This is a genomic window from Streptomyces sp. NPDC007205 (assembly GCF_040634095.1).
Classification (GTDB): Bacteria; Actinomycetota; Actinomycetes; order Streptomycetales; family Streptomycetaceae; genus Streptomyces.
The window spans coordinates 1-56,608 of the sequence record NZ_JBEYEW010000025.1; the positions used below are offsets into that span (position 1 = coordinate 1).

Sequence of the window (56,608 nt, forward strand, 5' to 3'; positions counted from 1 at the left end):
TGCCCAGCCCCGTGGGGCGCGACGGGAGGCCCGGGTCGCGCGAAGCGGCGGCCCCGGCGGACGGCGGGCGCGGCGGTGGCGGCGTCGCTGACAGCAGGGCCCGCACCAGACCCGCCATGTCGTGGGCCGCGGTGGGTGCCGTGACCCGGGAGATCAACGACACCGTCGTCAGCTCCCGTTCGTCCGGGCGATCTCGACGTTCTCCAGGACGCCGAGGGCGTCGGGCACCAGGACGGCCGCCGAGTAGTAGGTGCTGACCAGATAGGAGATGATCGCCTGCTCGTTGATGCCCATGAAGCGGACGTTCAGGCCCGGCTCCACCTCGTCCGGGATCCCGGTCTGGTAGAGGCCGATGACGCCCTGGTCGTCCTCGCCGGTGCGCATGGCGATGATCGACGTCGTGCCCTGCTCGCTGACCGGGATCTTGCTGCACGGCAGCAGCGGCACTCCGCGCCAGGCGGGCAGGTGGTTGCCGTTCAGTTCGACGCTGCCGAAGTAGATGCCCCGCTTGTTGCACTGGCGGCCGAACGCGGCGATGGCCTTGGGGTGGGCGAGGAAGCAGCGGGTCTTGCGCCGCATGCTGAGCAGCTCGTCCATGTCGTCCGGGGCCGGCGGCCCCGAGTACGTGGAGATCCGCTGGTCGAAGTCGGCGTTGTTGAGCAGCCCGAACTCCTCGTTGTTGATCAGCTCGTACTCCTGCCGCTCGCGCAGCGCCTCGATGGTCAGCCGCAGCTGCTGCTGCGTCTGGTTCATCGGCTCGTTGTAGAGGTCGGCGACCCGGCTGTGCACCCGCAGCACCGTCTGGGCGACGCTCAACTCGTATTCACGCGGCGCGAGTTCGTAGTCGGCGAAGGTCTGCGGCAGCGTCGCCTCGCCCAGGTGTCCCGAGCTCAGCTCGATGTCCGCCTCACCGGCGCGGTTCACGGAGCGCTGCCCGTCGGAGCTGATGTGCTGCACGTGCCGGCGCAGCGCCTCGTAGCGGTCGGCGACCGCCTTGTAGGCCGTCATCGGCAGCGCGAGCACCGTCGTGGCGGTCAGGGCGCGGGCCGTGAACTCCCACTTCCTGGTGCCACCGGCGAGCACCTGGCCGCCGAAGGTGTCCCCGTCGGCCATCAGCGCGAGCACGGACTCGTCGCCGTACGGGCCCTCGCCGAGCTTCTCGACCTTGCCGTGCGCGATCAGGTACACCTGGTCGGCCTTGCGGCCCTCCTGCACGATGACCTGGCCGGGGGCGAACTCCTTCTGGACGAACTTGTCGGCCAGCGCGCCGAGCGCACCGGTGTCCGAAAAGCCGCGCAGCAGCGGCAGTTCGCCGAGTTCCTCGGGGACCACCTGGACCTTGGAGCCGGTCTTCACGAAGCTCACCCGGCCGTCGCCGACGGTGAAGGAGAGACGGCGGTTGACCCGGTAGGTCGCGCCGGGCACGTTCACCCAGGGCAGGATGCGGCTCGCCCAGCGCGAGCTGATGCCCTGCATCTGGGGTTCGGACTTGGTGGTGGTGGCGAGATTGCGCGCCGCCGCGGTGCTGAGGCTCTGCTGCTCGCGCTGCTGCTGCTCCGACTCCGGGGCCGCCGCTGCGGTCACTGTGTCGAGGGGCATGGCTCTACCTCGTCTTCCATGGCACGGGGAGACGCGACGACCTGCCGTCGTCACGCTGCGTACACAGAAGTAGCAGAGCCCGTTTACGTGGAGTAATCGCATCAGACGGCGCGCGAGGCATACCGCATGTTGAACATGCGCTCCTCACGCGCCCCTGACCCGCAAAGCTCCAGGTCTAACGATTCCGCAGGTCAACCGGTGGATGACCGCTCGCCGACGGGAGCCGCCCGGAGTCGGCGCTCACGTGGAGTGACCGGCGTGGCGGGCGTATGCCTGTGCCTAGCCGTTCGGGCACTGCTTCCACGCCAGGTGGTACACCGTACTGATGTCCCCGTCCGTCGAGTCCATCGTCATGAAGCTGACCTTGCCGGGGGACGAGGTGCCGGCGTTGACTCTCAGTTCGGTGTTGATGTTGAAGTTGCGCAGCACCCCGCAGGGCGACCAGACCAGTTGCGCCCAGTCCGTGCTGTCGGTGGCCTGCCAGTCGTCGTTGTACACGCCGCTGAAGGGGTGCGATCTGGGCACGGTCTGCGAGGAGCCCTGGAAGTAGTACGAGGCCTTCTGGGTGGCGTTCGCGCCCGGCTGGAGCGAGAGGAAGCCGCGGTAGTCGGCGCTGGCCACGGCGTAGGTGAAGCCCTGGGGGACGTGGACCACCAGGTTGAGCTGGCAGTTCTTGCGGAAGGCCGTGGGGTCGGAGTTGCCGCCGGCCTGGGCCAGGTAGTTGCTGTAGGTGACCGTGAAGGCGGTGTTGTCCGGCGAGACGGCGACCGCGGCCGTGCCCGCGGGACAGCCGGAGCCGTTCACCGTCGCCACATCGATGACGATCTTGTCCGGGGGCGGGTTGTCGAACACACCGGAGGCGGGCATCCGGGCGGGCAGTGCGGTGGTGAGCAGCGCCGCCACGGCGCCGCTCAGGAGGAGGCCACCAGCCATGGTTTCTCCCATGTCGTGGAGTGGGGGGTCTGTGTGGAACCTGTGGAGAGCCTGAGCGTTCCGCATCGTAGGAAGCCCCGCTCACTCCCGGGAGGGCCGACTCCGGCCATTCACAACCGGCCGTTCACACCGGCCCGTTACCGCCGAACCGTCACGGGTTCTCCCACGCCGCCGGTTCCGCCGCCAGCGCCCGGACGGGCTCGGGCAGCGCGTCCGCCGCGAGGTCGGCGAGGGTGACACCCTCGAGGACGCGGCGCACATTTGCGCGGAGGGCGATCCAGAGGGGCAGGAGCGGCTGTGCCGTTCCCGTGTACGCCAGGCCCGTCGGCCGCTCTCCCCGTACCGACACGATCGGGCCGTCCACCGCGCGGATGACGTCGGCGACCGTGACGGCGGCCGCGTCCCGCGCCAGCCGGTAGCCGCCGCCCCCGCCGCGCCGGCTGTCGACGATCCCGCCACGCCGCAGATCGCCCAGGATCCCTTCCAGGAACTTGTGCGGGATGCCCTGCGCGGCGGCGATTTCCTCCGCCTTCACGGGGCCGTTACCCTGCCGTACGGCCAGCTCCAGTACCGCCCGTACCGCGTAATCCGCCCGTGCCGAGATCCTCATGGATCCATTGTGGGACGTCGCCGCGTGGAGAATGGCCGCGCCCGCGCCCCGTAAGATCGCCCGGGAGGATCCACCTTGGCGCTCAGCAGACGTACTTTCAGTGCCCTGGCCGGCTCGGCCGCGCTCGGGCTCGCCCTGGGCGGCAGCGGCGGCCCCGGGGCGCCTTCGGCGTACGCGGCGCGCAGTGTGCCGACCGGCCCGGCGCCCGCCCCGCCGCGCGCCGACGGCGCGCGGCACACCATCGGCTACGACCGGTACTCCCTGCTCGTGGACGGCAGACGGCTGGTCGTGTGGTCCGGTGAGATGCACCCCTTCCGGCTGCCCAGCCCCTCCCTGTGGCGTGACGTGCTGCAGAAGATGCGGGCCCACGGGTACAACGCCGTGAGCATCTACGTGGCCTGGAACTACCACTCCCCCGCCCCGGGGACGTACGACTTCACCGGCGTACGGGACCTGGACCTGTTCCTGCGGATGGCCGCCGAGACGGGCCTGTACGTCATCCTGCGGCCCGGCCCGTACATCAACGCCGAGGTCGACGGCGGCGGCTTCCCCGGCTGGCTCACGGCGACGAAGGGCAGGGCACGGACCGACGACCCGACGTATCTCGGGCACGTGGACGCGTGGCTGACCCAGGTGAACCGGATCGCCCGCAGGCACCTGTTCACCCAGGGCACCGGCACGGTCCTGCTGTACCAGATCGAGAACGAGTACGACGCCCATGTCGACGCCACCGGCCGGGCGTACATGTCCCACCTGTACAAGAAGGTGCGGGCGGACGGCATCGACGTGCCGCTGTTCCACAACGACAAGGGACGCAACGGCTACTGGGTGCCCGGGTCGTTCGACACCGGCGGCGAGAAGGGCGGCTGGCTGTACGGCTTCGACGGGTATCCGTCACCGTCGAAGACCCCGCCGGACTGGGGGACGTTCGGGCCCGGAGGGGCGAAGGGCGGGGCCAGCGCCTCGCCGTCCACGCCCGGGTTCGTGCCCGAGTTCGGCGGCGGCTGGTTCGACCCGTGGGGCGGCGCCTGGTTCGACGGCAAGGGGTACGCCGAGTCGCGGCGCACCCGGGACGCAGCCTACGAGCGGCGCTTCTACCTGACCAACCTCGCCAACGGGCTCACCCTGCACAACGTGTACATGACCTTCGGCGGGACCTCCTGGGGCTGGCTGCCCGCGCCGGTCGTCTACACGTCGTACGACTACGGCGCCGCCATCGACGAGGCCCGCAACGTCACCGACAAGATCGCGCCGATGCACCAGCTCGGGCATCTGCTCCAGCGCGTGCCCGACTTCGCCAAGCTGGACCGGGCGGCGGACGTGCACGCCAAGGGCCTGAAGGTCTACCACCTGGCCAACCCGGACACCGGCGCGCAGGTCTATGTCGCCCGCAACGACGGCACCGACGCGGTCACCACCGACCTGCCGACCGACGCCGGCCGGCTGCGGATCACCGTGCCCGGCAAGGACGCCCGGCTGTTCACGACCGGGCTGAAGCTGGGCCGGCGGACACTGAAGTACGCGACCGCCCAGCCCGTCATGTGCGTGACGGCGGGGCGGCAGGACATCGCCGTGTTCTCCGGGCCGCACGACGACATGGCCGAACTGGTGCTGAAGTGCCCGGTCGAGCCGAGCGTCATGCGGCTGGACCCGGAGGCCGCCTGGGTCTTCGCCGGCGACGAGCTGCGTGTGAACGTCCCGCTCGGCGAGGGCGGACTGACCCGGGTGCTGGTGCAGAAGGGCGAGACCGAGACCCCGCTGCTGCTGCTCTTCACCGACGACGCCACCGCCGCACGCCTCTTCCCGTACGACACCCCGTCCGGGACCCTGCTGGTGTACGGTCCGGCGATGCTGCGACACGTGGAACTCCGGGGATCCGAGGTCCACTTGACCGGTGACGTCACCGAGACGACGAGCGTGGAGGTGTGGGGACCGCGGGGCATCCGCACCGTGGTGTGGAACGGCCGCCCCCTGCCCACCCGGGTCACCCTGGCCGGCAGCCTGCTGACCACCGGCCTGCTGCCCGCCGCCCCCGAGGTGGAGCTGCCCGGACTGGGCGGCTGGCGGATGCGGAGGGAGAACCCGGAGGCCGGACCGGGCTTCGACGACTCCGGCTGGAAGGCCGCCGACAAGAAGTCGTCGTTCAGCACCACGCCGGTCCCCGACGGTCAGCCGGTCCTCTTCGCCGACGACTACGGCTTCCACTACGGCGACGTCTGGTACCGCGGCTCCTTCACCGACTCCACCGGCCTGGAGGAGATCGCGCTCGCCTACAGCACCGGCACCCAGGGCCTGTTGATGGCCTGGCTGGACGGCGAGCCGCTGGGCACCCACCGGATGCCGGTGCCGGACAAGGACACGACCGTACGGAAGGGCAGCTGGGCGGCGACGGCCGCCTTCCCGGTACGGGAGGCGCTGCGCTCGCCCGGCCCGCATGTGCTGTCCGTGCTCGTGCGGCGCATGCAGCACGACCAGGACGGCAAGGCGCTCGACACGCACAAGGTGGCCCGGGGCCTGACCGCGGCGTCCTTCAAGGGTGCCTCGCCGAAGGTGCGGTGGCGGATCCAGGGCGCGAAGGCCCCCGACCCCGTCCGCGGCCCGATGAACAACGGCGGCCTGTACGGCGAGCGGGAGGGCTGGCACCTTCCCGGTTTCCGGGACCACGGCTGGGAGAGGGTGACCTTCCCGCGCGCCGCCCGGTACCAGGGCGTCACCTGGTACCGGACCACCTTCCGGCTTTCGGTGCCGGCCGACGTCGACGCCTCGATCGGCCTGACCCTGGACGACGACCCGTACCGGGCCTACCGGGCGCAGATCTTCCTCAACGGCTGGAACATGGGCCAGTACATCAACGACGTGGGCCCGCAGCACACCTTCGTCCTGCCGAACGGCGTCCTGCGCACCCGGGGCACCAACACCCTGGCGCTGGCGGTCCTGTCGGAGTTCACCACGCTGTCGGGGCCGGGGAAGGTGAGCCTGACGCTGCTCGGCAGGGCGAGCGGCGGCGTACCGGTCACGCCAGTCTGATCACGTTCCAGGACAGCGGTTCCAGTACGGCGGTGAGGGTGCCGTCCGTCTGAGGGCGACTTCGAGCGGCAGGGCCTCCGTACGGCTGCGGTTGACGGCGAAGACCGTGACCGTGCCGTCGGCCGCACGGACGGCCGTGGCGTGCAGCAGCAGGCGCCGCGCCTCCTGCGGAACGGGACCGTAGATTCGGAGCGCTTCCGCGTCAATGGGCCGGGGGACGCTTCGCTCGGGGCCCCTCCGAAGCCGTGCCGAATCGCATGACGCGGACACGCCCTTCCACGTAGGCTCGAACGGGCTGCCGATCGTCGGCGAGAAGGGAGCACGATGGGCATCGCGGGCGCGCGGAGAAGTGCGGCCCGGTTGGCCGGGAGGCTGCGACGGCGCTCGCCGGCCGGTCTGACGATGCGCCGGCTGACGGCCCACTTCGCCGCCGCGGTCCGGGACCGTCCCCGTCCTCCCGCCGACACGCGTGAGCTGTGCCGAGAGCTGTGCGCGACGATGAGCGCCCTCCGTGGCGGGCGGCCCGTTCAGCTGCGCTTCGAGCGTTTCCCGGACGAGCTCGCGGTCACGGGCCTGTGGGTGGAGCTCCCCGATGTCGACCTCGTCATCGTCGAGGAACGGGCCGAAGGAGTGCAGCAACTGGTCATACTCGGCCATGAGTTGTGGCACATGCACGCCGGTCACCGCCACCACCCCGGCGCCGGCGCGGCCGCGTCCCGGGTGCTGGCCGGGGAGCCCGACCTGCGAGCGGCCGCGCTCGCCGTCACCGCCCGCGACGGCTCCCGGGAGCGGGACGAGGCCGATGCCGACGCGTTCGGGCACCTGCTCGCGACCGCCTTCCGGCCCCGGCTGTCCGGCGGCACGGACCGGCCGCTCGACCCCGTCCAACGGTCCCTCGGTCACCGGGGGCGCTTGGAGGGCCCGCGGTGACGTGCGCCTGTCCGGCCTCCGCCCTGGCCGGCCGGCTGGGCCCGGCAGGGATGCCCGGCGGGTCCTCCGTCGCGTTCTGGGTCGCGACCGCGGTGCTGGCCACCGCACTGGCGATCAAGCTGCCCACGATCATCCGGCTGTGGAAGGACCCGCTGCTGCGCGCGGTGGGCGGTCTCCTGCTGCTCGCCTGCGCGGTGTTCGTGAGCGTGACACCGTCCACGATCGCCTGGACCAACCGGGTCGCCGGCGTTCCCAACATCGCGGCACCGCTGGTCTATTCACTGCTCACCGCGTTCTGCGCGTCCTGTCTGCTGCTGATCACGGCCTGGCGCCACGGGCTGTCCGACCGCTCGGCCGTCACCCGCCGCGCACAGCGCTGGGTGATCGCCGGGTACACCGGGGTGATCATCGCGCTGTGGGTGCTGTTCGCACTCGCGGACGTGCCCGTCGAGCGGCGCACCGACCTGGACACGTACTACGCCAACACCCCCTACATGCGCGAGGAGATCCTGCTCTACCTGCTCGCGCACTGCACCACGGCCCTCATCACGTCCCGGCTCATCTGGAACTGGGTGAGCACCGACGGGCTGCTCGACTCCTGGCTGCGCTGGGGGCTGGTGTCGCTGGGCGCGGGCTACGGCACGAACCTGGTGTTCGACGCCGTCAAGCTCACCGCGGTCACGGCCCGCTGGACGGGAAACGACCTGGACTGGCTGAGCACCGACGTCGCGCCGCCGGTCGCCTGTCTGTCGGCCATCCTGATCGCGGTCGGCTTCATCCTGCCGCACGTCGGCCAGTACCTGCACGACCGCCTGCGGGTCCGGCGCGCCCACAACCAACTGCGCCCCCTGTACGTGCTGATGCGCAGCGTCAAAGGAGAGGGAGTACCCCTGCTGCTGCGGGCCCGCCCGGAGTTGCGGCTGACGCGCCGTGAGACGTTCATCCGGGACATGCTGCTGCCCCTCGGCCGCCGCATCGACGAGGACCTGCGCCGCCGGTCCTACGACGCCGCGCTCGCCCTCGGCCACCCGCCGGACAAGGCCAAGGCGCTGGCGGCGGCGGTGACGATCCTGGACGCCGTGGAGAAGCGCGGACGGCCGCGGTCCGACGAGGGCATGGCGGACACCGACGCGACGGACCTGCTGCGGGAGATCGGCCCGGTCTCCTGCGCGCTGCGCCACCAGGACGCCATCGAGGCCGTGCGCGCACACGCGGGCGTCACGACGGCCGGCACACCGGCCCCCGGGTGAAGGGCGGCCGGGCTTCGGCGCAGACGTACGGGCGGATTTCCGGCACGGAGTGGCCGAGACGAGCCGAGTCTTGGCATATTGCACGGGTGACAGCGGCGAGATGACGGAGAGCAGGGTGCGTACCACCAGGGAGATGCGTCGGCTCGCCGACACCCTCATCGGTCCCCTCCGGGTCCCGGTCCCGGCGGACCCGGAGGCTCTCTTCGACGCCCTGGTCGCCTCCGTCAGCGCGTGGCGGGGCCGCGAGGTCGTCGTCCACAAGGAGGTCTTCCCCCCGCACACCGCCAGCGGACTGTGGCTGGAGCGGGAGACCCACGACGACGTGGTCGTCGACCGGCGGGCGGCCGTGTGGCACCAGATCGTCATCTTCTGTCACGAGGTGTGGCACATGAACCAGGGTGACGCCGGCGCGGCGCGCACCGACTTCAGCCTGGTCGAGGAGCAGGCGGCCGACCAGTTCGGCATGTTGATGGGCCGCCGGCTGCGCCCGTGGCTGGAGGCCTCCGCGGATTCGGTGTTCGCCGAACCCGGCGACGGCACCCAGGGCCTGGCCGGCCGCATCGCCGCCGCTCTCAACTACCGCGGGACCGAGCGGTGAGCGGCCTGATCAACTACATCAGCTGCGGGGCGCTGTGGCTCGGCCTCGCGGTGAAGTCCCCGGACCTGTCCCGCCACTGGCGGGATCCGTACCTGCGGGCGATCTGCGCCGTGCTGGCCCTGGCCGGGCTGTGCTTCCTCCTCGGGGCCCCGCCGACGGTGGGCGCCGTCAACCGGCTCAGCGGCGTCCCCAATCTCGCCGCCCCGCTGACCTACGCCGCGATCACGGCGTACAGCGCCGCCTCCCAGGTCCTCGTCGTGCACTGGCGGGGCGGGCCGCGGGTGCGGCGGACCGCCCGCCGGTGGATCGCCGCCTACGCACTCGTCCTCCTCGGTATCGCCGTCATGTTCGCGCTGGGCGACGCGCCGGTGGAACGCCGTACCGACCTGGACACCTACTACGCGACGACGCCGTTCCTCGCCGAGATGATCGTGCTGTACCTGGCCGGGCACCTCGCCGCCGCCGGTGTCACCGCGGTGTCGTCCCTGCGCTGGGCGCGCCAGGTCGACGGCCGGCTGCGGGTGGGGCTGATCATGCTGGGCGCCGGGGCGCTGTGCAGCGCCGGGTACAGCATCACCAAGTTCACCGCCGTGATCGCCCGCTGGTGCGGGGCCGACTGGTCGCGGCTCGGGACGACGGCCTCCCCGGTGGCCGCCGGGCTCGGCGCGCTCCTCACCGTCACGGGCATCCTGATCCCGCTGACCTGGCCGCGGGTGACGGAGTGGCAGCGGTCCCGGCGGGCGTACGCGCGCCTGAAGCCCCTGGAACGCGAGCTGGACGAACTGCTCACCCGCCGCTCGCTCCGGCTGCCGCGGCCCCGCTGGGTCACGCCGGCCACCCGGCTGGTGTGGCTGCAGACCAGCATCCACAACGCGCTCGGCCACCTGGACGCGTACTTCGACCGGGACCTGTACGAGCGGGTCCGCGCGAGCGCCCTGCGGGAGACGGGCGACGCGGGACGCGCCGAGTCGGTCGCGTGGGCGGCGGTGGTCGCGGCGGCGGTCGAGGCGGAACGCCACCGGCAGCGGCCCCTGGCCCCGTGCGACGAGACCGACCTCCTGTCGGTCCGCGCCCCCGGTCCCGCGGCGCTCTGCGACATCGCCGATGCCCTGGCCACCTCGACGCTGGTAGCGTCCGCCCGGGTCCACGGCACGACGACGCCGACGGGCACCGCATGAGGCGGGTCCGGGCCATACGCGCGTCCCACGAGGCCGCGCACCGAGCGGATGGGAGGGCGCGGCCGTGAACCTCGTCGTGTACGTGGCGGCCGGGGCACTCGTACTGTCCTCCGCCCTCCTCTTCCGCCGGCCCCGCACCGCCCCGTGGAACCCGCTGACCGTGTCGACGTCCGCCGCGGTCGCGCTGGGTGGTCTCGTCTTCGTCTGCTCGGCCCCGCTGACCCTGGCCACCGTCAACGACGTCACCGGCATACCGAACTTCGGTGCGCCGCTCACATACGGCATGCTCTCCGCGTACAGCTGCTCCCTGCTCGTCCTGCTGATCCACTGGCGGGGCGGGCCGCGCGAGCGGCTCCGGCGGGCGGCGCTGCGCTGTGTGGCCGCCTACGGAGCACTGATCGCCGCCATAGTCGTGCTGTTCACGCTCGCGGACGCGCACACGGAGCGGCTGCGCGACCTCGACACGTACTACGCGAACACACCGGGCATGCGGGAGATGATCCTGCTCTACATGCTCGGGCACAGCGCGGCGATTCTGGTGATGTGCGTGATGTGCGTGAAATGGGGGCGCGAGGTCACCGGGCTGCTGCGGACCGGTCTGCGGCTGATCCTGGTCGGCGGGCTGCTGGACGCCGCCGGCTTCGAGCTCACCAAGTACACGGCGATCGTGGCCCGCTGGACGGGGCACGACCTGGACTTCCTGTCCACGACCCTCGCCCCGCCGGCGGCGTCGCTCGCCGCCCTGCTGTGTTCCGCGGGCTTCGCCCTGCCCAGACTGCTGCCCGCGGTCCTCGCCCAGTGGCACAGCCTCGGCGACTACCGCCGGCTCGGACCGCTGTGGTCACAGCTGCGGTTCGCGTCCATCGCCCCCAAGCCGCCCAGCTCGTGGTGGCAGCTGCCGCAGGAGCGGCTGCACTGGCGCGAGGTGTCCATCCACGACGCCCTTCTGGCGCTCGCCCCGTACTTCGACGACCGCGTCCGCGAGAAGGCACGCGAGGCCGCACGGCGGGCGGGACGCGGACCGCACGAGGCGCGGGTCGCGGCGGAAGCCGCCATGGTCGCGCACGCCGCGCGGTGCGCCGCCGTCGGCGGGGAGCCGCCCAGGGTGCCGAGCGGCAGCCGCCTGTACGCGACGGAGGTGTCCGGGCCGAGCGGCCTGGTGGAGCTGGCGCGGGCCCTGGAGACCGTGCAGCACACCGCGGGAACCGTGGGTGAAGGTACGGTGCGGACCTCCCATGGCTGAACCTTCCCGGCCGGCTCCGGGCTCGGCCGGTCCGTCGCCGGATGATGCGAGGAGCCCCGTGCCGCGCAGAGCCGTCGTCATCGGTGCCGGACTGGCCGGCATGCTGGCCGCCGCGGCGCTGTCCGCCTCCGTGGAGGAGGTGATCGTGCTGGAGCGCGACGACCTGCCCGACGGTCCCGAGCACCGCCGCGGGCTTCCGCAGGGGCGCCATGCCCATCTGCTCATGGCCGGTGGCCTGGCCGCCATGGACGACCTGGTGCCCGGGACGCGCCTGCGCGAGCAGCTGCTCGCCGCCGGCGCCCGCGAAGTCGCCCTCGGCCAGGACCTGGTGGCCCTCACCCCGGAGGGCTGGTTCCGCCGCTGGCGGCACCCGGGGCCCCGCATGCTCAGCTGCAGCCGGGCGCTGCTGGACTGGGTCGTACGGGCCACGGTGCTGGCCGGCACGGACGTGCGGATACAGAAGGCGCAGGCACGCGGGCTGACCGGGGACGCCGGCCGGGTCCGGGGCGTACGCATAGCGACGCCCGACGGCGAGCGGGAACTCGAAGCCGACTTCGTGGCCGCCGCCGACGGGCGCGGGTCCCGGGTCCTGAAGTGGCTGGAGGAACTCGGCGTCCCGGGCATCCAGGAGAAGACCGTGGACACCGGTCTCGTCAATGCCACCCGGGTCTACCGCACGCCCGCCGGGGCCGAGCTGTTTCCGGTGACGGTCGTCCAGGCCGACCCCTACCGAGGGCGGCCGGGGCGCAGTGGGATGGTCCTGCCCATCGAGGGCGACCGCTGGATGGTGAGCCTCGCCGGCACCCGGGGCGGCGAACCGCCGGCCGACCCCGAGGGCTTCCTGCGGTACACGTTCGACCTTCCCGACCCCATCGTCGGCCGGCTGATCTCCGGCGCCGAGCCCCTCACCGAGGTGCACATCAGCCGCAGCACCAGCAACATACGGCGCTATCTGGAGAAGGCCCGCCGCTGGCCCGACGGCTTCGTCGTGCTCGGTGACGCGGTGGCCACGTTCAACCCGGCCTACGGCCAGGGCATGTCGGTGGCCGCGCTCGGCGCCGGGGTACTGAGCGCGGAACTGCGGCGCGGCGGTGTCGGCGCGCCCGGGGTGGCCCGGCGGGTGCAGCGGGGGGTCGCCCAGTCGGTCGCGGCGGCCTGGGCGATGGCCGTGGGCCAGGACGTCTGGTTCCCCCAGGTGCGGGGCGCGCGGCCGGGCCTCGCGGATCACCTCGTCACCCGGTACTCACGCCGCATGACGAAGGCGGCCACCGGCTCCTACCGGGCGGCCGCCGCCGTCTGGGACGTGACGAGCCTCGTGACGGCACCGTCCCGTCTGCTGCGCCCGGACGCCATGCTCGCGGCCCTGGCCGGCCCGCTCCTCCCGGCTCTGCCGGGGCCGCCGCTGACGGCACAGGAGCGGAAGGTCGTGCGGGAGCTGGACCGCGCGCGCGGGTGAACCGGTCAGCCCGCGAACGCCGGCTGGGCGACACCCCGGCCCGCGCCCGGTACCACCAGCAGCGAGCCCGCCACCGGGTGCGGGGCCGAGAGCCCCGTGCGGGCCGTCGTGACGTACAGGTCGGTCAGGCCGGCGCCGCCGAACGCACACGCGGTCGTACGAGGCGTGGGCAGGCTGATCACCCGGTCCAGCTCACCGCGAGGCGTATAACGCCGCACCGCTCCCCCGTCCCACAGCGCCACCCACACACAGCCGTCCGCGTCGACCGTCAGACCGTCGGGGAAACCCGCTCCCTCCTCGATCTCGACCAGCGGCCTGCGGCCGTGGACCCGCTCCCCGTCGTGGTCGAAGACATCCACCCGGCGGGTCGGAGAGTCGGCGTAGTACATGAGGCGCCCGTCGGGGCTCCAGCCCGTGCCGTTGCTGACCGTCACGTCGGGCAGCACCGTCTCCACCGCCCCGTCACCCGTCAGCCGGCTCAGTGTGCCGCCGCCCGCCGCCTCGTCGTACCGCATCGTGCCCGCCCACAGGGAGCCGTCCGGCGCCACCGCGGCGTCGTTCGCGCGGCGGCCGGCGACCGGCTCGTGGTGCAGCCAGCGGAACGTGCCGTCGGGGTCCAGCAGCCCGACGCCGTCCCGCAGGTTGAGCACCAGGCCACCGCCCGCGCGGGGCTTGGCCGCGCCCACGTGCTGCTCCGTCGTCCGCACGGTACGGCGGCCCGTGGCGGGGTCGTAGGTGTGGACGCGCATGCCCAGGATGTCGAGCCAGATCAGCCGGCCCGTAGCCGGGTCCCAGGTGGGGCCCTCGCCCAGCTCCGCCCCGGCCCGTACGGCGACCTCGTACCCGGCACTCACGCCGCGCTCCGGTGGCCCAGCCGCTCCGACAGCTCCGCCGCGCCCTTCGCCGCCAGCTGCTCCAGCTCGGCCCGGCGGCCATCGCTCCAGCGGATCATGGGGACCGAGATGGACAGGGCCGCGACGACCTGGCCGGTGCGGTCGCGTACGGGAGCGGCCACACAGCTCACGTCCGGGTTGGACTCACGGTTCTCCGCCGCGAGGCCCCGCTGCCGGATCTCCGCCAGCGCCTCGCGCAGCGCGCCGGGGTCGGTGATGCTGTTGGGGGTCATCGCGGTCAGCTCGGCGTCGTCCGGGATGCGTGCCGCGAGCTCCTGCTCCGGCAGCGAGGCCAGCAGCATCTTGCCCACCGAGGTGCAGTGGGCGGGCAGGCGGCGGCCGGCCGCGGAGACCATGCGGACGGCGTGCGTGGAGTCCACCTTGGCGATGTAGATGACGTCGGTGCCCTCCAGGATCGCCACATGCACCGTCTCGTCGCAGGTCTCGGCGACCGAGCGGGCCACCTGCTGGCCCTCGGCGGAGAGGTCGAGCTGCTCGGCGTAGCGGCTGCCGAGCTGGTACGGGCGTACGCCGAGCCGGTAGCGTCCGGGCTGTCCCGGCACGGGCACGATGTACGACCGTGCGGAGAGCGTGGTGACCAGCTCGTGCACGGTGGTGCGCGGCAGCTGGAGCCTGCGCACGATGTCGGGGGCTGAGAGCGTCCCGTCCCCGTCGAGGAACAGCTCAAGAATGTCGAGAGCCCGGGTCACGGCAGGCACGAGGCGTCCCACGTCCGGCCCCCTCCCTTGGGTAAGCGCCTGCGTTCGAGATTTCAACAGACGATCGGCATGACGAACACAGGCTAGCCATGGAGAGTGGTGCGGGCAATGGGCGTGCACGGGCCGGGCACCATGGGTGCCATGGCTCTCGACTTCCAGCTGGTGCTGCTGCGCCGCATGGCCGACCACAACCCGGACCTGGTCGAGGACGCCCGCCGGCAGCTCGGCGTCTCGATCGCGGACATGCGGGAGACGAACAAGCGCTGGCAGGCGATGGTCCGCTCCCCCCGGTCCGCCGCCGCCCGCTATCGCTCGGTCCTCGGAGAGCCCGAGTCGGTCCTCCCGCGCCGCCTCGGCGACGTGGACTGCCAGGCCCGCCGCTGGACCCTGCCCCTCTGGCCCGACCTGCGCTTCGAGGTGCTGGTCGGGCCGGACGGGGCGGTCTGGAACGAGTGGCTGGTCCGCGCACCGGACGCTCCGGCGCCCCGCCTGAGGACCCTGGACGACCTCGTCCCCTGGTCCTGCACGGTCGACGAGGCCGCCCGCGCCTTCCCCCCGGCCCGCCCACTGGAGGGCACGGCACCGACGCGGTGGGGGCTCGCGTTCACCGCGCCCGACCGGACCGGCGTACGACACGAGGTGGTCGCCGAGTTCACGTGGGGGCTGCTGCAGCGGACGGCCGTCCTGGACTGAGCCGGGTGATGGCGACTGGTGAGCCGGGCTACTCCCCCGCCGCCGTGAGGACCGCCTCCGTCACCCGCTCCAGCGACCCGGGGTGCAGCCACAGGAACAGATTCGGCTCCACCAGCTCCAGCTCCATCAGCCGAGGCTCCCCGTCCTCCCCGTCCACGAGATCGACGCGCCCGTACAGCAGCCCGTCCCCGCCGGGCACCGCAGCCAACGCCTTGTGAGCCACGGCCAGTTCGGCGGACGTGGGCTGCCACCGTTCCAGATCCGGGTGGGCCACCTTCTCCGCGTCGTACGGCGTGCCGGGCGCGAGGACGGCGCCCTTGCGGCTGGCGTGCAGCAGCCGCCCGCCGAAGAACTGCAGCGCCCGCTCCCCGCTGACGTCGATGCCCCGCACATACGGCTGCACCATCGCGGTGAAGCCCTCGGCGTGCATCCGGGCGAGCTGCCGTACCGCCTGCTCGTGCCCGTCGGGGGTGTAGCGGGCGGCGAACCGGGCGCCCGCGCCCGAGGTCGGCTTGATCACGAACTCGTGGCCGTCGGGCAGGCCGGCCGGCTCACCCGGTGCGATGTAGCGCGTGGGGACGGTGGGCACGCCGGCCGCCGCCAGCTCGCCGAGGTAGCGCTTGTCGGTGTTCCAGCGCACCACGGGCGCCGGATTGGCGAGCCGGGTGAGCGCGCCGACCCGCTCCACCCAGGCCCCGAACTCCGCGGCCCGCCAGCTGTAGTCCCAGGTGGAGCGGATGACGACGAGGTCGTAGCGGCCCCAGTCCGCGTCCGGGTCGTCCCAGTACCGGGCCTCGGCCTCGGCGCCGGCCTCGCCCAGCGCCCGCACCAGCTCCGGCAGGTCGGTGTCCCTGCCGGGCTCGGCACCGGGGTCGTAGGTGGCGAGGGCGATGCGGGGCACGGCGGACTCCCTGTCGTACGACGGTGCGATCACGGCGAGGCTAACAACCGTCGCCGCCCGGTATGAAGGGAGCACGGCCATCGGCTGCGGCTCGCGGCGTGCTTGAGCGCGGTCGTCGGGAGGAGCCTGCTGGTGTAGGAAGGGTGCCGACGGTCAAACGGCAGTCCCAGAGTTAGGAGTGCGCCGCGTGTCCTCTCTCTTCCCCGCCCTGACGGACGGTCCGGGCGAGCGCAGCGAGATGGGGGTCCCCCCGGACGAAGTCCGGGAGAGGATCGCCCTGCGGTTCGGCGAACGGTCGTTGACGTACGGCGGGCTGGCCGGGGCCGCCGGGGCGCTCGCCGCCCGGCTGCGGGGCGCCGGCCGGGTCGCCGTGTGGGCCACCCCGGAGCTGGAGACCGCCGTCGCCGTGACGGGCGTCCTGCTCGCCGGGGCCGCCGCGGTGCCGCTGAACCCCAGGTCGGGCGAGAAGGAACTCGCGCACATCGTCTCCGACAGCGCACCGGCACTGGTACTGGCCGCACCGGGCACCGAACTCCCCGCGGCTCTGGGCGAGTTGGAGCGCGTCGAGGTGGACGCGTCGGCCGGCCCCGGCGCCGTTCCCGACGACACGGCCTCCGCCGAGGACCCGGCGCTGATCGTCTACACCTCCGGCACCACCGGCCCGCCCAAGGGCGCCGTCCTGCCCCGCCGGGCCCTCGCCACCACCCTGGACGCACTGGCCGACGCCTGGCAGTGGACCGGCGACGACGTACTGGTGCACGGGTTGCCGCTGTTCCATGTGCACGGGCTGGTGCTGGGCGTCCTGGGCCCGCTGCGGCGCGGCGGCGGCGTGCGGCACCTGGGCCGCTTCAGCCCCGAGGGCGTGGCACGGGAGCTGAACGCCGGCGCGACCATGCTGTTCGGGGTGCCGACGATGTACCACCGCATCGCCGAGGCCCTGCCGGGGGACCCGGAGCTGGCCGAGGCGCTGGGCCGGGCCCGCCTGCTGGTCTCCGGCTCGGCCGCGCTGCCCGTGCACGACCACGAGCGGATCGCGGCGGCGACCGGGCGCCGGGTGATCGAGCGGTACGGCATGACGGAGACGCTCATGAACACCAGCGTGCGGGCCGACGGGGAGCCGCGTGCGGGGACCGTGGGCGTACCGCTGCCCGGCGTGGAGCTGCGGCTCGTGGAGGAGGACGGGACGCCGGTCACCGCGTACGACGGGGAGAGCGTCGGCGAGATCCAGGTGCGCGGGCCGAACCTGTTCACCGCGTATCTGAACCGGCCCGACGCCACGGCCGCCGCGTTCACCGCCGACGGGTTCTTCCGCACGGGTGACATGGCCGTCCGCGAGCCCGACGGCTATGTGCGGATCGTCGGGCGCAAGGCCACGGACCTGATCAAGAGCGGCGGGTACAAGATCGGGGCCGGTGAGATCGAGAACGCGCTGCTGGAGCACCCCGGGGTGCGGGAGGCGGCGGTCACCGGCGAGCCGGACGCGGACCTGGGCGAGCGGATCGTGGCCTGGATCGTCCCGGCGGACCCCCAGTCACCGCCCGGCGCCGAGGAGTTGGCGGACCACGTGGCCCGTCGCCTCGCCCCGCACAAGCGCCCCCGCGTGGTCCGCTACCTGGACGCGCTGCCCCGCAACGACATGGGCAAGATCATGAAGCGGGCGCTGACCGATGCCTGAGCGACGCTCGGCCCGGGACATACTGACCCGGGTCGCGGACCCCGGCACCTTCGCCGAACTCCCTTCCCCGCCCAGGGAAAGCGCGCCCGACGGCCCCCTCGGCTGGCAGGGTTACGACGCCTCACGCGCCCGCGCCGCCGCCCGCACCGGCGAGGAGGAGTCGGTCGTCTGCGGCACCGCGCGCGTCGAGGGCACCCCGGCCGTGCTGATCGCCTTCGAGTTCGGCTTCCTGGGCGGCTCCCTGGGTGAACGCACCGGGGACCGCCTGGAGGCGGCGTACATCCACGCCCGCGCACACCGGCTGCCGGTCGTGCCGTTGATCGCGACCGGCGGCAGCCGGATGCAGGAGGGCATGCTCGCGCTGAGCCAACTGCAGCGCGTGGCCCGGCAGTCGGCGCTCACCCGCGAGGCGGGACTGCCGCAGATCGCGGTGCTGCGGGACCCGACGACCGGCGGCGGCTGGGCCACGCTCGGCGCGGGCGCGGACGTCGTCCTGGCCCTGCCCGGCGCCCAGGTCGGCTTCGTCGGCTCCCGTGTCCGCCCACCCGACGCCGACCCGTCCGCGTACACGGCGGAGTCCCAGGTGGCGGCGGGCTCGGCGGACGCGGTGGTGGCTCCGGCCGAGCTGAAGGAGGCGCTGGGGGCGTGGCTGCGCCTGCTCACCTCCCCGTCCGCCGATGTGCCTCCCCCACCGCCGGCGCTGGGCGGCGCCGGCCTCCCTGCCACCGGCTGGGAGGCCGTCCAGCGCGCACGCGCACCCGAACGCCCCCGCGCACACGCGTACCTGAACGCCTACTTCACCCGCCGCCGTGCCCTCAGCGGTGACCGCTGCGGCGGTACGGATCCCGAGGGCGTCCTGTGCGGGTTCGGCGAGCGGGAGGGCCGTACCGTCGCCTACGCCGCACAGACCGGAGCGGCGACCCGTCCCGCCGGCTTCCGGACCGCGGCCCGCCTGATCCGGCTGGCGGACCGCCTCGGCATCCCGGTGCTGACGCTGGTGGACACCCCCGGCGCCGCGAACGACGCGGAGGCGGAGCGGCAGGGGGCCGGCGCGGCGATCGCGGAGGTGTTCGGGGCGGTGGCCGCCGCGCGGGTCCCGGTCACCACGCTCGTCATCGGCGAGGGCGGCTCCGGCGGAGCACTGGCACTCGCCGCACCGGCCAACACCTGGGCCACCCCGGACAGCTACTTCTCGGTGATCGCCCCGGAACTGGCGGCGGCCATCCTCAAACGCCCGGGGCAGGAGGTGAGGGCAACCGCCGACCAGCTACGGATCCGGCCGCAGGACCTGGTGGAGCTCGGGGTGATCCGGGGCATCGTCTGAACGCCGCCCGGCTGCGGCACCGTTCGGCCAGGCGTGAAAGAGCCGGGACAGCTCACCTCCCGTGGGTCACAATGGAGTTGATCCGGGATCAACCGCACGGGGGCAGTCGACTTCATGAACAAGCTGGCGGAGTTCACCACGGAGGACGGCGCCGTGGTCGTCGTGGAGACCGCGGACGCCGTGACCGGGACCAAACTCGTCTCCCGTGGCGAGGCCCCGGCGGCGCAGGCCACCCGCACCTTCGAGGGGGCTCTGGACAGTGTGCGGGCGGCGGCCCACTCCGCCCTGCGGGTCTTCCGGGACGGCACGCTGCGCCCCGACGCCGTGGAACTGGAGTTCGGCGTGAAGCTGAGCGCGGAGGCCGGCGCGGTGATCGCCAAGGGCACCGCGGAAGGCCAGCTGGTGGTCAGACTGAAGTGGGCGTCGGGGGCGGCGGAGCCCACGCCCCGGTCATGAGGGGTGCCGCCTGGCAGGCCCGGATCGAGTGCGGGGGCGCGGTGGCCGGGGCGGGCTTCCTCGTCAGCCCCCGGACGGTGCTGACCTGCGCCCACGTCGTCCAGGGCGATCCGGCGCCGGTGACGGTGAGCTTCCCCAACCGGCCGGGCCTTGCCGGGCTGCCCGCGACCGTGACCGTGCCCGGCGGCTGGGCGGGCGGTGCCACCGACCCCGGCGACCTCGCCGTACTGGAACTGGACCGCGACGTCCCCGTGGCGCCCGCGCGGTTCGCGCCGCCCGGCGCGGAGCAGGGCAGCCCGTCCCTGCTCGCGTACGGCTTCCCCGACGGCTACGACGAGGGCGTCCTCGCCCGGTACCGCGCCGTGTCCCGGACGCTGATCGCCGACCAGTGGGTGCAGCTGGAGGCCACCTCGGCGCACGGGCAGCCGCTGGCGGGCGGGTTCAGCGGGGCGGCGGTGACCCTGCCGGACGACCGGGTGGTCGGCATGGTGGCGCAGGTCGCGGGGGAGCCGGACGTCCGGGTCGGGCGGATGCTGCCCACGGAGGTCATGGCCCGCTACTGGTACGGCCTGGGCGCTCTGGTCCCCGGCCCCGGCGCCGGCTCCCCGGACGCGACCCGGCGGCTGCACGCGCTGGTGCGGCGGGCGGAGGCCATCGGCCTGGACTGCGATCCGGACCGGCTGTACGGGCATGCCGTGGGCCCCTTCGGCCCGGACCTGCCCCCGGGCGGGTTCGGCTCGCTGCGGGCGGCCGCGGCCTATGTGCAGTGGCAGGTCGAGGACCCCGAGGCGGTGCCCCGCCTCGCCCACCGGCTGGCCGAGCTGCTCGCGGGTCCGCCCGCGCCCCGGGCCTCCGCCTGGTCGCCCATCGTCGTGGAGCTGGAGCGCAGCGGCGAGGGCCAGGACCAGGTCACCGTGCGGGTGTCGGCCTACCGTGACGGGCAGCGGCGCCCGGTGGACACCGGCCGGCTGCCCCGCGGTGAGGTACGGGCCTATGTGCAGCAGCGCGTCGACCGCGCCTTCGTCCACCTGGCGGAGGGCGCCGAGGCGCTGCTCGCGTTCGTCCTGCCCCGCGAGTGGCTCAACGAGCCGGTCGCGCACTGGGAGTGCGGCCCGGAGGACTCCACCCCGCTCGGCTGCGCCCATCCGCTCGTCGTCACCGACGCCTCCCGGCACCGCAGCGGCCGGCTGCGCCACCACCTCGCCAAGAAGTGGCGGAGGCTGGAGTCCGGGCCGCCGGCCGCGGCACTGCACCGGGTCGACTGCGCGAGCCCGGAGCGCCCGCCCAGCCTGCGCAAACGCCTCCGGGACGAGGACGCCGACCTGGTGGGTTACGCCGCCCCGCCCGCCGCCGTGCCCGGCCACTTCGAGGCCGGCCTGAACGTCCCGGTGCCGGTGCTGCTGTGGCCGCGCACCGGCTGCGCCGACTTCGGCCACGGCCCCGCCGCCTGTGCGGGGGCGGCCTTCCTGGACGCCCTGGGCCCGGCCGTGGACGGCGTCCCGGCCGCCGAACTCCCGCGCCGGGTCCGGTCTCTGCGGGAGGAGGCGGAGGCCGACGACACCCCCGACCGGCACTGGGCGAAGGACATACAGCTGCTGTGGGACGACCCCCACTGCTTCCCCGAGCCGGCCGCCGGCCTGCACTCCCCCGTCGCCTGAAAATCGCCTGAACATCGCTGAACGTCGCCTGGACCGAGCACCGCACCCGATGGAGAAGAAGGACCCCATGCCCCTGTGGCCCGTCTACACCGGCACGAAGGAGCCGCACGACGGCATCGCCCTGCTGCCCCCACCGCCGCCCTGGCGGGACTTCGACGGCGGCCCGGTGCTCCCGACCCCCGCCGACACCGACGACGCCTCGGCCACCTCCCCCGACCGCACCCACCGCGCCGCCACCTACCAGGCGACCGACCGCACGGTCCAACTGGTCAACGCGGCGCTCTACCTGCGCCGCCCGCTGCTGGTGACGGGCCCGCCGGGCACCGGCAAGTCGTCGCTCGCCTACGCGGTGGCCCGGGAGCTGGGACTGGGCCCGGTGCTGCGCTGGAACATCACCAGTCGCAGCACCCTCCACGACGGCCTCTACCAGTACGACCCCCTCTCCCGCCTCTACGCGGCCCGCCAGTCCGCGGCCACCGGGGAACCGGACGGACCCGCCCCCGAGTCCGGCCTGGAGGACCATCTGCGCCTCGGCCCCCTGGGCACCGCGCTGCTGCCGTACGTCCGCCCCCGCGCCCTGCTGATCGACGAGATCGACAAGAGCGACCTGGACCTGCCGAACGACCTGCTCAACGTCCTGGAGGAGGGCCAGTACGAGATTCCCGAGCTGGTCCGCGCCGCCCGGCACACCCCCGTCGCCGAGGTGATGGTCGACGGCACCCACGACCGTGTGCCGGTGACGCACGGCCGGGTCCGCTGCCGTGCCTTCCCCTTCGTGGTGCTGACCAGCAACGGCGAACGCGAGTTCCCGCCCGCGTTCCTGCGCCGCTGCGTGACCCTCCGGCTGCGGCAGCCCGACGACCGTCATCTCGCCGGGATCGTCCGCGCCCACCTGGGCGAACCGGACGCCTACGCCGAGTCGCTGATCACCCGTTTCCTGTCCCGGTCCGGCCACGGCGACCTGGCCACCGACCAGCTTCTCAACGCCATCTACCTGGCCCGCTCCGCCGACCTGAGCGCCGAGTCCCTGGACGAACTGGCCGAACAGCTCATGCCGTACCTCGGCGAGGCCCCGCAGGCAGATGCCTTCTGACCACCCCGCGGCGGACCGCGCCCCCTACGCGCGCCTCGCCGACGTCCTGGCCCTGGCGACGGACGGCGCCCGTCCGACCCCGCGGGAGCTGGCCGAACTGCTGTGGCTGGCCCGGCAGCTGGGACCGGCGGACGGCGGGGGCGAGCAGGCCGGGTGTCCGGCGCGGGCGGCGGAGCCGGAGCCCACGCCGCGGAAGCCTGTCCGGGAACCCGCCGGCCCGGCTCCCGCCCCGGACCACAGCGAAGGCCTCGGCTCCCCCGCCCGGACTCTCCCGCGCGCCCCGCTCCACCTGCCCTCGCCCACCCCCGCGGCGGGACCGTACGCCGCTCTGCACGCCCCCGCGCCGCCGATGCTGCGCCACCCCCTGGGCCTCCAGCGTGCCCTGCGCCCGCTCAAGCGCCGCACGGACGCCCCGGTCGGCCACCGCCTCGACGAACAGGCCACCGCCGACCGCATCGCCCGGCTGGGCGCGGCACCGCAGTGGTGGCTGCCGGTGCTGCGCCCGGCCCGGGAGCGCTGGCTGCGGCTGAACCTGGTGTACGACGCCGGCCCCACGATGCCCGTCTGGCGCCCCCTGATCCGCGAACTGCAGCAGGCGCTGGCCCAGTCGGGCGTGTTCCGCACCCTGACCGTGCACCGCGCCGACCCCGACGGCACGGTCCGCGGCGACGGCTCGTACGATCCCGGCGACGGCCGTACGGTCACGCTGCTGATCAGCGACTGCATGGGTCCGCAGTGGTGGCAGGGCGAGGCGGGCAGCCGCTGGTACGCCACCCTGCGCCGCTGGGCCCGGCGGATGCCGCTGGCGGTGGTCCAGCCACTGCCCGAACACCTGTGGCGCGGCACGGCGCTGCCCGCCGCACCGGGGGTGTTCTCGGCTCCGTTCCCGGCCGCGCCGACGGCGGCCCTGACGTTCACACCGTACGAGGAGCACACGGAGTGGGGGACGAAGGCGCCGCAGGGGGCGGTGGCGCTGCCCGTGCTGGAGGCCGGCCCGCGGTGGCTCGCGCACTGGGCGGGGCTGGTGGCGTCCACGGGCGGATCCGCGTTCCCGGGCACGGCCGCCCCGCTGGGCTCGCCGCTCGGGCCCGAGGACGCCGGGGACCGCACCGACCTCGCCTCTCTGTCCCCTGAGGAACTGGTGCTGCGCTTCAGGGCGACGGCGTCCCCGGAGGCGTTCCGGCTGGCCGGCCATCTCGCGCTGGGCCGCCCCGACCTGCCCGTGATGCGGCTGGTGCAGCGGGCGGTCGAGCCGGATCCACGCCCGCAGCATCTGGCCGAGGTGATCCTCAGCGGCGTCCTGACGACGGTCCCGGGACCGCCGGGGTCGTACGCGTTCCGCCCCGGGGTACGCGAGCTGCTGCTGCGCGGCCTGCCCCGCTCCGCACGCGGCGCCACGACCGAACTGCTGGCCCGGATCGGCGGGTTGATCGAGGAACGGGCCGGGGTGGCACCCGGCGAGTTCCGCGCGGTGACGCCCGCGGCCGGGAGGACGGGGGCGGCGGCGGACGGGGAGGCGTTCGCGACCGTGCGGCCGGAGGGTGTCCGGCAGTTGACGGGCGGCGGGACGGACCCTGTGGCACCGCGTGACCGGGTCGGCCGCTATACGCTGGTGCGGCGGTTCACCCCCTCCGGGCGGGCCGTGTGGCTGGCCGATGACGCGGCGACGGGCCGCCAGGTGGCGGTGCGGTTGTACCGGCCGTTTCCCGACGGCGCCCGGCGTGAGGCGTTCCTGCGGGACGCGGAGCGTCTGCGGGCGCTCGCGCACCGGAACATCGCGCACGTCAGCGACTTCGGCGTGGAGAACGGCCGACCGTACGTCGTCATGGAGTATGTGCCGGGCGTCAACCTCAACGCCCTGGCCTCTCCCGGCGGTCACCGCATCCCGGCTCCCCTGCTGGTGTCGGTCGGGACGCAGGTGGCCCAGGCGCTCGAAGCGGTCCACGAGGCGGGCGTCACACACGGCGACCTCGGCCTGTCCCGGGTGATGCTCAGGCCCGACGGCACGGTCAGGCTCAGCGGCTTCGCGCCGGGCCGGACCTCCGGGGCCGAGGGGCGGGCGCAGGACCTGGCCAAGCTGGGCAGGCTGATGCAGCGTCTGGCCTCGGGGACCGCGCGGTCGGCGCCGCCCTTCCCACCGGACCGGCTCCGGCACCTTCCGGAGAGCCTGCGCGAGCCGTACGCACGCGCCCTCGGCCTGCTGATCTCCGGATCGCCCCAGGACCAGCTGCGGGGCAGGGACCTGCTCATGGACGGGGAGCTGCTGCTGCGCGCCCAGGAGGCGTACGAGGAGCGGCGTTCCTACCGCGTCCTGGGCCCGGTGACCGTGCGGGTGGGCAGCCGCAGCGTGGACCTGTCTCCTGAGGAGGCCGCGGTGCTCGCCATGCTGGTGCTGCGGGACGGCCGCGAGGTGACCCGCGCCGACCTGCGGGCCGGTCTGTGGGCCCGGCACGAGGAGCCGGAGGACGCCGCGGCTGCCATGGACCGGATCGCGGCCCGGCTGCGCGCCCGGCTGGGCCCCGGCGTGCTGGCAGTGCTCCCTACCGGGTATGCCCTGCATACCAGCGCCGACTTCGTGGACCTGGCCCGCCACGAGCACTTCGAGCGGACGGCCACGGAGCGGGCCAGGACGGGCGAGCACCGGGAGGCAGCCGCGCTCCTCGACACGGCCCTCGTCCTGTGGCGCGGGGAGGGCCCGCTCGCCGGTGTACCCGGCCCCGCGGCCCGCAAGGCGCGCGGTCGGCTCCTCGAGCTCCGCCTCATGCTGCATCGCAAGATCGCCGAACTGCACCTGGATCTCGGCGAGTACCACCGGGCCGGTGCACAGCTCACCGAGCTGGTCCGGCAGTACCCCTCCCGGGAGGACTTCCGCCTCCTGCTGCTGATCACCCTGCGCCGCACGGGCCGTACCGAGGAAGCGCTCGAGGTGTACGAGGAGTACGAACTCGCCGGCGGCCGGAACCCGGAGCTGCTCGCGCTGGGGCATGAACTGCGCGGGGAGTACGACGCACCCTCGGAGGACACCGGCTCCGCCCTCGACCGCTACGACCCCGCCCCGCTCTCGCAGAACCCGGTCCCGGAGCCCGACGCCCTGCCGGAGGGCAGCTTCCCCACCGAGGAGTCGCTGCCGTCGATCTTCGAGATGCAGGACCAGGAGACGGCTGAGGAGGACCCGCTGCCGCAGGACGAGTCCCTGTTCGCCGTCGAGCGGCCGGACGAGGACGAGGAGGACGACGGCCACCGTCCGGACATCCCCTACGAGGACGTCTTCGACGGCCCCGACGACGACCGGCACCTGCCCGCCTACGACACGGTCGCCGTCTACGAGTTCGCCGACGGCCCCCGGCATCCGGACGACGTGGCCGCGCTGGGCCGGGCGGTCACCCGGCTGATGGCGGCGAGCGGGTCGGGCTACTGGTTCGGCCCGACCCGGGAACCCGACGGGTGGTACGTGGAGACGCATCCGGACGTAGCGGGCCTGCCCCTGCTGCGCGCCACGTTGAGGCACTTCGAGGAGGAAGTGGTGCGGCTGGGCGGCCTGCGCTGGCGGGTGACCTTCACGTGCGGGTTTCCCGGCGGCGCGGAGGTACCGGACCCGGAGGCCGTCAGCCGGGTGCTGGACGCCGCCGAGGACCGGCGGGGCATCGTGGCCGTACCGCAGACGCTCCGGGAGGAGCTGGACGAGGACGAGGACCCGGCTCCCTGGCTGGAGCCCCTGCGCCGGGGGACCGACGCGGGCTGGTACCGGCTGTGCCGGCTGCCGCGCGCGCTCTTCGACGGCACGCACCCGCTGCCCCCCGTCGACGGTCCTCACCCGCTGCCCCTCGACGACATCGTCCCCGAGGGGGCGGGCGAGACGAGGACGGTCGTCTACTCGTCCGGCACGGGCGAACTCAGCCTCGCCCCGGGCCCGCGGACCGTGCAGTACTTCGAGGTCGACCTCACCGAGCGCCGCCTGGAGCTGGACGAGACGGAGTCGTCCCTCCGGGCCACCGGCACCGCGTTCTGGCAGGTCAGCGACCCGCTCCAGGCCGTGGCCCACGCATCCCGGAACCACCTTGAGCTGATCAGGGAGGCGGTGCGGCACCACCTGGCGAGCAGCTACCCGCGTACCGCGCCCGTGCGGTCACGGCTCTCCCTCGAACTCGGCCCGGACGCCGTGCCCGGCTGCACCGTCCGCGGCGAGCTGAACCTGACACGAACCCGCACCTGACCAGGCGACACACCGGCGCACCCGCGGAAACCCCCCATTCAGCGGCACCCCGCCCGGCCCTCTCCAGAAGGCGCCCGCCCCCGGATGCCGCGCAGGATGCAGACAGAGGGAAGAGGCCCGCGCACCCCGGGAGGATCTGCTGTGACCGTCCGTCTGGAGCAGTTGCGGCGCTGCCACTTCGCCGTCGACCTGGGCGCGGCCCGCACCCGGGTGTACGTGAAGGGCGCCGGTCTCGTGATCGACCAGCCCTCGGTCGCCGCCGTGAACACCCGGAGCGGGTCACTCATCGGGGTCGGCGACTTCGCGGAGCGGATGACGGGCCGGACACCGGGCTACATCCGGGTCGTACGGCCCATCTCCGGTGGCACGGTGGTCGACATCGAGATGGCCCAGCGCATGCTGCGGCAGCTGCTCGGCGACAAGACGCGCCGCGCCCTGCGGCGCAATCTGCGGCTGCGGGCCGCCGCGTGCACGCCGCACGGCGCGGATCCGCTGGCCCAGCGGGCGACCATCGAGACGCTGGTCGGGCTGGGTGCGCGCCGGGTCGAGCTGGTGGACACGCTGATCGCCGCCGCGGTCGGCTGCGGGCTGCCCGTCGAACGCCCCGAGGCCACCATGATCATGATGTGCGGGGCGGCGGCCACGCAGGTCGCGGTGCTCTCGCTCGGGTCCGTCGTGACCGCCGAGCGGGTCCCGGTGGGCGGCGAGGCGGTGGACCAGGCGATCGTGCAGCATCTGCGGCACGCGCACGAGCTGATACTGCCCAGCCAGTCCGTACGTCCGCTGCAACTGGCCCTGTCCGGCAACGGACTGACCTCGCAGGGCCCGTCCTGCACGGAGATCCACGGCCGGGACGTGGTCACCGGGCTCGCGCGCAGTGTGCGCATCGACACCGCCGCCGTGCGGGACGCGATCCAGACCCCGCTGACCGCCGTCCTCGACGGCATCGGCAAGGTGCTGCGCGACTGCCCGCCCGACCTGGTCGCCGACCTCGCCGACCGCGGGATCACGATGGTGGGCGGCTCGGCGCTGCTCCCCGGCTTCGACCAGATGCTGCGGCAGGCCACCGGGATGCCGGTGTACATCGCCGAACGCCCCGACATCTGCGCGGCCCAGGGCATCGGCGCCATGCTGGAAGGCCGGATCGAGCCGCTGGTCCTGAACCCGCTGGCCGCCTGAGCGACCCGCAGCGGCATGGCGCTCAGTCACGGCTGCGCACGACCAACAGCACCGCACAAGTCCCCAGGGCCGGCCGAGAGCACCGTACAGGCCCTGCCGGCGGTGGCGGCGCCCCGTAAGGGACCGCGGGTAGATCAGCGCCCCACGTAGCACCGGACGGCGGTCCCGGCAGCCCCCGTGTGCACCCGCACCAGATCCGCCACCAGATTGACCAGCAACAACCCACGCCCACCGCGCTGATCCCGGGAGGCCGGACGCCGGCCGGCCAGCGGATCGGCCAGCCGCCCCTTGTCGCGGACCTCGCACAGCACGTACCCGCCCTCGGCCCACACCGTGAGCCCGCCGGTGCCGCCGCCGTGGACGACGCTGTTGGTGGTCAGCTCGGCGGTGATCAGCGCCAGGTTCTCCAGTCCCAGCCCGGTCAGGCCCAGCCGGGCGCCGTGCTCGGTGGCGAGATGCCGTACGGCGGAGAGGGAGTCCTCGTCGAAGGCGGTGGTGAACACGCCCGTACCGTCGGCGGGGGCGGGCGGCAGCGGCTCGTTGTAGCGGGCGACCACGTCCTCGGGGTCGTAGGCCTCGCTGGTGCCCTGCGCGCCGGCGCGGATCACGACCGGATGGGTGGCGTGCGCGTCGGCGAGCGCGCGCTCGTCCAGCCGGGCGGTGTCGTACGGGCACAGGATGGTGACCTCGCGGCCCTGGAACGCGGCGTTGATCAGCGCCTCGTGCTGGGCGCAGGCCGGGTACTCGGCCGGGCTGCGGCCCGCCCAGACCGGCTCGCCGATGATGTGCACGCGCCGGCCGGAGGGCTGGGCGTCGGCGAAGGCGCGCAGCACACCGGGGATGATCCGGCCGGGGTTGCGGCCGGCCTCCCGCATGTCCAGGAACCGTACGGCGTCGCCGTCGGCGCCCAGCGCGTCCTGGATCAGCCGCAGGTTGTCGCCGGGTACGGCGACCGCGACCGGTTCGCCCGCCGCCAGCGCGTCACGGACGAAGGGGACGGTGCCGGCCAGGTACTCCTCCGGGTCGCCGTAGAACAGCGCGGGGTGCACGAAGGGCTCGACGGGGTCGACGGATCGCGTCGTCGGCACTGTGGTCATGACGCCGCCACCTCGATCGCCGGAAGCCCGGGCCACAACAGGTCCAGGACGCGGGGCAGCGCGGCCGGCGGGCGGTCCAGCACCAATCGCCGCTCACCGAACCGCCGGGCGGCGTCCGCGAGCGCCTCGGCGCCGGCGACGTCGACGAAGGACAGCGCGGAGAGCTCCACGTGGTACACGGCCCCGTCATGACGCACGGCATCCTCCAGCGCGCGCTCCCAGATGCCGTGCGTGGGCAGGCTCACCTCGCCCACCGCGCGGAACCCGGTCCGCCCGGTGAGCGGGTACACATCGAGCCAGGGCGCCGGCACGGCACCGATCGGCCGCCGGGGCCGCACCACCTCGGATCCGCTCACACCTTCTCCCACTCGCACACGAAGAGAAGTGCCCAGTATGCCGCCCGGCTCACCCGTCAGGGACCGGATCCTGCGAACGGCGGGTGTAGGCGAAGGCGCACAGGGCAGGTGAGCGGCGTGGCACCGAGCGGACCGAAGAGAGCGGAGAACGGGGCGGCGACATGCGTTCTGCGGCACACCCACCGCACAGCGGGCGGCCGGACACCCTGGTCGTCGACGGCCATGGGCAGGGCGACCGGATCGTCCTGCGGGCGCGTGGCGAGCTGGTCCAGGGCTGCACGGACACCCTCGCCGGGGTCCTGGCCGGACTGCCGACGGACGTCGCCGGGATCGAGCTGGACCTGACGGAGGTGTCCTTCATGGACTCGACCGGCCCGGCGTTCCTGGACGTGCTGCGGGAGTACGGCCGCCGGCACGGTGTCGCGGTCTCGGCCACGGGCTGGCGCGGCCAGCCGCGCAGGGTCCTGGAGCTGATGGGGCTGGACACCACCGACCCGCTGCGCACCACGCCCCCCGCCGGCCTCCGGGACCGTACCGCCTCGGCGGTGGCCCGGGAACGCGCCGAGCAGCTGGACTCCCTGCGCCTGGAGATCGCACAGCTGCGGCACGCGATCGACTCCCGGCCGGTGATCGACCAGGCGCGCGGCGTCCTGATGGCCGCGCACCGCTGCACCCCGGACGCCGCCTGGGACATCCTGCGCGAGACGTCCCAGCGCTCCAACACCAAGCTGCGCCGGGTGGCGGCGGCGATCACGGCGAGCGCGAACCCCGGCGGCCCGGCCCTCCCGGAGGACCTGCGCACCGCCCTGCGGGCGGCGGTCGACGCCCGGCGCGGTGCACCGGGGATCGGTGCACCAGGGCTCCAGGACGCCGGCTGACCCGGCGGTCAGTACGGCAGGATGCGCCCCGACGGCGTCCTGCGGTCGATCTCCCCCTCACGCGGGGCGGCGGGGCGCCGGCTGACGCGTACCCGGATGCGACGGTCCATGGCGACCCCCTCCTGCCGACACCACCCGGCGGTGGTCGCCGGTAGGAGGTCCGTGCCCAGCGCACGGCACGTTCAAGCGCGCGGGGGCCGAAGTCGTCGCCCGGTGCGGACGATGCCCGGGCTCACGGGCGCAGGCGTACCGGGAGTTGCTGGTGGCCGTTGCTGATCAGGGAGGCCACGGGCCGCAGTTCGCCGGCGGGGACCGCGAGTGTCATGTCGGGGAAGCGGGCGAAGAGCCGGCTGAGGGCTTCGGTGACCTCGAGACGGGCCAGCGGAGCGCCGAGGCAGAAGTGCACCCCGTGGCCGAAGGCCAGGTGTTCCTTGACGGTACGGGTGACGTCGAAGGTGTCGGCGGTGTCGCCGTGCCAGTCCGGGTGGCGGTTGGCGGCGGCGTAGGACGCGAGGATCGCCTCGCCCCGCGCGATGGTCCGTCCGTCGGGCAGCTCGATGTCGGTGACGGCGTAGCGCAGGGGCAGATGCTTCACGGCGGGTTCGTGCCGCAGGGTCTCCTCCACGACGTCGCCCCAGCCGGCCTTGCCGGTGCGGACCAGTTCGAGCTGGTCGGGGAGGGTGAGCATGGCGACGATCGCCTGGTCGATGACGTTGACGGTGGTCTCGTACCCGGCGCTGATCATCAGGAGCAGCGTGTCGCGGAGTTCTTCGCCGGTGAAGCCGGTGCCGTCCGACTCCTCGTCACGGGCCGCGATGAGCAGCGACGTCATGTCGTCGCCGGGGGTCCTGCTCTTGGTGGTGATCAGGTCGTCGAGGAGGGCGTAGAGCCGCGCGGTGTTGGCCTGGGACTGCTCCTGCGTGAGCGTGGTGTCGAAGACGGCGTCCACGAGCTGCCGGAAGTCGGCCCGCTGGTCCTCCGGTACTCCCATCAGGTGGCCGATCACGGAGATCGGCAGGGGGTAGGCCAGGCGCTCGCGCAGGTCCACGACCTCTCCGGCGGGCAGCGCGGCCAGGTCGTCGATCAGCTCGGTGACCATGGTCTCGACGGCCGGGCGCAGTTCGGCGATGCGTCGTGCGCTGAAGGCGGGGGCGACCATCCGCCGCAGCCTGCGGTGGTCGGCGCCGTAGGCGGTGAACATGTTCTTCACCGCGACCCACAGGGCGAGCGGCCACGTGGTCACCGCCTGTTCGAGGCCGGGCCAGTGCGCGCGTGCGTCCTTGGAGACGGAGGGGCTGGTCAGCAGCTGCTTGAGGAGGACGGGGTCGGTGACCGCCCAGGCCTGTACGCCGAGGATGTCCACCCGGGTGGCCGGGCCCTCGGCGCGCAGGTCCCGGTGCTCCTGGTGCCGGGCGGCGCCGGTGGGGTCGAGCACGAGCGGAGTGTGCTGGGACATGCTGGTCTCCTTCAGACGACAGCGGGGAAACGGACGGGCAGGGCTTCCAGGGCGCGGTGGAACGGCCCTGGCCGCCACGCCAGTTCGGACACGGGGCAGGCGAGGTCCAGCTCGGGGAGCGCGTCCAGCAGCCAGGTGACGGCCGTCTCGGCGATGAGGTAGGCGTGGGTGCGGGCGGGGCAGGTGTGCGCGCCGATGCTCCAGGACAGGTGCGCGCGGTTGCCGGCGAGCTGGCCCTCGGTGACCCCGCCGGTGACGGCCGGGTCGTTGTTGCAGGCGGCCATGGAGATGACGACGGGCTGATGGGCGGGCAGCAGCACCCCCTCGACGTCGATGGGGTACGGCGGGTAGCTGATGCAGTAGTTGGCCATCGGCGGGTCGGTGTACAGGACCGTGTCGAGGGCGTCGCGCACGGGCTGGCCGGCGTGCAGGCCGGCGGAGAAGTGCTCGTCGGTGAGGATCTTGAGCACGGTGTTGCTGATCAGGTTGGTCAGCGGCTCGATGCCCGCGCCGTACAGCGTGACGAGCTGATGCAACATCTCCACGTCGTCGAGGCGGGCGGTGTGGGCCAGCAGCCGGGAGGTGACGTCGTCGCCGGGGTACCGTCGCCGCAGGGCGACGAGTTCCGCGATCGCCTGGCCGAGCATCTCGTTGCCCTGCGCGGCGGTCTCGGCCTCCGCCTCGAAGATCTTGGCCATGCCCTCGGCGATGCGCCGGCCGATCTCGTCGGGGCAGCCCAGCAGCGCGCTCAGCACGTGGAAGGCGATGGGCCACGCGTACTGGGTGAGCAGGTCGGCGTGGCCGCGGGCGCGGAAGCCGTCGATGGCTCCGGAGGCGACCTTCTCCACCAGGGCCCGCAGCTCGTGCTGGTCGACCGCCTGCAGGCTCGCGGTGTTCGCGGCCCGGTAGCGGGCGTGCTCGGTGCCGGACGAGCGCAGCGCGTTGGGGCGCCACTCCATCATCGGCCGCACCGGGCAGTTCTCGGGGACGTCCTGCTGCCAGATCCGCGGGTCGGCGGGGAAGTGCAGCGGGTCGTTGAGGATGCGCCGGGCCTGGTGGAAGCCGATGACCAGGGTGGCGGGGATGCCGGGAGCCAGCTCCACGGGGACCAGCGGCCCGAAGACGCGGCGCATGCGCTCGTAGGCGGTGTGGGGGTCGGCGGCGAACTCGGCGTCGTAGAGGGCGACCGGCGCCGGCGGGGTCGCCGCACCGGGGTCGAGGGGGGTCATGGGCGAGGCTCCACAAGGGGGGCGGGAAGGTGACGGGCGGTCAGGAACTCGATGAGGGTGATGAGCGCGTACACGCAGGACCGGCGGTCACGGGCGTCGCACTCGGTCAGCGGTGTGTCGGGGTCCAGCGCGAGTGCCTGGCGGACCTCGTGCAGGGGGTAACGGGGCGCGTCGGCGAAGACGTTGATGGCGACGGCGTACGGGGTCTGCTGTTCCTCCAGCAGGCTCAGCACCTCGTGGGAGCCCTCGAGGTCCCGGGTGTCGGCCAGCACCAGGGCGCCCAGCGCCCCTTCGGTCAGACCTTCCCACAGGGGGCGGAAACGGGTCTGGCCCGGAGTGCCGAACATATACAGGACCAGCCGGTCGTCGAGCAGATGGATGCGGCCGAAGTCCATGGCGACCGTGGTGGTCGTCTTGTGCGGTGTGCCGCGCAGATCGTCCACGCCGACACTCGCCTCGGTGATCGGCTCTTCCATGCGCAGCGGTGTCACCTCGGAGACACTGCCGACAAAGGTGGTCTTGCCGACCCCGAACGCCCCGGCGACGACGATCTTCGCCGACCGGGTCACGGCAGGGGCCAGATAGTGAACGGCGGGCCGGTCAGACCAGTTCGCGGAGTCCACGGAGCACCTCCTCCAGCAGGTCGGGTCCGGGCCGGCCCTCGACCGGGGCAGGGCTGGCCAGAAGGCCGCTGTCCATCAACGACGAGACGAGGATCCGGACGGTGGAGGGCGGCAGCTCCAGCGCCGCGGCGATGTCCGCCACGGCCAGACCGCCCCGCCCGCCGGCGAACAGGCGCATCACCCTGCGGGCGTCCGGTCCCAGCGTTTCGGTGGGCCCGGAGGCGGCGATGACGACCGTCTCCAGGCGTACGTCCCGGCTGGGGCGTATCCGTCCGCCGGTACGGACGTAGGGCCTGATCAGGTCCGGGTCGTGCCGCGGACCCGTCATGTCGCAATGCCGCCTTCCGGGGCGGGGTGGCGGTCCGAGACGCCCATCTCGTGACCGAGCCGTGCGGCCAGCCGCACCATGTGATGGCTGATCAGACCCACATCGGCCTCGGGGCCGGTGGTGACCACCGACAGCATGGTGTTGTGCGCCGCCGCGGTCGTGAGCCCGATGCGGCCCTGCGACTCGATGAGCAGCTGACACATTCCCTTGCCGCCGACGTGCTCGTCCCACGCCTTGCCGGCGGCGCGCAGCGACGCGGTCACGGCGGCGAGTTTCTCCGCGTCCTCCTGACCGATGGTGGTCGTGCGGGCCTGCAGCAGGCCGTCGCCGCTCATCAGCACCGCGTACTCGACGCCCTCGACGCAGCCGAGCTCTTGGTCGAGCAGCCATCCCAGGCTGTTGCTGTGCGTGTCGCGCATGGTCAGTGTCCTTCGGTGAGTCCGGTGTTGTCGTCGGTCTGGCGCCCCAGGCGACTGCCGGCCGCCCAGGCGGCGGCTACGCTCGGCCGGCCCGGCACGGGCGGCGTGTCGGGCACGGGCACGGGCGCGCTGCGCGTCCCGGCCCGGCGTTGACGGACGGTGAGTCCGCTAGCGGTGGTCGCGGCAGCCGCCGGGGCGGCGGATTCCCGGGACGCCGGCACGGCCGCGGGCGTGGCGGTGGGCGCGGGTGTGGCGGTGGACGCGGGTGTGGTGGTGGCGGGCGGGCCGGCGGTGGAGAACACCAGGAGGTTCTTCGGCAGCACCAGCACGGCCCGGGTGCCCTGGTAGATGTTCGGCGCGCTCAGCTCGACCCGGAAGCCGTAGTTCTCGGCGAGCAGCGAGGCGACCCTGAGGCCCGTCTGCGGATGCGCGCCGAGCTGGGTGATGTCGTCGCGGTCCTTGCCGGACATGATGTCGCTGGCCCACAGCAGCCGCTCGTCGTCCATCCGCAGTCCGGCGTCGTCCACGGTCAGGAAGCAGGCGTGATGGCCTTCCTCCACCGAGACGTGCACCCGCGCGGTCGGCGGGGAATAGCGCAGGGCGTTGTCCAGCAGCACCGCCAGGGCGTGTACGACGGCCTCGACCGCGCGGCTCTGCACCGCGACGGTGTCCAACTCCTGGTGCTCCACCCGCTGGTAGCCCTCGATGCGGCCCATCGCCGCGCGGATCACATCGGTGAGGGAGGTCTGCGGCCAGCGCCTGGAGAGTCTGTCGCCGGCCAGTACCGCGTAGCCCTGTGCGGTGAGCAGCATCTGCTGCGCGATGTGGTCGATGTGCACCAGCGTGGCGTACGCCTCGTCGTCCTGGTGGGAACGCACTCCCTGGCTGATCTCCCGGCTCAGCCGCGACGCCCGTGCCACCACGTTGGACGCGAAGCTGCGCACGGCCGCACGCGTCGCATCCCGCGACTCCCGGCGCGCGTCGGCGATCTCGTGGTCCGCCGCGGACCGGATCTCGGCGACCCGGTGGTCGGCCGCGGCCTGCGCGGTCTCCCGCACCCGCACCACGGTGGCGACCGCCTGCCCGGCGACGTCGCGGAGCCGTTCGGCGAGTGGGGTGTGGGTCAGCGGCGGGGGAAGGGCGAGGTCGGCACCGCGATGTCCGCCAGGGCCGGGAGCGGCGACCGCGGGCAGCACGTCCGAGGCCAGCTGCCCCATCGCGTACTCCACGGCGCGCAGTTGCCGGGTGAGCTGTTCGGCATGGCCCTGGAGTTGGTCGGCCCTGCCTCGCTCGCGTCGGCAGGCACGGTGGAAGTGCCCTGCGGTCCCTGCGGCCGCCACCGCGACCACGGCACCGACGGCCAGTATCAGATCGGTCATCAAGTCCTCTGCAGTGTGTCCGAGCCGCGAACCGGTCAGTGATGGAGGTCGACGGCAGTGGCGGCCCCCGCCAGGCGGGGCGGCGCTGCGGCCCGCGAAGCGGACTTCCGTGGCCGCCGGCCACCCGAAGGACACCCGCCTGGATGCGGACATGACAGACCAAAGGCCGGGAACGCCGGAAATCGCGCGCACCTACAGCCCGCCTGCGAGGGACGGGCACGGCCGACGGGGAGAGCGGGGTACGGCCGGACGTGGGGCACGCCCGCACCAGGGGTGTCCCGGGTAAGACGGGGAGTGCGGCGGGCAGGGTGTCCTCCAAGCGCGCGGTCATGTTGCCCTGCGCCACGTCCGCGACGCCCGCCGGCCGGTTGCAATGTGGTCCGAGCCTATCGGCAAACCAGGACGGCGTTCGAGAGCCTCCTGCCAGAACTCTGTGAAGGATCGGCAGCGGCCCGGCATGTCGTCGCACGTCCCTCCCCCTCGAACGGCAGCCCCCGTTCCCGTCGCCTGCGCCCTGAGTCGAACGTTCCGCAGTGTAACGAGGCCGGGACAGCGCGTCGGAGGGCACCTCCGGGCACACTAGATCATGCATATTGATACAGAAGGCCGTATACACAAGGGCGCCATGAGTCGCCCCGGTGATCACGTGGGCCTACGCCGCGCTGTACGCCGGAGCCGCGCAGCCGGAGATCGCCGCTGCACGGGGACCGGCGGGCGGGTACGGCACCGCCGAGCGTCGAGGAGCCGGCTCATGCGGGGATCATCCTCCCGCAGCCCATGTGGCCGGGAATCAGGGCGAGTTCCTGCGCCATCAGGATCCCTGCCGGGCCCCCGGAGCACAAAATACTTACTTGCTAAACGTTCAGCCAGTTTCTACTGTGAGCGTATGGACGACGCCACGACCGAGATACCTGACGCATCCCGCAACCGCCTCCCCCGCATTGCGCCGCTGCCGGAGAATCGCTGGGACGCGCGGTTGCGCGGGCTTCTGACCGCCGCTCCACGGGACCCGGGAGGCGGGGTGCCCAACATCTTCACCACGTTGGCCCGCCACCCGAACCTCTATGAGCGGTTCATGCCGTTCGGCGGGCATCTGCTCCGCGGCGGGCTGCTGCCGGGAAGGATCAGGGAGCTACTGATCCTGCGCACCGCGCACAACACCGGGGCCGCTTACGAGTGGGGACGTCATCTGCCGTTGGCCGAGGCCGCCGGCGTCACGACCGCGGACGTCCGGCGTATCCCCCAGGGCCCGGAGGCCGCCGGATGGACGGACCTCGACAGGCATCTGCTCCGGGCTGCGGACCAGTTGCACAGCGACGCCCGGATTTCGACCGTGACCTGGGAAGCTCTCGCGTCCCACTACGAGGAGGCCGAGCTGATAGAGATCACCATGCTCATCGGTCAGTACCACATGCTGGCGTTCTTCCTGAACTCCACCGGCGTGCAGCTGGAGCCGGGCTTCGACCGGACGGGTACCGGGAAGGCGGCGCGCGCCGATGGATGAGCAGCGGGGACCAAAGAAGGAGGCGCGCCGTCTGGCCGGCCGTAAGCTCCTGGTGATCGGCGCGGGCACCCGTCCGGACGGGGATCCGCAAGCACCCGTCGGCAACGGGCGGGCGATATCCGTCCTTGCCGCCCGTGAGGGAGCGAGTGTGGCCTGCGCCGACATCGCCCCCGAGGCGGCCGCAGCGACCGCCCGGCTTGTCACCGCCGAGGGCTCCCCGGAGGTCGCCCTGGTGGCTGATGCCACCGATCCCGAACAGACCGCCGCGTTGGTCGCCGAGGCCGCCCGCGAGCTCGGCGGTCTGGACGCGCTGGTGGTGAACGCAGGCATCGGGCTCGGCGTTGGCCTGGCCGGCTCCTCGCCCGAGGACTGGGACCGCGTCCTCTCGCTCAATCTGCGCGCGCCTTTCCTGGCCGCAAAGTACGGCCTGCCGACGATGAGCGGCGGCGGCGCGATCGTCTTCATCGGATCCGTTGCCGGACTGCGCGCCTCCACCGGATCGCCCGCGTACGACAGTTCCAAGGCAGGTCTGATGGGTCTGACCCGGCACGTCGCCAAGGAAGGCGCGACCCGGTCCATCCGCGCCAACGTGGTCGTACCTGGCCTGATCGACACTCCGATGGGCCGTCAGGCATCAGCCGCACGCCCTTCCAGGGCCGCGTCCTTCGCCCGGATTCCACTCGGCCGGCAGGGCACCGCGTGGGAGGTGGCGGAGGCGGTCACCTTCCTGCTCTCCGACCGCGCCTCCTACATCACGGGCCAGCAGCTGGTGGTGGACGGCGGCCTGAGTGCGGTCTGACCTCGGTTCGGCGGCTGTCCGACCGGTGCTCGGGCCGACTCCCGCAGACGACCTCGGCCGCCGAGGTCAGCCGGTCCTCCGGTCCGCAATGAGTGCCAGCAGCACCATGTCGTGGGCCGCGCGGCCGATTTCCTCCAAGCGGGCGCGAGAGGGGTCCAGCTGGTACTGGAGCAGCACGCCGCGCGCCATGCTCTCCAGGAGGAATGCCTGCGCGCGGGGGTCCAGGTCGGGGCGGATGCTGCCGTCGGCGACGCCACGTCGGATGTCGTCCTCCACACCGGTGCGGACCAAGTCGAGTTGGCCGCCCAGGGGCCCCTTGGCGGTGTCCCCCGGGCTGCCGACCGCCTCGACGAGCAGCACCAGCAGCGCGCGTGCCCGGATACTGGGGCCCGGCTCGGCCAGACGTGAGAAGTACTGCTCCAGCTTGGCCAGCACGGCCTCGAGCCCGGTCATCCGGTCGTATCCGGGGAGTGCCCGGAGACGGTCGACAAAGACCTCGCGGATGTCGTTGATGACCGCCTCGACGAGCCCCGCCTTGGACTCGAAGTGGTAGTTGACCATGCCCCGGCTGACCCCGGCGCGATCACCGACCTTCTTCACTGTGAGGCCGCGGTAGCCCTCCTCGGCGAGGATCCCCAGTGCCGCGTCGATCAGTTTGCGCCGGGAGGCCTCTCGCTGGTCATCGCGCATCGTCGGAAGGGGGCCGGTCGTTGTCGTGGGATCGGTCATCGCCCCAGCAGTATCCCATCCGCGACTCCCCCACTGCTCGAAAGGTGACCTGTGGACGTCTTGCGCATCATCCTGGCCGTAGCCCTCGGCCCGATATTCGTCTTCACCGGGGGGATCAAGATCTACGGGCTGCCCCGCTCCCTGCAGTACCGCGACCACTTCGGCATGTCGCCCTCACGCTGGCAGGCGATCGGCGTGCTGGAGGCCGCGGGCGGCTTGGGGCTGCTTGGGGGGCTGGCGGTCCGGCCGCTGGGCATCGCGGCCGGCGCGGGACTGTGCGCGCTGATGTCCGGCGCCGTGCTGACGCACCTGCGGGCCAGGGATCCGATCGCTGCGGTGGCCTCCGCCTCGGGCGTTCTCCTGCTCGCTTCGGCGTCCCTCGTGTCCGGCATCGCTGCATGACCCCCCACGCTGGGGCGGCTGTGGCGGGGGAATGCCCAGCTGCGCCCCGGGCGCGCACACCGCGTAGGTAAGCGACTGCATCGGCTTTCGGCGATCGCGAACGGGAGCTGGCCCACACGAGCCTGCTCCAAGGTGAGTACCTCAACCGCGAGCGCCGACCAGCGCGGACGCCCACGCCCAACACCGGGGCCGCGGCGAAATCAGTACCGGCTCTTGCTGTTCTTCACGGTCCGGTGCAGAACGTCCCTGATGGGCGAACAGAACATCCGCCGGATCGTCCGCGCCTCCGACACCGACTGGACCCTCGCCAGGCCCGTCGCTCTCTCCGACAAGCCGGCCGGCGCTCCGCTGCGGCCCGCCCAGGCAGGCACACCCCAAGCTCCGCAGCCCCAGGGGTGATCCACCGGGAGATCAAGCCCGCCAACGTGATGCTGACGGCCGACCGCACCCTGAAGTCCGGCGACTTCTCTTGACACGTCGCAGGGCTTCGTCACGGCCGATGCGGGCGCGCTCGGCGTAGTCCTTCGTCGTCGCTCCCATGGCGACCATCCGCCATGTCTCGACCTCCGCGTCCGAGAAGGCCTCCGGGCCCCTGTAGGATCCCTGGATCTTGGTCTGAGCGAGTGAAGCGGGGGCCGCCACGCTGGCGTGGCGGCCCCCGTCCGCACGTTTCCGCAGATAGAAACGCTTCTGCGCGGGTAGCGCCTGGTGGGGCGGGTGGGACTCGAACCCACGGCCGACGGATTATGAGTCCGCTGCTCTAACCGGCTGAGCTACCGCCCCATAGCGGCGTGTCGCGTACAAGTGTGCGCGCCGTCTGCCGCAGCATAGCCGCTCATACGATCTCCTGCTTCGGATGGTCGGCTTCTGCGCTGATCATGACCTTGAGGACATCGGCGCGAGCGCGGCGGTTCCCGCGGGCATGAAAAAGGACCCCCATGGGGTCCTCGTTCACTGCGCTCCCCCGACTGGACTCGAACCAGTAACCTGCCGGTTAACAGCCGGCTGCTCTGCCAATTGAGCTACGGAGGACCGAAGCTCCCCCGACTGGACTCGAACCAGTAACCTGCCGGTTAACAGCCGGCTGCTCTGCCAATTGAGCTACGGAGGATCGCCTCGATTGCATCGAACGTACCTACCTGGGTATTCGCCAGGGGGCGGGCGCTCGCTGCGACACATACATTAGCGCAAGCAGGGGGGTGCTCCGCCAATCGGTTCCCCCGGCGCCCACGTCGCACCAGCAGACCCAGGCAAGGGAAGGGTGGCAGCCATGCGCTACCGGCTCACGTTCGTCGCCGGACTGGCCCTCGGTTACGTACTCGGCACGAGGGCCGGACGCGAGCGCTACGAGCAGCTGAAGAAGTCCGCTCAGCGGATCGCGCAGAACCCCGCCGTGCGCAGCACGGCCGAGACCGCCGCCCAGCAGGGCCGCCAGTACGCCGGCAAGGCCTTCCACACGGTCGGCCACAAGGTCGGCGACCGGATTCCCGAAACGGTGGCCCAGCGGGTGCGGTCCCTGCGGGAGCGGAATGTGAACGCCACGCCCGAGGACGACTGGGGCACGAGCAACACCTAGGCGCCCTCGGCCGTAGCAGGCGCGGGAATGCTGCAATATTCTCCGCATGGGGATAGTCGCCGGCTTGGACAGCTCACCGGATTTCACGCGCATCGTGGTGTGCGACACGGACACCGGTGCCGTACTACGGCAGGGGTATGCCCCGCACCCGGTGGAGGGGCGGCCCAGCGACGTCGACCCGCAGGCCTGGCTGCTCTCCCTCGGCGAGGCCGCGGGGGGCGGCCTCCTGGAGGGCGTGCAGGCCATCGGCGTATCGGCCCAGCAGAACGCCGTGGTCCCGCTGGACGCCCAGGGCAACACCGTGCGCCCGGCACTGGTCGGCGGCGACAAGCGGGCGCAGGTCGCGGCGGCGGATCTCGTCGACGCGCTCGGCGGCCGGGAGGCCTGGGCGCAGGCGGTCGGCTCTGTGCCGCAGGCCGCCCGGCCGGTCACCAAGCTGCGCTGGCTCGCGAGGAACGAGCCCGAGAACGCCCGCCGGACGGCCGTACTGCTGCAGGCGCACGACTGGCTGGTGTGGCAGTTGCTCGGGCGGCCGGTGAGAAGGACCACTGATCGCGGTGGCGCTTCCGGGACCGGGTACTGGTCCGCCGCGACCGGCGCCTACCGGCCGGACCTGGTGGAGCTGGCGCTGGGCCATCAGGTGATGCTGCCCGAGGTGATCGGCCCGTCCGACGCGGCCGGTACGACCCCGGAGGGGCTGCTGATCTCCGCCGGCACCGGGGAGACCATGGCCGCCGCGTTCGGGCTCGGGATCGGGCTGGGGGATGCCGTCGTGTCGCTCGGTGCCTCCGGGTCCGTGATGGCCGTGCACCCGGAAGCGCTCGCCGACCAGTCCGGGATGATCACCTCCCTCGCCGACGCCACCGGCATGCATCTGCCGGTCGTGACCACCCTGAACGCCGTACGGACCCTGCGCGGCACCGCCGAACTCCTCGGTCTGGCGGACCTGGAGAGCCTGTCCGAGCTGGCGGCGAAGTCCACGCCGGGGGCTCATGGGCTGGTGCTGCTGCCCTACCTGGAGGGTGAGCGGACGCCCCATCTGCCGCACACCGCCGGGACGCTCGCGGGGCTCAGGAGGGAGTCGATGAAGCCCGAGCATCTGGCGCGGGCCGCGTTCGAGGGCATGCTGTGCGGGCTCGGCGACGCGCTGGACGTGCTGCGCGGGCGGGGCGTGGACGTGCGGCGGATCTTCCTGCTCGGCCCGGCCGCCGAACTGCCCGCCGTACAGGCCTCGGCGCCCTCGCTGTTCGGCGCGCAGGTCGTCGTACCGCAGCCCGCGGACTACGCGGCGATCGGCGCGGCCCGGCAGGCGGCCTGGGCGCTCGGTGTGTCGCAGGGCACACTCGATCCGCGTACCCCGCCGGCCTGGCAGGGTGCGGCGGCGCAGGTCCTGGAGCCGGGGGACGAGCTGGCCGTGGGGCAGGCGGTGCGGCAGCAGTTCACGGCGGTGCGGGAACAGACCCATCCGGGGGCGTTTCACGCGTGACCCGTGCGGGGGCGTTTCGTACGTGAGGCGTAGGGCCAATGGCTGAGCCCCGGCCGTTCCTTGGACCGCTGTTGGGTTAATCGGTTGAGGTAACACGGGTGGAGTGTTCGACGATAGGGGCCAAGGGCAACCGACCAGCCCCACCCGCCGACTCCGAGAGACCCAGCGTGCTCATACGACTTCTGCGGACCTATCTCAGGCCCTACAAGAAACCCATAGCCGTCCTGGTGCTGCTGCAGTTCCTGCAGACCTGCGCCACCCTCTACCTGCCCACCCTGAACGCGGACATCATCGACAAGGGTGTCGTGAAGGGCGACACGGGTTACATCCTGTCCTTCGGCGCCCTGATGATCGGCATCTCGCTGGCGCAGGTCGTGTGCAACATCGGTGCCGTGTACTACGGCGCCCGGACCGCCGCCGCACTCGGCCGGGACGTGCGTGGTGCCGTCTTCGACCGGGTCCAGTCCTTCTCCCCCCGTGAGGTGGGTCACTTCGGGGCGCCCTCGCTCATCACGCGTACGACGAACGACGTACAGCAGGTCCAGATGCTGGCCCTGATGACGTTCACGCTGATGGTGTCGGCGCCCATCATGTGCGTCGGCGGGATCGTACTGGCCCTCGGCCTGGATGTGCCGCTGTCCGGCGTGCTCGTCGCCGTCGTGCCGGTGCTGGCGATCTGCGTGACGCTCATCGTGCGCCGGCTGCGGCCGCTGTTCCGGTCGATGCAGGTCCGTCTGGACACCGTGAACCGGGTGCTGCGTGAGCAGATCACCGGCAACCGGGTGATCCGCGCCTTCGTGCGGGACCAGTACGAGCAGGAGCGGTTCGGAAAGGCCAACGGCGATCTGACCGAGATGCAACTGGCCACCGGCCGGATGCTCGCGCTGATGTTCCCGATGGTCATGACGGTGGTGAACCTGTCGTCGATCGCCGTGGTGTGGTTCGGCGCGCACCGCATCGCCGGCGGCGGAATGCAGATCGGCGACCTGACCGCGTTCCTCGCCTATCTGATGCAGATCGTCATGTCCGTGATGATGGCCACCTTCATGTTCATGATGGTGCCGCGCGCGGAGGTGTGCGCCGAGCGCATCCAGGAGGTTCTCGGGACCGACTCCAGCGTGGTGCCGCCCACCGCTGCGGTCACCGTGCTGCGCCGGCACGGCCATCTGGAGATCCGGGGCGCGGGCTTCCGCTATCCGGGTGCCGAGGAGCCGGTGCTGAAGGCCGTCGACCTGGTGGCCCGGCCGGGTGAGACGACCGCCGTGATCGGCTCCACCGGCAGCGGCAAGTCCACGCTGCTCGGACTGGTCCCGCGGCTGTTCGACGCCACCGAGGGTGAGGTCCTGGTCGACGGCGTGAACGTCCGTGAGGTCGACCCGGTGCTGCTGGCGAAGACGGTCGGCCTGGTGCCGCAGAAGCCCTATCTGTTCGCGGGCACGGTCGCCACCAACCTGCGCTACGGCAATCCGGACGCCACCGACGAGGAGCTGTGGCACGCGCTGGAGGTCGCGCAGGCCAAGGACTTCGTGCAGAAACTGGAGGGTGGCCTGAACGCGCCGATCGCACAGGGAGGCACCAACGTCTCGGGTGGTCAGCGGCAGCGGCTCGCCATCGCCCGTACGCTCGTCCAGCGCCCGGAGATCTACCTCTTCGACGACTCCTTCTCCGCGCTCGACTACGCCACCGACGCGGCCCTGCGCACCGCGCTCTCCCGCGAGACCGCCGAGGCGACCGTCGTCATCGTCGCCCAGCGGGTGGCGACCATCCGGGACGCCGACCGGATCATCGTGCTGGACGAGGGCCGGGTCGTCGGCTCCGGCCGGCACCGGGAGCTGATGGCGGCCAACGAGACCTACCGGGAGATCGTGCTCTCCCAGCTGACGGAAGCGGAGGCTGCCTGATGGCCGGTCCCATGGGACGCATGATGGCCGGCGGCGGCCCCGACCAGCGCTCGATGGACTTCAAGGGGTCGGGCAAACGGCTCGTCTCCCAGTTCAGACCGGAGCGGTTCACGATCTACGGCCTGCTGCTGTGCGTGGTCGTCAGCGTGACCCTGAACGTCATCGGCCCGAAGATCCTCGGCAAGGCCACCGACCTGGTCTTCGCCGGCATCATCGGCCGCCGGATGCCGGCCGGGGCCACCAAGGAACAGGTCCTCGACCAGATGCGGGCCCACGGCCAGGGCCGGATCGCGGACATGCTGCAGAGCACCGACTTCACCCCCGGCCAGGGCATCGACTTCGGTGCCGTCGGGAACGTCCTGCTGCTCGCGCTCTGTACGTTCCTGGTCGCCGGCCTGCTGATGGCGGTGGCGACGCGGCTGGTCAACCGGGCCGTGAACCGCACGATGTACCGGATGCGCGAGTCCGTGCAGACGAAGCTGTCCCGGCTGCCGCTGTCGTACTTCGACAAGCGCCAGCGCGGCGAGGTGCTCTCCCGGGCCACCAACGACATCGACAACATCGGGCAGACGCTCCAGCAGTCGATGGGCCAGCTGATCAACTCGCTGCTGACCATCATCGGCGTGCTCGCGATGATGTTCTACGTCTCCTGGATCCTCGCGCTGGTCGCGCTGGTCACGGTGCCGCTGTCGTTCGTCGTGGCCACCCGGGTCGGCAAGCGGTCGCAGCCGCACTTCGTGCAGCAGTGGCGCTCCACCGGCAAGCTGAACGCGCACGTCGAGGAGATGTACACCGGGCACACCCTGGTGAAGGTGTTCGGCCGGCAGGAGGAGTCGGCGCAGCAGTTCGCCGAGCAGAACGAGGCGCTGTACGAGGCCGCGTTCAAGGCGCAGTTCAACAGCGGTGTGATGCAGCCGCTGATGATGTTCGTGTCGAACCTGAACTATGTGCTGGTGGCGGTCGTGGGCGGCCTGCGGGTGGCCTCCGGCGCTCTCTCCATCGGTGACGTCCAGGCCTTCATCCAGTACTCGCGGCAGTTCTCGATGCCGCTGACGCAGGTCGCGTCGATGGCGAACCTGGTGCAGTCCGGTGTCGCCTCGGCCGAGCGGATCTTCGAACTCCTGGACGCGGAGGAGCAGGAGGCGGATCCGGTGCCGGGCGAGCGGCCGGAGGAGCTGCGCGGGCGGGTGCGCCTGGAGCACGTGTCCTTCCGCTACGACCCGGAGAAGCCGCTGATCGAGGACCTCTCGCTCACGGCGGAGCCCGGTCACACGGTGGCGATCGTCGGCCCGACGGGTGCCGGCAAGACGACCCTGGTCAATCTGCTGATGCGGTTCTACGACGTGTCGGGCGGCCGGATCACCCTGGACGGCGTGGACATCCGGCGCATGTCCCGCGACGAACTCCGCGCCGGCATCGGGATGGTGCTCCAGGACACCTGGCTGTTCGGCGGCACCATCGCGGAGAACATCGCGTACGGGGCGTCCAGGGAGGTCACCCGCGGGGAGATCGAGGAGGCCGCGCGGGCCGCGCTCGCCGACCGGTTCATCCGGACGCTGCCCGACGGGTACGACACCGTGATCGACGACGAGGGCACGGGGGTCAGCGCGGGTGAGAAGCAGCTCATCACCATCGCGCGGGCGTTCCTGTCCGACCCGACGATTCTCGTGCTGGACGAGGCGACGAGTTCGGTCGACACCCGGACCGAGGTGCTGATCCAGAAGGCGATGGCGAAGCTGGCGGCGGGGCGGACGTCGTTCGTGATCGCGCACCGGCTGTCGACGATCCGGGACGCGGACACGATCCTGGTGATGGAGAACGGGGCGATCGTGGAACAGGGCGCGCACACGGAGCTGTTGGCGGCCGACGGTGCCTATGCGCGGCTGTACAAGGCCCAGTTCGCGCAGGCGGTGGCCGAGGTGGACTAGCCACGAGGGGGCCGCCGGCGGGCGGCCCCCGTTCAGTCCAGGTAACCCCTCAGCTGGTCCGCGAAGGCGTGGTCCCGGAGCTTGTTGAGGGTCTTGGACTCGATCTGCCGTATCCGCTCCCTCGTCACCCCGAACAGCCGGCCTATCTCCTCCAGCGTGCGGGGGCGGCCGTCGATGAGGCCGTAGCGGAGCTGGACGACCTTGCGCTCGCGCTCCCCCAGCGTGGACAGGACCGCCTCCAGGTGCTCGCGGAGCAGGAGGAAGGCCGCCGACTCGACGGGGCTGGCGGCGTCGCCGTCCTCGATCAGGTCGCCGAGGGCCACGTCCTCCTCCTCGCCGACCGGGGCGTGCAGGGAGACCGGTTCCTGGGCGAGGCGCAGGACCTCGGAGACCCGCTCGGGCGGCAGTTCGAGGTGGGCGGCGACCTCTTCGGGGGTCGGCTCGTAGCCCCGCTCCTGCAGCATGCGGCGCTGGACACGGACGACCCGGTTGATCAGCTCGACCACGTGGACCGGGACGCGGATGGTGCGGGCCTGGTCGGCCAGGGCCCGGGACATGGCCTGGCGGATCCACCAGGTGGCGTACGTCGAGAACTTGTAGCCCCGGGCGTAGTCGAACTTCTCGACGGCCCGGATCAGCCCGAGGTTTCCCTCCTGGACCAGGTCGAGCATGGTCAGGCCGCGGCCGACGTACCGCTTGGCGACGGAGACGACGAGCCGCAGGTTGGCCTCGATGAGGCGGCGCTTGGCCATGCGGCCCATGACGACCAGCCGGTCCAGGTCGAAGGCCAACTGGCTGTCCGAGTCCGGGGTGTTGCTCAGCCTCTCCTCGGCGAACAGGCCGGCCTCGACCCGGCGGGCGAGTTCGACCTCCTCGGCGGCGGTGAGCAGCGGGATACGGCCGATCTCGCGCAGGTACTGGCGGAACAGGTCGGCCGAGGGGCCGCCGGTGTCGGCCCGGGCCGAGACCCGTGTCTCGACGGGCTCGGTGGCCTCCAGCGGTTCGCCGGCCTCCTCGGGCTCGTCCGTGAGCGCTTCCGCCGGCGGTTCCGCCGGTTCGGCGGGCACCGACTCGGGGTGCAGGGCGGCGCGGCCCTGCGGGGGTACGGCCACGAGGACGTCCGTCTCCGCGTCCGGCTCGTCCGCGGTGGTGCTGGTGGCGCTGGTGGCGCTGTCGGTCTGGGTGAGGGTCTGGGTCTGCACGGGGGCGACCTCCAGGATGATCGCTGCTGAAGGTGTGCGGCAGCGGTACTTCGGGAGTGGAGAGTCGACGGCCTGCGCTCCGAGGACTCGGGCACCGCCCCCAGTGTGGGGGACGACGCATCCCCGCCACGAGGGGCGTGCGGTGACTTTTTGCGTCCGTTCCGTGACCGGTCGGTTACTCAGTTCGTTGGACTATGCGATTGGCAACTGCGGGCCACTGGGCCGTGTGGACTTGGGGCAGGATGGAAGGTATGAGCGAGATGGAAGAGCTGCGGCGGCGTCTGGAGGCGCTGGAGGCGCGGGTGGACGAGGTTGTGGAGCAGCAGGCCGCCACCAGGCACCTCGCCGTGAACTCCGACCGTGACGTGGCCGCCCTTCAGGAGCAGCGGAGGGCGGACATGCAGCTGCTCCAGGCTCTGCGCACGACACAGATCGAGCACAGCAAGACGCTCAGGGAACTGGGCACGACCGTGGGGGTCCTTCTCACCGGCCAGATCGAGCTGGCGAGAGTGCAGGACAAGCACACCGAGAAGCTGGACGAGCACGGCAAGAAGCTGGACGAGCACGGCAAGAAGCTGGATCGCCTGACGACGTCGGTCGACGCGATCGTGCGCCACATGGGCATCACGGACTCACGCTCCCCCGAGGCCTGAGCCCGCGGAGGCGCCCCTACAGCGCCTCCGCCCCCCGCTCCCGCAACGCCTGGTCGTACTTCTGGAGGATCCACATCTCGTTCTGGACCGAGGCCAGCTGGGCGGGGTCGCCGCCGGTGGAGAGGCGGGTCATCTGGGACTGGATGTCGCGGATGCGGCGCTCGACGGCGCGGCGGCGGATCTGCACGAGGACCGTGCCGGCGTAGGTCTCGTCGACCGTGCGGCGCAGGATCGGCTCGACGGCCAGCTCGGTGACCATCGCGCGGACCGTGTCGTCCGGGGCCGCCTCGCGGACGCGGACGAGGTATTCCTGCGGGTCCGTGACGCCGAACTCGGCGCCGCCCGCCTCCGCGACCGCCTGGCGTACGGCCGCGTAGGGCGGCGCGGTGAACTCGTCCACGCCGTAGGCGTCGAAGGCCGGGGAGACCAGCTCGGGACGCTGCAGGGCGAGTTTGAGCAGTTCGCGCTCGGCGGCGTAGACGGGGTTGCGCAGGGTCAGTGCCGGGCCGCCGCTCACCGGACGGCCCGCGGGCGCCGCCCACTGCTGCTCCGGGCCGCGGGGGCGGTCCTGCTGCGGGGCCTTTCCGCCGCGGTCCCTCGCCCAGCGGGCCAGCTGGGCCACGCGCCGGACCACGAACTGGGTGTCGAGGATGCCGAGCATCCCGGCCAGTTCCACGGCGACCTCGTGCTGGGCGCCGCTGTTCTTGATGCGGGCCACGATCGGCGCCGCCTCGTCCAGGGCGGCGGCACGGCCTGCCGGGGTGTCCAGGTCGTAGCGGCCCACGATCTGGCGGAGCGCGAACTCGAAGAGCGGGGTGCGGGGTTCGACCAGGTCCGTCACCGCCTCGTCGCCCTTCGCGAGGCGCAGCTCGCACGGGTCCATGCCGTCCGGCGCGATCGCGATGTACGTCTCGGCGGCGAACTTCTGATCGTCCTCGAAGGCGCGCAGGGCGGCCTTCTGCCCGGCCGCGTCGCCGTCGAAGGTGAAGATCACGCGGGCCGAGCCGTTGTCCATGAGGAGGCGGCGGAGGATCTTGATGTGCTCGCCGCCGAAGGCCGTACCGCAGGTGGCGATCGCGGTCGTCACACCGGCGAGGTGGCAGGCCATGACGTCCGTGTACCCCTCGACCACGACCGCCCGGCTGGCCTTCGCGATGTCCTTCTTCGCCAGGTCGATGCCGTACAGCACCTGGCTCTTCCGGTAGATCGCCGTGTCGGGGGTGTTCAGGTACTTCGGGCCGTTGTCCGCCTCGTACAGCTTGCGGGCGCCGAAGCCGACGACCTCGCCGCCGATGTCCCGGATCGGCCACATGAGGCGGCCCCGGAAGCGGTCGATGGGGCCCCGGCGGCCCTCCTGGGACAGGCCGGAGAGGATCAGCTCCTTGTCGGTGAAGCCCTTGCCGCGCAGATAGCGGGTGAGGTGGTCCCAGCCCTGGGGGCTGTAACCGACGCCGAAGTGGACGGCGGCGGCCTGGTCGAAGCCGCGCTCGGCGAGGAAGATCCGGCCGGTCTCGGCCTCGGGGCTGGTGGCGAGCTGCTCGGCGTACCACTGCGCGGCGATCTTGTGCGCCTCGACCAGGCGGATGCGCTCGCCGCGCTGGTGGGCCGGGTTGTATCCGCCCTCCTCGTAGCGCAGGGTGATGCCGGCCTGGGCGGCGAGCCGCTCGACCGCCTCCGAGAAGGAGAGGTGGTCCACCTTCATCACGAAGGTGATGGTGTCGCCGCCCTCCTGGCAGCCGAAGCAGTGGAAGAGTCCCTTGCTCGGGCTGACCTGGAAGGACGGTGACTTCTCGTCGTGGAACGGGCACAGGCCCTTCAGGTTGCCGCCGCCCGCGTTGCGCAGCTGGAGGTACTCGGAGACCACGGCGTCGATCGGGACCGCGTCCCGTACCGCCTTCACGTCCTCGTCGTTGATCCGTCCTGCCACGAGGTGATTCTACGGGGGTGCGGTGACAGTGCCGGTGCGTGAAGGAGTCAGGAGGTGAGACTGTCGAGGGGTACGTGGGGGTCGGAGAGTGCCTCGATGTTCACCTGGGCCCGGGAACGGATGAGCCCCTGGATCTGCTCTGTGACATCCCACACGTTCACGTTCATCCCGGCCAGCACGCGTCCCTCCGTCACCCAGAACGCGATGAACTCCCGCTTCCCGGCATCGCCCCGGATCACCACCTCGTCGTACGAGCCGGGCGGCGCCCAGCCGCTGTACTCCATGCCCAGGTCGTACTGGTCGGTGAAGAAGTACGGCACACGGTCGTACGTCACGTCCCGGCCGAGCATCGCGCGGGCCGCCGCGGGTCCGCCGTTCAGCGCGTTCGCCCAGTGCTCCACCCGCAGCGCGGTGCCGAACAGGGCGAGCGGGAAGTTCGCCACATCACCGGCCGCATGGATGTCGGGGTCGGAGGTGCGCAGCCGTTCGTCGACGACGATGCCGCCGCCGGCCGCCCGGTCGGCGATCTCCAGCCCCGCCGCCTCCGCGAGAGCGACCCGCGGCGCGGCGCCGATCGCCGCCAGCACGTCGTGCGCGGGGTGCTCCTCGCCGTCGTCGGTGCGGGCGGCGAGGACCATGCCGTCCTGGCCGACGATCTCGGTCAGCTGCCGCCCGAAGTGGAAGCGGACGCCGTGCTCGCGGTGCAGTTCCGCGAAGACGTTGCCCAGCTCGGGGCCGAGCACCCCGTGCAGCGGGGTCGGCGCCGGCTCGATCACCGTGACCTCGGCGCCGTACTCGCGGGCCGCCGCCGCGACCTCCAGGCCGATCCAGCCGGCGCCCGCGATCACGAGGTGCCCGTTGTCCCGGCCGAGGTGCTGCAGGACACCCTTGAGCCGCTCGGCGTGCGCGAGCCGGCGCAGATGGTGCACGCCCGCCAGATCCGTGCCCGGGATGTCCAGGCGGCGGGGCTCGGCACCGGTGGTGAGCAGCAGCTTGTCGTAGCGGACGAGGGTGCCGTCGTCGCCGAAGCGGACCGTCTTCGCCGTACGGTCGATGCGGTCGACGGTCTGGCCCAGGTGCAGCTCGATGTCGTTCTGCGCATACCAGGCGGGCTCGTGCACGAAGACGCTGTCGCGCTCCTCCTTGCCGAGGAGATAGCCCTTGGACAGGGGCGGGCGCTCGTAGGGGTGGTCGCGCTCGTCACTGATCAGTATCACCCGGCCGGTGAAGCCCTCCGCCCGGAGCGTCTCGGCCGCCTTCGCGCCGGCGAGACCGCCTCCGACGATGACGAATGTCTGATCCGCGTCGACCACTTGATGCCTCCTCATAGGGGTGCCGCCACATGCGAGCGTCCCGCACGCGGCCTGCTGCGGGAAGAGGGGGTGACCCGATCAGGCCACCGCCGGTCACGTTCCTCTCACATATGCCCCGTCAGTCTCGCGTGCAGCGAGCGCGCCGAGGCGTCGGTGAGGGAGGCGATCTGGTCGACGATCAGCCGCTTGCGCGCATGGTCGTCGCCTGCCCCGTCGAAGAGCGCCCGAAACTGCGGATCCAGCCCGTCCGGCGCGCGGGCGGTCAGCACCTCCGCGAGCTCCGCCACGACGACCCGCTGGTCCGCGCGCAGCCGCTCCTGCTCGGCGCGCTGCATCACATACCGGTCCGCGACGGCCTTGAGCACCGCGCACTCCATGCGGGCCTCGCGGGGTACGACGAGTTCGGCGCCGTAGCGGGCGAGCCGGCCGCTGCCGTACGCGGCGCGGGTGGCGCTCTCGGCGGCCAGGCAGAACCGGCCGATGAGCTGGCTGGTGGCGTCCTTCAGGCGGGCCTGCGCGACCGCGGTGCCGTCGTAGCCGTGCGGCCACCACTCCTCGTCCTGGAGCCGGTCGAGGGCGGCGGAGAGTTCGGAAGGGTCGGTGCCGGCGGGGACGTACCGGCCGATGGCGACCTCGAACACCGCCTGCCGCTCGGGCTCGGCGTGCAGACAGTTGGGGTCGACGTGACCGGCGTGCAGGCCGTCCTCGACGTCGTGCACCGAGTACGCCACGTCGTCCGCCCAGTCCATGACCTGGGCCTCGAAGCAGGTGCGGGTACCGGGGGCGTGCGCTCTGATCCAGTCGAACACCGGGCGGTCGTCCTCGTACACGCCGAATTTCGGGGACGCCGGGTCGGTGGGGTGGGCGCCGCGGGGCCAGGGGTACTTCGTGGCCGCGTCGAGGGCGGCCCGGGTGAGGTTCAGGCCGACGGAGCGGTCTTCGGTGAACCGTTTGGGTTCGATGCGGGTGAGGAGCCTCAGGGACTGGGCGTTGCCCTCGAAGCCGCCGCAGTCGTCCGCGAAGGCGTTCAGGGCCTGTTCGCCGTTGTGGCCGAAGGGCGGATGGCCCAGGTCGTGGGCGAGGCAGGCGGCCTCGACCAGGTCGGGGTCACAGCCGAGGGCCGCGCCCAGCTCGCGGCCGACCTGGGCGCACTCCAGGGAGTGGGTGAGCCGTGTTCTGGGACTGGCGTCCCAGACCTGGCTGTGGGTGCCTGGCGTGACGACCTGGGTCTTGCCCGCGAGGCGTCGCAGGGCGGCCGAGTGGAGGATACGGGCGCGATCGCGTTGGAAGGCGGTACGGCCGGGGCGTTTGTCGGGTTCGGGGGCCCAACGTTCCGCAGAGGCCGGGTCGTAGGTTCCGTCGGGGCTGCCTTCCATGACTCGACAGTAAGCCCACTCGGATACGGCCCCGCACCCCTAGGCGGCTTCCGTCCCCCGTGTTGCCGAGGTCTCCGCGTATCTGTGCAGGATCAGCCGGGCCATCGCCGGGTGGGCGCCCAGCGGGGCCGAGGCGATCCACGGGGCCTGCTCACCGCACTGTGCCGCGAAGCGCCCCGGTGCCGTGAAGTACGACGCGATCGCCACCCGGTGCCGGCCGCGTGCCGCCAGTGCCCGTACGGCCGTCGGGACGGTCGGGGTCGCCGCCGAGGCGTAGGCGGGGACGACCGGGACGCCCAGGCGGTCGGCCAGGAGGCGGGCCGTGCGGCGGGTGTCGGTGGCCGAGTCGGGGTCGCGGGAGCCGGCTGCGGCGAGGACCACCGCGCTCGTGCGGCGCGTCCGCTCGTCCGGCACCGGCGGCCAGCCCGCCTCCAGCAGCCGGTCGTACAGGGTCTCCACGAGGAGCGGGTGCGGCCCCAGCGGGGCGGCCACCCGGGTGCTCGCCTTCGCCGCGGCGGCCATCTCGGGGATGTCGTGCCGGACGTGGTAGCCGCGGGAGAGGAGGAGCGGGACCAGGACGGCGGGGGCGTCACCGAGGGCGGTGAGGGCGTCCGGGAGCAGGGGCTCGTTCAGCTCGATGTGGCCCAGGTGGACGGGCAGGCCGGGGCGCAGCTCGCGGACGCGGTCCCGCAGGGCCCGTACGGTCTCCAGCGCGCGCGGGTCGCGGCTGCCGTGGCCCACCAGGACGAGCGCGGGCGGGGCCGGGCGGCGGCGGACGGGCGGGGAGACCAGCCGGAGCTGCCCGGTGAGGCGGCTGCTGATGCTGTGCATGAGGTGCGCCGTGCTGTCGAGGTGGAGGTCGGGCTCGGAGCGGGGAGGGTGCGACGCCGTCATGGAAGGATCCTGCCGGGGACAGATTGCGGGGCCGTTGCCGGACGGTCACGGGCCTTTTCCATGGCTTCACGTCGTACGGATGCTCGATGTGAGGCGAACCGGATCGCGGTCGCCGGCGTCCTCCATGGTCGACAAGCCGATCCGTGGGGGGCCCGTATGAAGTTCCGTCGACCGCGGCTGCCGCGCTCCCGTCGGGGGCAGCGGCGGCTGGTGCAGGCCGTGATGGCCGGGTGTGTGCTGGCTCTGCTGCCGGTGACCTGGCTGTACGTGTCCACGGCGGACCGGCTGCGTACGACGGCGGACGCCCCGCGGGCGCAGGTCGCCGTGGTGTTCGGGGCCGGGCTGTGGAACGGGGAGCCGTCGCCGTATCTCGCGCACCGGCTGGACGCGGCGGCGAAGCTGTACCGGGCGGGGCGGGTCGAGGTCGTCCTGGTCACCGGGGACAACAGCCGCAAGGACTACGACGAGCCCGACGCCATGCGTGCGTATCTGACGAAGCACGGGGTGCCGCAGCGGCGGATCGTCAGCGACTACGCCGGGTTCGATACCTGGGACTCGTGTGTGCGGGCCAGGAAGATCTTCGGCGTGGACCGGGCCGTGCTGATCAGCCAGGGTTTCCACATCCGGCGGGCGGTGGCGCTGTGTGAGGCGGCGGGGGTGGACTCGTACGGGGTCGGGGTGGCCGACAAGCACGACGTGACCTGGTACTACGGCGGCACGCGCGAGGTGTTCGCGGCGGGCAAGGCGGTACTGGACGCGGTGTTCCATCCGGATCCGACGTTCCTGGGCCCGCGCGAACACGGGGTCACGAGGGCGCTGGCTCAGGCGCGGGACTGAGCTCGGAGAGTGTCACCCGCCCCCCGAACCAGCCGTGCGCACGGACCGGGCCCCGGGACCTCACCTCGCCCCCGGACCGGCGGGGAGGTCGCCGTGCCGGGCGTGTAACCGGGAGCGGCCCGGGGCCGTAACACGGTCGACGCACGCTGGCGGTATGGAAACGATCGCCTCGACGCCCACCCACTGCCCGTACTGCGCCCTGCAGTGCGGGATGAATGTCACGCCCCTGCCGCAGGGGGGCGTCGAGGTGACCGAACGGACGGACTTCCCGGTCAATCGGGGCGCACTGTGCGGCAAGGGCCGCACCGCGGCCCAGGTGCTGTCGCCGGCGGTGCGGCTGACCTCTCCGCTGCTCCGGTCCGGCGGCCGGCTGGTCGAGGCGAGCTGGGAAGCGGCGCTGGACCGGATCGCCGAGCGGCTCGCGAGCACACGGGCGGAGTACGGCGCGGACGCGCTGGGCGTGTTCGGCGGGGGCGGGCTCACCAACGAGAAGGCGTACACACTGGGGAAGTTCGCGCGCGTCGTGCTCGGCACCTCGCAGATCGACTACAACGGCCGTTTCTGCATGTCGTCGGCCGCGGCGGCGGGTACGAAGGCCTTCGGTCTCGACCGGGGGCTGCCGTTCCCGCTGGAGGACGTTCCGAAGACGGGGTGCGTGATCCTCGTCGGGTCGAACCTCGCGGAGACCATGCCGCCGTCGCTGCGTTTCTTCACCGAACTGCGCGCGAACGGCGGCACGTTGATCGTGGTGGACCCGCGCCGGACGAGGACGGCCGAGCAGGCGGACCTGCACCTGGCCCCCCGGCCGGGCACGGACCTCGCTCTCGCCCTGGGCCTGTTGCACCTGGTGGTGGCCGAGGGGCGGACGGACGAGGAGTACATCCGGGAGCGGACCACCGGCTGGGAGGAGGCACGGGCCGCGGCGATGGCGCACTGGCCGGAGCAGGTGGAGCGGATCACGGGGGTGTCGGTTCCCCAACTCCGGGAGGCGGTACGGATGTTCTGCGAGCCGGAGTCGGCGATGGTGCTCACGGCGCGCGGGCCGGAGCAGCAGTCCAAGGGGACGGACACGGTGGGCGCGTGGATCAACCTGTGCCTGGCGACCGGCCGGGCGGGCCGCCCACGGTCCGGGTACGGGTGCCTGACCGGGCAGGGCAACGGGCAGGGCGGGCGCGAACACGGGCAGAAGGCCGACCAGTTGCCCGGTTATCGCAGGCTGGACGACCCGGCGGCGCGGGCCCATGTGGCGGGCGTGTGGGGAGTGGACCCGGACACGCTCCCCGGCCCCGGGCGCAGCGCGTACGAGCTCCTCGACGCCCTCGGCACGGACATACGGGCGCTGCTGCTGATGGGCTCCAACCCGGTGGTGTCGGCGCCGCGCGCGGCCCATGTCGAGGAACGGCTGCGTTCGCTGGACTTCCTGGCGGTGGCCGACGTCGTCCTGTCCGAGACGGCTGAGCTGGCGGACGTCGTGCTGCCGGTCACCCAGTGGGCGGAGGAGACGGGCACCACGACCAGTCTGGAGGGCAGGGTCCTGCTGCGCCGCCAGGCGGTCGACCCGCCGCCCGGGGTCCGCAGCGACCTGTACGTCCTGCACGAGCTGGCGGCCCGCCTCGGAGTGGAGAAGGGCTTCCCTACGGACCCCGAGGAGGTCTTCGAGGAACTGCGCCGGGCAAGCGCGGGCGGCCCCGCCGACTACTCGGGCATCACCTACCGCCGCCTGGCGGAGGAGAACGGCGTCTTCTGGCCGTGCCCGGCCCTCCCGGCCGGGAACGCGGACGGCGCAGCCGGGTCGGCTGGGTGGGGGGACGGAGCCGGATCGGCGGTGTGGGGTGACGGCGAGGGGCGCGCGGGTGCGGGCGGCGGTGCGACGACCGGATCCACGCGGGGTGACGTCGGGATCCGTACGCATGCAGCCGGCGGTCCGGTGACCGGGTCCGCGATCGCCGGGACCGTCGGCGGTCAAGGGGCGGCGGCCGACGCCGACGACGGCGAGGACGCGCTGCTCGACGCACTGCTCGACGCCCTGCCCGATGACCCGGCCCAGGACGCCGAGGCCACCGCGCCCGCCGTGTCCGCCGAGGCCGCCGTGTCCGCCGAGGCCGCCGTGTCCGCCGTGTCCGCCGTGTCCGCCGTGTCCGCCGTGTCCGCCGACGCTGCCCTGCCCGCGGTGCACCCCGGAACCCCCCGTCTCTTCCTCGACCGGTTCGCGCATGCGGACGGCCGTGCCCGGTTCGTCGCCGTGACGCACCGGGCGACGGCGGAGGAGCCCGACGCCGAGTATCCGCTGCTGCTGACCACCGGCCGGGTGGTGTCCCAGTACCAGTCGGGGGCGCAGACACGGCGGGTCGCCGAGCTGAACGCCGCCGCGCCCGGTCCCTTCGTGGAACTGCACCCACGCCTCGCGGCCCGGATCGGCGCGGCCGAGGGTGACCCGGTGACCGTGGTCTCCCGCCGGGGCCGGGCCACCGCCCCCGCCCGTATCACCCCGGCCATCCGCCCCGACACCGTCTTCATGCCGTTCCACTGGCCGGGCGAGGGCCGCGCCAACACCCTCACCAACCCGGCCCTCGACCCGACGTCCCGGATGCCGGAGTTCAAGTCGTGCGCGGTCAGGGTCGAGGTCGTAGGGCCACGGGAGTAGCGCGGATCGCTCCGGGGGACGCGGTGGGACGGACCGCACTCGCG

General features: G+C 72.7%; 46 protein-coding genes, 3 tRNA genes and 2 pseudogenes. 27 read left to right on the forward strand and 24 right to left on the reverse strand.

The genetic code is table 11. The features are described 5' to 3' along the window. Positions 1–168: 168 nt before the first annotated feature. The 3 genes from ABZ624_RS30680 to ABZ624_RS30690 form a co-directional block, all read right to left on the reverse strand. Positions 169–1,599: a family 2B encapsulin nanocompartment shell protein gene (locus ABZ624_RS30680; RefSeq protein WP_360096083.1), complete on the reverse strand. Its 1,431-nt coding sequence runs from the start codon at positions 1,597–1,599 to the stop codon at positions 169–171. A gap of 279 nt (positions 1,600–1,878) precedes the next feature. After that, positions 1,879–2,532 (reverse strand): DUF4360 domain-containing protein, encoded by a 654-nt coding sequence (locus tag ABZ624_RS30685; protein ID WP_360096086.1) that lies wholly within the window; start codon positions 2,530–2,532, stop codon positions 1,879–1,881. A gap of 151 nt (positions 2,533–2,683) precedes the next feature. Next, positions 2,684–3,142: an Rrf2 family transcriptional regulator gene (locus ABZ624_RS30690; protein ID WP_360096089.1), complete on the reverse strand. Its 459-nt coding sequence runs from the start codon at positions 3,140–3,142 to the stop codon at positions 2,684–2,686. 75 nt (positions 3,143–3,217) lie between these two features. Between ABZ624_RS30690 and ABZ624_RS30695 the strand changes: the two genes are divergently transcribed. Then, positions 3,218–6,169: a beta-galactosidase gene (locus ABZ624_RS30695; protein ID WP_360096092.1), complete on the forward strand. Its 2,952-nt coding sequence runs from the start codon at positions 3,218–3,220 to the stop codon at positions 6,167–6,169. Here the strand turns inward: ABZ624_RS30695 and ABZ624_RS30700 are convergent. Continuing rightward, positions 6,156–6,319: pseudogene (locus tag ABZ624_RS30700) on the reverse strand (alpha-N-arabinofuranosidase); the annotation flags it as partial. The gene ABZ624_RS30695 and the pseudogene ABZ624_RS30700 sit on opposite strands and share 14 nt — an antisense overlap. A 174-nt stretch (positions 6,320–6,493) precedes the next feature. On the opposite strand from ABZ624_RS30700, the gene ABZ624_RS30705 reads away from it, so the two are divergent. The 6 genes from ABZ624_RS30705 (at position 6,494) to ABZ624_RS30730 (ending at position 12,824) form a co-directional block, all read left to right on the forward strand. After that, a complete protein-coding gene (locus ABZ624_RS30705; protein WP_360096095.1) occupies positions 6,494–7,099 on the forward strand; it encodes a toxin-antitoxin system, toxin component family protein in 606 nt (201 codons plus the stop codon). 50 nt (positions 7,100–7,149) lie between these two features. Further along, on the forward strand, positions 7,150–8,349 hold the full coding sequence (locus ABZ624_RS30710; protein WP_360096338.1) for an MAB_1171c family putative transporter: 1,200 nt from the start codon (positions 7,150–7,152) through the stop codon (positions 8,347–8,349). A 115-nt stretch (positions 8,350–8,464) separates the two neighbouring features. Next, on the forward strand, positions 8,465–8,947 hold the full coding sequence (locus tag ABZ624_RS30715) for a toxin (RefSeq protein ID WP_360096098.1): 483 nt from the start codon (positions 8,465–8,467) through the stop codon (positions 8,945–8,947). After that, the gene (locus ABZ624_RS30720; RefSeq protein WP_360096101.1) at positions 8,944–10,125 is read left to right on the forward strand and encodes an MAB_1171c family putative transporter; all 1,182 of its coding nucleotides are present in this window, start codon (positions 8,944–8,946) and stop codon (positions 10,123–10,125) included. The genes ABZ624_RS30715 and ABZ624_RS30720 overlap by 4 nt, the downstream gene beginning before the upstream one ends. A gap of 64 nt (positions 10,126–10,189) precedes the next feature. Further along, entirely contained in the window at positions 10,190–11,368 is a 1,179-nt protein-coding gene (locus ABZ624_RS30725; protein ID WP_360096104.1) for an MAB_1171c family putative transporter, read from the forward strand. A gap of 58 nt (positions 11,369–11,426) precedes the next feature. Further along, on the forward strand, positions 11,427–12,824 hold the full coding sequence (locus ABZ624_RS30730) for an FAD-dependent monooxygenase (RefSeq protein ID WP_360096107.1): 1,398 nt from the start codon (positions 11,427–11,429) through the stop codon (positions 12,822–12,824). 5 nt (positions 12,825–12,829) lie between these two features. Here ABZ624_RS30730 and ABZ624_RS30735 read toward each other — a convergent pair whose 3' ends face one another. Together ABZ624_RS30735 and ABZ624_RS30740 are read right to left on the reverse strand one after the other, a co-directional pair. Then, positions 12,830–13,678, reverse strand: coding sequence for an SMP-30/gluconolactonase/LRE family protein (locus tag ABZ624_RS30735; RefSeq protein WP_360096110.1), 849 nt, complete (start codon positions 13,676–13,678; stop codon positions 12,830–12,832). Next, positions 13,675–14,448 (reverse strand): IclR family transcriptional regulator, encoded by a 774-nt coding sequence (locus ABZ624_RS30740; protein ID WP_360096113.1) that lies wholly within the window; start codon positions 14,446–14,448, stop codon positions 13,675–13,677. Before ABZ624_RS30740 ends, ABZ624_RS30735 begins: the two co-directional genes overlap by 4 nt. 129 nt (positions 14,449–14,577) lie before the next feature. On the opposite strand from ABZ624_RS30740, the gene ABZ624_RS30745 reads away from it, so the two are divergent. Continuing rightward, on the forward strand, positions 14,578–15,129 hold the full coding sequence (locus tag ABZ624_RS30745; RefSeq protein ID WP_360096116.1) for a hypothetical protein: 552 nt from the start codon (positions 14,578–14,580) through the stop codon (positions 15,127–15,129). A gap of 28 nt (positions 15,130–15,157) precedes the next feature. On the opposite strand, the gene ABZ624_RS30750 is transcribed toward ABZ624_RS30745, so the two are convergent. Next, complete coding sequence (locus ABZ624_RS30750) at positions 15,158–16,030, reverse strand: hypothetical protein (RefSeq protein WP_360096341.1); 873 nt, start codon at positions 16,028–16,030, stop codon at positions 15,158–15,160. Positions 16,031–16,217: 187 nt separating this feature from the next. On the opposite strand from ABZ624_RS30750, the gene ABZ624_RS30755 reads away from it, so the two are divergent. From ABZ624_RS30755 to ABZ624_RS30785, 7 genes are all read left to right on the forward strand, one after another. Further along, positions 16,218–17,705, forward strand: coding sequence for an acyl-CoA synthetase (locus ABZ624_RS30755; RefSeq protein ID WP_360096119.1), 1,488 nt, complete (start codon positions 16,218–16,220; stop codon positions 17,703–17,705). Continuing rightward, positions 17,698–19,029: a carboxyl transferase domain-containing protein gene (locus ABZ624_RS30760; RefSeq protein WP_360096122.1), complete on the forward strand. Its 1,332-nt coding sequence runs from the start codon at positions 17,698–17,700 to the stop codon at positions 19,027–19,029. The genes ABZ624_RS30755 and ABZ624_RS30760 overlap by 8 nt, the downstream gene beginning before the upstream one ends. Before the next feature lie 114 nt (positions 19,030–19,143). Further along, positions 19,144–19,485, forward strand: coding sequence for a CU044_2847 family protein (locus ABZ624_RS30765; protein ID WP_360096125.1), 342 nt, complete (start codon positions 19,144–19,146; stop codon positions 19,483–19,485). Then, on the forward strand, positions 19,482–21,143 hold the full coding sequence (locus ABZ624_RS30770) for a trypsin-like peptidase domain-containing protein (protein ID WP_360096128.1): 1,662 nt from the start codon (positions 19,482–19,484) through the stop codon (positions 21,141–21,143). The genes ABZ624_RS30765 and ABZ624_RS30770 overlap by 4 nt, the downstream gene beginning before the upstream one ends. A gap of 67 nt (positions 21,144–21,210) precedes the next feature. Beyond that, a complete protein-coding gene (locus ABZ624_RS30775; protein WP_360096131.1) occupies positions 21,211–22,236 on the forward strand; it encodes a MoxR family ATPase in 1,026 nt (341 codons plus the stop codon). Further along, positions 22,226–26,449, forward strand: coding sequence for an SAV_2336 N-terminal domain-related protein (locus ABZ624_RS30780; RefSeq protein ID WP_360096134.1), 4,224 nt, complete (start codon positions 22,226–22,228; stop codon positions 26,447–26,449). The genes ABZ624_RS30775 and ABZ624_RS30780 overlap by 11 nt, the downstream gene beginning before the upstream one ends. Before the next feature lie 141 nt (positions 26,450–26,590). Next, entirely contained in the window at positions 26,591–27,628 is a 1,038-nt protein-coding gene (locus ABZ624_RS30785; protein WP_360096137.1) for a rod shape-determining protein, read from the forward strand. A 134-nt stretch (positions 27,629–27,762) separates the two neighbouring features. On the opposite strand, the gene ABZ624_RS30790 is transcribed toward ABZ624_RS30785, so the two are convergent. Both ABZ624_RS30790 and ABZ624_RS30795 read right to left on the reverse strand, forming a co-directional pair. Next, on the reverse strand, positions 27,763–28,725 hold the full coding sequence (locus tag ABZ624_RS30790) for an anti-sigma factor RsbA family regulatory protein (RefSeq protein ID WP_360096140.1): 963 nt from the start codon (positions 28,723–28,725) through the stop codon (positions 27,763–27,765). After that, a complete protein-coding gene (locus ABZ624_RS30795; protein WP_360096143.1) occupies positions 28,722–29,081 on the reverse strand; it encodes an STAS domain-containing protein in 360 nt (119 codons plus the stop codon). Before ABZ624_RS30795 ends, ABZ624_RS30790 begins: the two co-directional genes overlap by 4 nt. Before the next feature lie 161 nt (positions 29,082–29,242). Between ABZ624_RS30795 and ABZ624_RS30800 the strand changes: the two genes are divergently transcribed. Beyond that, the gene (locus ABZ624_RS30800) at positions 29,243–29,959 is read left to right on the forward strand and encodes an ANTAR domain-containing protein (protein WP_360096146.1); all 717 of its coding nucleotides are present in this window, start codon (positions 29,243–29,245) and stop codon (positions 29,957–29,959) included. A 232-nt stretch (positions 29,960–30,191) separates the two neighbouring features. On the opposite strand, the gene ABZ624_RS30805 is transcribed toward ABZ624_RS30800, so the two are convergent. Genes ABZ624_RS30805 through ABZ624_RS30830 form a run of 6 tightly spaced genes read right to left on the reverse strand, consistent with a single transcriptional unit; the run spans position 30,192 to position 35,393 of the window. Beyond that, positions 30,192–31,415, reverse strand: coding sequence for a cytochrome P450 (locus tag ABZ624_RS30805; RefSeq protein WP_360096149.1), 1,224 nt, complete (start codon positions 31,413–31,415; stop codon positions 30,192–30,194). An 11-nt stretch (positions 31,416–31,426) separates the two neighbouring features. Then, positions 31,427–32,644: a cytochrome P450 gene (locus ABZ624_RS30810; RefSeq protein WP_360096152.1), complete on the reverse strand. Its 1,218-nt coding sequence runs from the start codon at positions 32,642–32,644 to the stop codon at positions 31,427–31,429. Beyond that, positions 32,641–33,267 carry an ATP/GTP-binding protein gene (locus ABZ624_RS30815; RefSeq protein ID WP_360096155.1) on the reverse strand — a complete coding sequence of 209 codons (627 nt, stop codon included), beginning with the start codon at positions 33,265–33,267 and terminating at the stop codon, positions 32,641–32,643. Before ABZ624_RS30815 ends, ABZ624_RS30810 begins: the two co-directional genes overlap by 4 nt. After that, positions 33,245–33,595 carry a DUF742 domain-containing protein gene (locus ABZ624_RS30820; protein ID WP_360096158.1) on the reverse strand — a complete coding sequence of 117 codons (351 nt, stop codon included), beginning with the start codon at positions 33,593–33,595 and terminating at the stop codon, positions 33,245–33,247. The genes ABZ624_RS30815 and ABZ624_RS30820 overlap by 23 nt, the downstream gene beginning before the upstream one ends. Next, a complete protein-coding gene (locus tag ABZ624_RS30825; RefSeq protein WP_360096161.1) occupies positions 33,592–34,014 on the reverse strand; it encodes a roadblock/LC7 domain-containing protein in 423 nt (140 codons plus the stop codon). The genes ABZ624_RS30820 and ABZ624_RS30825 overlap by 4 nt, the downstream gene beginning before the upstream one ends. Before the next feature lie 2 nt (positions 34,015–34,016). Continuing rightward, the gene (locus ABZ624_RS30830) at positions 34,017–35,393 is read right to left on the reverse strand and encodes an ATP-binding protein (protein ID WP_360096164.1); all 1,377 of its coding nucleotides are present in this window, start codon (positions 35,391–35,393) and stop codon (positions 34,017–34,019) included. 886 nt (positions 35,394–36,279) lie between these two features. Here ABZ624_RS30830 and ABZ624_RS30835 point away from each other — a divergent pair. Together ABZ624_RS30835 and ABZ624_RS30840 are read left to right on the forward strand one after the other, a co-directional pair. After that, positions 36,280–36,897 carry a carboxymuconolactone decarboxylase family protein gene (locus tag ABZ624_RS30835; protein ID WP_360096167.1) on the forward strand — a complete coding sequence of 206 codons (618 nt, stop codon included), beginning with the start codon at positions 36,280–36,282 and terminating at the stop codon, positions 36,895–36,897. Then, positions 36,890–37,696: an SDR family oxidoreductase gene (locus ABZ624_RS30840; RefSeq protein ID WP_360096170.1), complete on the forward strand. Its 807-nt coding sequence runs from the start codon at positions 36,890–36,892 to the stop codon at positions 37,694–37,696. The genes ABZ624_RS30835 and ABZ624_RS30840 overlap by 8 nt, the downstream gene beginning before the upstream one ends. A 66-nt stretch (positions 37,697–37,762) precedes the next feature. Here ABZ624_RS30840 and ABZ624_RS30845 read toward each other — a convergent pair whose 3' ends face one another. Next, positions 37,763–38,386 (reverse strand): TetR/AcrR family transcriptional regulator, encoded by a 624-nt coding sequence (locus tag ABZ624_RS30845; RefSeq protein WP_360096173.1) that lies wholly within the window; start codon positions 38,384–38,386, stop codon positions 37,763–37,765. 90 nt (positions 38,387–38,476) lie between these two features. Here ABZ624_RS30845 and ABZ624_RS30850 point away from each other — a divergent pair, with 90 nt between their 5' ends. Both ABZ624_RS30850 and ABZ624_RS30855 read left to right on the forward strand, forming a co-directional pair. Further along, positions 38,477–38,827 (forward strand): DoxX family protein, encoded by a 351-nt coding sequence (locus ABZ624_RS30850; protein WP_360096176.1) that lies wholly within the window; start codon positions 38,477–38,479, stop codon positions 38,825–38,827. 249 nt (positions 38,828–39,076) lie between these two features. Beyond that, complete coding sequence (locus ABZ624_RS30855) at positions 39,077–39,226, forward strand: hypothetical protein (protein ID WP_360096179.1); 150 nt, start codon at positions 39,077–39,079, stop codon at positions 39,224–39,226. 307 nt (positions 39,227–39,533) lie between these two features. On the opposite strand, the gene ABZ624_RS30860 is transcribed toward ABZ624_RS30855, so the two are convergent. From ABZ624_RS30860 to ABZ624_RS30870, 3 genes are all read right to left on the reverse strand, one after another. Further along, positions 39,534–39,610: transfer RNA gene (locus ABZ624_RS30860), tRNA-Ile, on the reverse strand. A 176-nt stretch (positions 39,611–39,786) separates the two neighbouring features. Then, positions 39,787–39,859: transfer RNA gene (locus tag ABZ624_RS30865), tRNA-Asn, on the reverse strand. A 6-nt stretch (positions 39,860–39,865) separates the two neighbouring features. Then, positions 39,866–39,938 (reverse strand) — tRNA-Asn (locus ABZ624_RS30870). A gap of 159 nt (positions 39,939–40,097) precedes the next feature. On the opposite strand from ABZ624_RS30870, the gene ABZ624_RS30875 reads away from it, so the two are divergent. The 4 genes from ABZ624_RS30875 to ABZ624_RS30890 all read left to right on the forward strand — a co-directional run bounded on the left by ABZ624_RS30875 (position 40,098) and on the right by ABZ624_RS30890 (position 45,718). Next, positions 40,098–40,403 carry a YtxH domain-containing protein gene (locus ABZ624_RS30875; RefSeq protein WP_360096182.1) on the forward strand — a complete coding sequence of 102 codons (306 nt, stop codon included), beginning with the start codon at positions 40,098–40,100 and terminating at the stop codon, positions 40,401–40,403. A 46-nt stretch (positions 40,404–40,449) separates the two neighbouring features. Then, positions 40,450–41,889, forward strand: coding sequence for an FGGY family carbohydrate kinase (locus tag ABZ624_RS30880; protein WP_360096185.1), 1,440 nt, complete (start codon positions 40,450–40,452; stop codon positions 41,887–41,889). Between the two features lie 167 nt (positions 41,890–42,056). After that, the gene (locus ABZ624_RS30885; RefSeq protein WP_360096188.1) at positions 42,057–43,790 is read left to right on the forward strand and encodes an ABC transporter ATP-binding protein; all 1,734 of its coding nucleotides are present in this window, start codon (positions 42,057–42,059) and stop codon (positions 43,788–43,790) included. After that, on the forward strand, positions 43,790–45,718 hold the full coding sequence (locus ABZ624_RS30890) for an ABC transporter ATP-binding protein (protein WP_360096191.1): 1,929 nt from the start codon (positions 43,790–43,792) through the stop codon (positions 45,716–45,718). The genes ABZ624_RS30885 and ABZ624_RS30890 overlap by 1 nt, the downstream gene beginning before the upstream one ends. 32 nt (positions 45,719–45,750) lie before the next feature. On the opposite strand, the pseudogene ABZ624_RS30895 reads toward ABZ624_RS30890, so the two are convergent. Continuing rightward, positions 45,751–47,041 (reverse strand): annotated as a pseudogene (locus ABZ624_RS30895) (RNA polymerase sigma factor). Between the two features lie 130 nt (positions 47,042–47,171). On the opposite strand from ABZ624_RS30895, the gene ABZ624_RS30900 reads away from it, so the two are divergent. After that, a complete protein-coding gene (locus ABZ624_RS30900) occupies positions 47,172–47,573 on the forward strand; it encodes a hypothetical protein (RefSeq protein WP_360096194.1) in 402 nt (133 codons plus the stop codon). A gap of 16 nt (positions 47,574–47,589) precedes the next feature. Here ABZ624_RS30900 and dnaG read toward each other — a convergent pair whose 3' ends face one another. The 4 genes from dnaG to ABZ624_RS30920 all read right to left on the reverse strand — a co-directional run bounded on the left by dnaG (position 47,590) and on the right by ABZ624_RS30920 (position 53,083). Next, complete coding sequence (dnaG, locus tag ABZ624_RS30905; RefSeq protein ID WP_360096197.1) at positions 47,590–49,500, reverse strand: DNA primase; 1,911 nt, start codon at positions 49,498–49,500, stop codon at positions 47,590–47,592. Positions 49,501–49,547: 47 nt separating this feature from the next. Next, on the reverse strand, positions 49,548–50,813 hold the full coding sequence (locus tag ABZ624_RS30910; protein WP_360096200.1) for an FAD-dependent oxidoreductase: 1,266 nt from the start codon (positions 50,811–50,813) through the stop codon (positions 49,548–49,550). Between the two features lie 104 nt (positions 50,814–50,917). Then, positions 50,918–52,189, reverse strand: a complete 1,272-nt coding sequence (locus ABZ624_RS30915; RefSeq protein ID WP_360096203.1) for a deoxyguanosinetriphosphate triphosphohydrolase — start codon at positions 52,187–52,189, stop codon at positions 50,918–50,920. 39 nt (positions 52,190–52,228) lie between these two features. Beyond that, positions 52,229–53,083, reverse strand: coding sequence for a sirohydrochlorin chelatase (locus ABZ624_RS30920; RefSeq protein ID WP_360096206.1), 855 nt, complete (start codon positions 53,081–53,083; stop codon positions 52,229–52,231). A 156-nt stretch (positions 53,084–53,239) separates the two neighbouring features. Between ABZ624_RS30920 and ABZ624_RS30925 the strand changes: the two genes are divergently transcribed. Further along, the gene (locus ABZ624_RS30925) at positions 53,240–53,920 is read left to right on the forward strand and encodes an ElyC/SanA/YdcF family protein (protein ID WP_360096209.1); all 681 of its coding nucleotides are present in this window, start codon (positions 53,240–53,242) and stop codon (positions 53,918–53,920) included. Between the two features lie 154 nt (positions 53,921–54,074). Beyond that, positions 54,075–56,564, forward strand: a complete 2,490-nt coding sequence (locus ABZ624_RS30930; RefSeq protein WP_360096212.1) for a molybdopterin oxidoreductase family protein — start codon at positions 54,075–54,077, stop codon at positions 56,562–56,564. The last annotated feature ends 44 nt before the right edge of the window (positions 56,565–56,608 follow it).

Excerpts from the sequence above, each read along its gene's own strand:
- ABZ624_RS30830 (WP_360096164.1), bottom strand. The coding sequence starts at position 35,393 with ATGACCGATCTGATACTGGCCGTCGGTGCCGTGGTCGCGGTGGCGGCC.
- ABZ624_RS30820 (WP_360096158.1), bottom strand. The coding sequence starts at position 33,595 with ATGACGGGTCCGCGGCACGACCCGGACCTGATCAGGCCCTACGTCCGT.
- ABZ624_RS30900 (WP_360096194.1), top strand. The coding sequence starts at position 47,172 with ATGAGCGAGATGGAAGAGCTGCGGCGGCGTCTGGAGGCGCTGGAGGCG.
- ABZ624_RS30855 (WP_360096179.1), top strand. The coding sequence starts at position 39,077 with ATGGGCGAACAGAACATCCGCCGGATCGTCCGCGCCTCCGACACCGAC.
- ABZ624_RS30805 (WP_360096149.1), bottom strand. The coding sequence starts at position 31,415 with ATGTCCCAGCACACTCCGCTCGTGCTCGACCCCACCGGCGCCGCCCGG.
- ABZ624_RS30690 (WP_360096089.1), bottom strand. The coding sequence starts at position 3,142 with ATGAGGATCTCGGCACGGGCGGATTACGCGGTACGGGCGGTACTGGAG.
- ABZ624_RS30705 (WP_360096095.1), top strand. The coding sequence starts at position 6,494 with ATGGGCATCGCGGGCGCGCGGAGAAGTGCGGCCCGGTTGGCCGGGAGG.
- ABZ624_RS30790 (WP_360096140.1), bottom strand. The coding sequence starts at position 28,725 with ATGACCACAGTGCCGACGACGCGATCCGTCGACCCCGTCGAGCCCTTC.
- ABZ624_RS30800 (WP_360096146.1), top strand. The coding sequence starts at position 29,243 with ATGCGTTCTGCGGCACACCCACCGCACAGCGGGCGGCCGGACACCCTG.
- ABZ624_RS30845 (WP_360096173.1), bottom strand. The coding sequence starts at position 38,386 with ATGCGCGATGACCAGCGAGAGGCCTCCCGGCGCAAACTGATCGACGCG.
- ABZ624_RS30760 (WP_360096122.1), top strand. The coding sequence starts at position 17,698 with ATGCCTGAGCGACGCTCGGCCCGGGACATACTGACCCGGGTCGCGGAC.
- ABZ624_RS30765 (WP_360096125.1), top strand. The coding sequence starts at position 19,144 with ATGAACAAGCTGGCGGAGTTCACCACGGAGGACGGCGCCGTGGTCGTC.
- ABZ624_RS30925 (WP_360096209.1), top strand. The coding sequence starts at position 53,240 with ATGAAGTTCCGTCGACCGCGGCTGCCGCGCTCCCGTCGGGGGCAGCGG.
- ABZ624_RS30840 (WP_360096170.1), top strand. The coding sequence starts at position 36,890 with ATGGATGAGCAGCGGGGACCAAAGAAGGAGGCGCGCCGTCTGGCCGGC.
- ABZ624_RS30835 (WP_360096167.1), top strand. The coding sequence starts at position 36,280 with ATGGACGACGCCACGACCGAGATACCTGACGCATCCCGCAACCGCCTC.
- ABZ624_RS30890 (WP_360096191.1), top strand. The coding sequence starts at position 43,790 with ATGGCCGGTCCCATGGGACGCATGATGGCCGGCGGCGGCCCCGACCAG.
- ABZ624_RS30680 (WP_360096083.1), bottom strand. The coding sequence starts at position 1,599 with ATGCCCCTCGACACAGTGACCGCAGCGGCGGCCCCGGAGTCGGAGCAG.
- ABZ624_RS30710 (WP_360096338.1), top strand. The coding sequence starts at position 7,150 with ATGCCCGGCGGGTCCTCCGTCGCGTTCTGGGTCGCGACCGCGGTGCTG.
- ABZ624_RS30875 (WP_360096182.1), top strand. The coding sequence starts at position 40,098 with ATGCGCTACCGGCTCACGTTCGTCGCCGGACTGGCCCTCGGTTACGTA.
- ABZ624_RS30745 (WP_360096116.1), top strand. The coding sequence starts at position 14,578 with ATGGCTCTCGACTTCCAGCTGGTGCTGCTGCGCCGCATGGCCGACCAC.
- ABZ624_RS30930 (WP_360096212.1), top strand. The coding sequence starts at position 54,075 with ATGGAAACGATCGCCTCGACGCCCACCCACTGCCCGTACTGCGCCCTG.
- ABZ624_RS30810 (WP_360096152.1), bottom strand. The coding sequence starts at position 32,644 with ATGACCCCCCTCGACCCCGGTGCGGCGACCCCGCCGGCGCCGGTCGCC.
- ABZ624_RS30915 (WP_360096203.1), bottom strand. The coding sequence starts at position 52,189 with ATGGAAGGCAGCCCCGACGGAACCTACGACCCGGCCTCTGCGGAACGT.
- ABZ624_RS30920 (WP_360096206.1), bottom strand. The coding sequence starts at position 53,083 with ATGACGGCGTCGCACCCTCCCCGCTCCGAGCCCGACCTCCACCTCGAC.
- ABZ624_RS30825 (WP_360096161.1), bottom strand. The coding sequence starts at position 34,014 with ATGCGCGACACGCACAGCAACAGCCTGGGATGGCTGCTCGACCAAGAG.
- ABZ624_RS30880 (WP_360096185.1), top strand. The coding sequence starts at position 40,450 with ATGGGGATAGTCGCCGGCTTGGACAGCTCACCGGATTTCACGCGCATC.
- ABZ624_RS30770 (WP_360096128.1), top strand. The coding sequence starts at position 19,482 with ATGAGGGGTGCCGCCTGGCAGGCCCGGATCGAGTGCGGGGGCGCGGTG.
- ABZ624_RS30775 (WP_360096131.1), top strand. The coding sequence starts at position 21,211 with ATGCCCCTGTGGCCCGTCTACACCGGCACGAAGGAGCCGCACGACGGC.
- ABZ624_RS30780 (WP_360096134.1), top strand. The coding sequence starts at position 22,226 with ATGCCTTCTGACCACCCCGCGGCGGACCGCGCCCCCTACGCGCGCCTC.
- ABZ624_RS30685 (WP_360096086.1), bottom strand. The coding sequence starts at position 2,532 with ATGGCTGGTGGCCTCCTCCTGAGCGGCGCCGTGGCGGCGCTGCTCACC.